The organism is Streptomyces sp. NPDC058052, assembly GCF_042885515.1.
Taxonomy (GTDB): Bacteria; Actinomycetota; Actinomycetes; order Streptomycetales; family Streptomycetaceae; genus Streptomyces.
The window spans coordinates 455,287-499,669 of sequence record NZ_JBHVRX010000002.1; the positions used below are offsets into that span (position 1 = coordinate 455,287).

The 44,383-nt window shown below is 74.1% G+C and carries 27 protein-coding genes and 2 pseudogenes (1 of these 29 cut by a window edge); 8 read left to right on the forward strand and 21 right to left on the reverse strand.

Annotated elements, in window-relative coordinates:
• On the forward strand, positions 1-768 hold the 3' portion of the coding sequence (locus ACFVU3_RS04620) for an MFS transporter (RefSeq protein ID WP_390063607.1). The gene continues 480 nt to the left of window position 1, outside the view; 768 of the gene's 1,248 nt are visible here — the last part of the coding sequence; its start codon lies beyond the left edge, outside the window; its stop codon occupies positions 766-768.
• Between the two features lie 36 nt (positions 769-804).
• Here ACFVU3_RS04620 and ACFVU3_RS04625 read toward each other — a convergent pair whose 3' ends face one another.
• The 9 genes and pseudogenes from ACFVU3_RS04625 to ACFVU3_RS04665 all read right to left on the reverse strand — a co-directional run bounded on the left by ACFVU3_RS04625 (position 805) and on the right by ACFVU3_RS04665 (position 12,650).
• A complete protein-coding gene (locus tag ACFVU3_RS04625) occupies positions 805-1,734 on the reverse strand; it encodes a LysR family transcriptional regulator (protein WP_390063609.1) in 930 nt (309 codons plus the stop codon).
• A gap of 97 nt (positions 1,735-1,831) precedes the next feature.
• A complete protein-coding gene (locus ACFVU3_RS04630; RefSeq protein ID WP_390063611.1) occupies positions 1,832-3,031 on the reverse strand; it encodes a glycine C-acetyltransferase in 1,200 nt (399 codons plus the stop codon).
• A 3-nt stretch (positions 3,032-3,034) separates the two neighbouring features.
• A complete protein-coding gene (tdh, locus tag ACFVU3_RS04635; RefSeq protein WP_390063671.1) occupies positions 3,035-4,069 on the reverse strand; it encodes an L-threonine 3-dehydrogenase in 1,035 nt (344 codons plus the stop codon).
• Positions 4,070-4,231: 162 nt separating this feature from the next.
• Positions 4,232-5,005: a 4'-phosphopantetheinyl transferase family protein gene (locus ACFVU3_RS04640; RefSeq protein ID WP_390063613.1), complete on the reverse strand. Its 774-nt coding sequence runs from the start codon at positions 5,003-5,005 to the stop codon at positions 4,232-4,234.
• 33 nt (positions 5,006-5,038) lie between these two features.
• Positions 5,039-7,318, reverse strand: a complete 2,280-nt coding sequence (locus tag ACFVU3_RS04645) for a tetratricopeptide repeat protein (RefSeq protein WP_390063615.1) — start codon at positions 7,316-7,318, stop codon at positions 5,039-5,041.
• The gene (locus ACFVU3_RS04650) at positions 7,300-8,196 is read right to left on the reverse strand and encodes an oxygenase MpaB family protein (RefSeq protein ID WP_390063617.1); all 897 of its coding nucleotides are present in this window, start codon (positions 8,194-8,196) and stop codon (positions 7,300-7,302) included. Before ACFVU3_RS04650 ends, ACFVU3_RS04645 begins: the two co-directional genes overlap by 19 nt.
• 110 nt (positions 8,197-8,306) lie before the next feature.
• Positions 8,307-9,545, reverse strand: coding sequence for a VWA-like domain-containing protein (locus ACFVU3_RS04655; protein WP_390063618.1), 1,239 nt, complete (start codon positions 9,543-9,545; stop codon positions 8,307-8,309).
• A 29-nt stretch (positions 9,546-9,574) separates the two neighbouring features.
• A pseudogene (locus ACFVU3_RS04660) lies at positions 9,575-10,912 on the reverse strand (AAA family ATPase); the annotation flags it as partial.
• A gap of 235 nt (positions 10,913-11,147) precedes the next feature.
• Entirely contained in the window at positions 11,148-12,650 is a 1,503-nt protein-coding gene (locus ACFVU3_RS04665) for a hypothetical protein (RefSeq protein WP_390063620.1), read from the reverse strand.
• Between the two features lie 213 nt (positions 12,651-12,863).
• Here ACFVU3_RS04665 and ACFVU3_RS04670 point away from each other — a divergent pair, with 213 nt between their 5' ends.
• The gene (locus ACFVU3_RS04670) at positions 12,864-13,340 is read left to right on the forward strand and encodes a GreA/GreB family elongation factor (RefSeq protein WP_390063621.1); all 477 of its coding nucleotides are present in this window, start codon (positions 12,864-12,866) and stop codon (positions 13,338-13,340) included.
• Positions 13,337-14,170: a hypothetical protein gene (locus ACFVU3_RS04675; RefSeq protein ID WP_390063673.1), complete on the forward strand. Its 834-nt coding sequence runs from the start codon at positions 13,337-13,339 to the stop codon at positions 14,168-14,170. The genes ACFVU3_RS04670 and ACFVU3_RS04675 overlap by 4 nt, the downstream gene beginning before the upstream one ends.
• A 26-nt stretch (positions 14,171-14,196) precedes the next feature.
• On the opposite strand, the gene ACFVU3_RS04680 is transcribed toward ACFVU3_RS04675, so the two are convergent.
• Positions 14,197-14,562: a YybH family protein gene (locus ACFVU3_RS04680; protein WP_390063623.1), complete on the reverse strand. Its 366-nt coding sequence runs from the start codon at positions 14,560-14,562 to the stop codon at positions 14,197-14,199.
• A gap of 107 nt (positions 14,563-14,669) precedes the next feature.
• On the opposite strand from ACFVU3_RS04680, the gene ACFVU3_RS04685 reads away from it, so the two are divergent.
• Positions 14,670-15,560: a LysR family transcriptional regulator gene (locus tag ACFVU3_RS04685; protein WP_390063625.1), complete on the forward strand. Its 891-nt coding sequence runs from the start codon at positions 14,670-14,672 to the stop codon at positions 15,558-15,560.
• Positions 15,561-15,792: 232 nt separating this feature from the next.
• Entirely contained in the window at positions 15,793-16,941 is a 1,149-nt protein-coding gene (locus ACFVU3_RS04690; protein WP_390063627.1) for a DNA gyrase subunit B, read from the forward strand.
• A gap of 62 nt (positions 16,942-17,003) precedes the next feature.
• On the opposite strand, the gene ACFVU3_RS04695 is transcribed toward ACFVU3_RS04690, so the two are convergent.
• The 4 genes from ACFVU3_RS04695 to ACFVU3_RS04710 all read right to left on the reverse strand — a co-directional run bounded on the left by ACFVU3_RS04695 (position 17,004) and on the right by ACFVU3_RS04710 (position 21,141).
• Positions 17,004-18,476 (reverse strand): phytoene desaturase family protein, encoded by a 1,473-nt coding sequence (locus ACFVU3_RS04695; protein ID WP_390063628.1) that lies wholly within the window; start codon positions 18,474-18,476, stop codon positions 17,004-17,006.
• A gap of 161 nt (positions 18,477-18,637) precedes the next feature.
• Positions 18,638-19,270, reverse strand: coding sequence for a DUF1345 domain-containing protein (locus ACFVU3_RS04700; protein ID WP_390063629.1), 633 nt, complete (start codon positions 19,268-19,270; stop codon positions 18,638-18,640).
• 3 nt (positions 19,271-19,273) lie between these two features.
• Positions 19,274-20,101 (reverse strand): family 1 encapsulin nanocompartment shell protein, encoded by an 828-nt coding sequence (locus ACFVU3_RS04705; protein ID WP_390063631.1) that lies wholly within the window; start codon positions 20,099-20,101, stop codon positions 19,274-19,276.
• Positions 20,098-21,141 (reverse strand): Dyp-type peroxidase, encoded by a 1,044-nt coding sequence (locus tag ACFVU3_RS04710; RefSeq protein WP_390063633.1) that lies wholly within the window; start codon positions 21,139-21,141, stop codon positions 20,098-20,100. The genes ACFVU3_RS04705 and ACFVU3_RS04710 overlap by 4 nt, the downstream gene beginning before the upstream one ends.
• Positions 21,142-21,389: 248 nt before the next feature.
• Here ACFVU3_RS04710 and ACFVU3_RS04715 point away from each other — a divergent pair, with 248 nt between their 5' ends.
• Positions 21,390-23,708 (forward strand): FdhF/YdeP family oxidoreductase, encoded by a 2,319-nt coding sequence (locus ACFVU3_RS04715; protein WP_390063635.1) that lies wholly within the window; start codon positions 21,390-21,392, stop codon positions 23,706-23,708.
• Here the strand turns inward: ACFVU3_RS04715 and ACFVU3_RS04720 are convergent.
• The 3 genes from ACFVU3_RS04720 to ACFVU3_RS04730 form a co-directional block, all read right to left on the reverse strand.
• A complete protein-coding gene (locus ACFVU3_RS04720; RefSeq protein ID WP_390063637.1) occupies positions 23,680-25,428 on the reverse strand; it encodes an FUSC family protein in 1,749 nt (582 codons plus the stop codon). The two genes, ACFVU3_RS04715 and ACFVU3_RS04720, sit on opposite strands and share 29 nt — an antisense overlap.
• 171 nt (positions 25,429-25,599) lie before the next feature.
• A complete protein-coding gene (locus tag ACFVU3_RS04725) occupies positions 25,600-28,128 on the reverse strand; it encodes an ATP-dependent Clp protease ATP-binding subunit (RefSeq protein ID WP_390063639.1) in 2,529 nt (842 codons plus the stop codon).
• Between the two features lie 109 nt (positions 28,129-28,237).
• Positions 28,238-28,825: a thioredoxin domain-containing protein gene (locus tag ACFVU3_RS04730; protein ID WP_390063640.1), complete on the reverse strand. Its 588-nt coding sequence runs from the start codon at positions 28,823-28,825 to the stop codon at positions 28,238-28,240.
• 86 nt (positions 28,826-28,911) lie between these two features.
• On the opposite strand from ACFVU3_RS04730, the gene ACFVU3_RS04735 reads away from it, so the two are divergent.
• Both ACFVU3_RS04735 and ACFVU3_RS04740 read left to right on the forward strand, forming a co-directional pair.
• Positions 28,912-29,511, forward strand: a complete 600-nt coding sequence (locus ACFVU3_RS04735) for a GNAT family N-acetyltransferase (protein WP_390063642.1) — start codon at positions 28,912-28,914, stop codon at positions 29,509-29,511.
• A gap of 105 nt (positions 29,512-29,616) precedes the next feature.
• On the forward strand, positions 29,617-29,898 hold the full coding sequence (locus tag ACFVU3_RS04740) for a pyrimidine/purine nucleoside phosphorylase (RefSeq protein WP_390063644.1): 282 nt from the start codon (positions 29,617-29,619) through the stop codon (positions 29,896-29,898).
• Positions 29,899-29,937: 39 nt separating this feature from the next.
• Here the strand turns inward: ACFVU3_RS04740 and ACFVU3_RS04745 are convergent, their stop codons facing one another.
• The 4 genes and pseudogenes from ACFVU3_RS04745 to ACFVU3_RS04760 form a co-directional block, all read right to left on the reverse strand.
• Positions 29,938-30,459 (reverse strand): SMI1/KNR4 family protein, encoded by a 522-nt coding sequence (locus ACFVU3_RS04745; RefSeq protein WP_390063645.1) that lies wholly within the window; start codon positions 30,457-30,459, stop codon positions 29,938-29,940.
• Positions 30,437-41,056, reverse strand: coding sequence for a LamG-like jellyroll fold domain-containing protein (locus tag ACFVU3_RS04750; RefSeq protein ID WP_390063646.1), 10,620 nt, complete (start codon positions 41,054-41,056; stop codon positions 30,437-30,439). Before ACFVU3_RS04750 ends, ACFVU3_RS04745 begins: the two co-directional genes overlap by 23 nt.
• A 182-nt stretch (positions 41,057-41,238) precedes the next feature.
• Positions 41,239-42,417, reverse strand: coding sequence for an acyl-CoA dehydrogenase family protein (locus ACFVU3_RS04755; RefSeq protein WP_390063648.1), 1,179 nt, complete (start codon positions 42,415-42,417; stop codon positions 41,239-41,241).
• A gap of 130 nt (positions 42,418-42,547) precedes the next feature.
• Positions 42,548-44,383, reverse strand: a pseudogene (locus tag ACFVU3_RS04760) (hypothetical protein); the annotation flags it as partial.

Genomic DNA, 44,383 nt, shown 5'->3' on the forward strand with positions numbered 1-44,383 from the left:
GCCGCGATCGGACTCCTCGGACCCGTGACGACGATCTTCGCCGACGCGCTGAGCCATCTGCTCTCCGCCCTCGGCATCCGCGCGATCGGCGGGACGGAACCGGAACCCGCGCGGCCGGAACGCGGGCGGATGCGCGCCGGGGACCTGTTCGAGGGCTGGCGCCACATCCTGCGCCACCCGGTGCTGCGCCCGCTCTTCCTCAACGCGATCGCGGTCAACGGGCTGATCATGGCCTCGGAGCCGCTGCTCGCCGTGCTCCTCCTGCGCGACCTGGGCTTCTCCGCCTGGCAGTACGGGCTCGTCTTCGCGGCCCCCTGCGTGGGCGGGCTCGTCGGCTCGCGGCTGGCGCCCCGGCTGGTGACCCGCTTCGGCGACGGCCGGGTGCTCCGCGCGGCCGGGGTGCTGCGGTCGTGCTGGTCGCTGGGGCTGGCGTTCGTGCCGTCCGGCACCGCCGGGATGGTGGTGGTGATGGGCGTGCAGCTCGGCCTGGTGGCGTCCTGCGGCGTCTTCAACCCGCTCCTCGCCACCCGCCGCCTCCGCCACACGGCCCCGGACCGGCTCGCCCGCACGCTGGCCGCCTGGTCGGTCAGCGCGAGCCTCTCCATCGCCGCCATGACCGCCCTGTGGGGCCTCCTGGCGGCCGTCACCACGCCCCGCACCGCCCTGGCCGCGGCGGGGGTCCTCCTCCTGGCCACCCCGCTGCTGCTGCGCGGCGCCGGGACCCGCGCGGACGCGGCCGAGGAGCCCGCACCGCTGTCCGGGCCGTAGGCCGGCCGTCCCTTCCGGAGCTCGCCGGGCTCGCCCTCAGGTCCCGTCCGGGGGCACTCCCGGTCCGGGGGCGGCGGCCGCGCGGAGGGCGGTGAGCACGGGGGCGATCAGCGGGTGGTCCTCGGCGCCCCGGCGCACGGCGGCGAAGACGCGGCGGGTGGGCGCGACGCCGTCGACGGGTCGGACCGCGACGTCGGTGAGGTCCATGCCGCGCAGCGCCGAACGGGGCACGAGCGCCGCGCCGGCACCGGCGCCGACGAGCGCGACGACGGCCCGGAAGTCGTCCGACACGTGCTCGAAGCGGGGGGCGAACCCGGCGTACTCGCAGGCCAGGACGGTCACGTCATGGCAGGGGTTGCCGGCGGACTGGCCGATCCAGGCGTCCTTGGCCAGGTCGGCGAGCGCGACGCGGTCGGTGCCGCCGAGGGGGTGGCCCGGCGGGAGGACCACGTCGAAGGGCTCCGCGTAGAGCGGCACCCGGGTGAGGCGGGCGTCGTCCTCGCCCGGGGCGCCCCGGTACTCGACGGCCACGGCCACGTCCACCTGCCGGTCCAGCACCATCAGCAGGCTCTCGTCGCCCTCGGCGTCCCGCACCCTGACCCGGATGCCCGGTGCCGTGGCGGCGAGATCCGCGATGGCGGGCGCGACGACGAGGCCGATGCCCGTGGCGAACGCGGCGACCGTGACCGTTCCCGCCTCGCCGGAGCCGTACGCGGCGAGCTCCGCCTCCGCCCGTTCCAGCTGGGCGAGGACGGCGTTGGCGTGGCTGAGGAGGATCTCGCCCGCGGGCGTCAGCCTGGCCCCCCGGGCGCTGCGGTCGACGAGCCGGTGGCCCGTCTCCTGCTCCAGGGCGGCGAGCTGCTGGGACACGGCGGAGGGGGTGAGGTACAGCGCGGCGGCCGCCGCCGTGACCGTGCGGTGGTCGGCCACCGCACGGAGGATGTGCAACCGCCGTGCTTCGATCATGCGCCCAGTCTCCCAGGCCGGGGGCAGGGCTCGCGCCCACGGCCGGATCCACCGTCCGGACTCCCGGACGGTGGATCCCGGATCCTGGATCCGGGGCTCAGCCGCGGAGGTCGGCGCGGGCCGCCACGAAGGCGTCCACCGCGCGGTCCACGTCCTCCGTGGAGTGGGCGGCCGAGAGCTGGACCCGGATGCGGGCCTGGCCCTGCGGGACGACCGGGTACGAGAAGCCGATCACGTAGACGCCGCGCTCCAGGAGCAGCTCGGCCATCCTCCCGGCTTCCGACGCGTCGCCGATCATGACGGGCGCGATGGCGTGGTCGCCGGGGAGGATGTCGAAGCCCTCCTCGGTCATGCGGCGGCGGAAGAGCGCCGTGTTGGCGTTCAGCTTGTCGCGCAGGTCGCCGGCGGACTCCAGCAGGTCGAGGACCTTGAGGGAGGCGGCGGCGATGACCGGGGCGAGGGTGTTGGAGAAGAGGTACGGGCGGGAGCGCTGGCGCAGCAGGGCGACGATCTCGGCGCGGGCGGCGACGTAGCCGCCGGAGGCGCCGCCGAGGGCCTTGCCGAGGGTGCCGGTGATGATGTCGACGCGGTCCATGACGCCGTGCAGCTCGGGGGTGCCGCGGCCGCCGGCGCCGACGAAGCCGACGGCGTGCGAGTCGTCGACCATGACCATGGCGTCGTAGCGCTCGGCCAGGTCGCAGATGTCGGCGAGCGGGGCGACGTACCCGTCCATGGAGAAGACGCCGTCGGTGACGATCAGCTTGCGCCGGGCGCCGCCCTCGGTGGCCTCCTTGAGCTGCTGCTCCAGGTCGGCCATGTCGCGGTTGGCGTAGCGGAAGCGGCGGGCCTTGGAGAGGCGGATGCCGTCGATGATGGAGGCGTGGTTGAGGGCGTCGGAGATGACCGCGTCCTCGGCGCCGAGGAGGGTCTCGAAGACGCCGCCGTTGGCGTCGAAGCAGGAGGAGTAGAGGATCGTGTCCTCCTGGCCGAGGAAGGAGGAGAGGCGGGCCTCCAGCTCCTTGTGGACCTCCTGCGTGCCGCAGATGAAGCGGACCGAGGCCATGCCGTAGCCCCAGCGGTCGAGGGCCTCGTGGGCGGCGGCGACGACGTCGGGGTGGTCGGCGAGGCCGAGGTAGTTGTTGGCGCAGAAGTTCAGGACCTCGCCGGGGCGGCCGCCGGCCGTGACCTCGACGGTCGCGGACTGGGGGGTGCCGATGACGCGCTCGGGCTTGTGGAGGCCGGCCGCCCGGATCTCGTCGAGGGTGGCGCGGACGTCGTCGCGTACGGAATCGAACATGGGTCAGGCTCCCGCAGTCCAGTCGAGGATGATCTTGCCGCTCTTGCCGGAGGCCGCGTCGTCGAAGGCGGCCTCGTAGTCGGTGAAGTCGTACCGCCCGGTGATGACCGGAGAGAGGTCGAGCCCGCCCTCCAGCAGGACGGACATGGCGTACCAGGTCTCGAACATCTCGCGGCCGTAGATGCCCTTGACGGTGATCATCGAGGTGACGATCTTCGCCCAGTCGACGGCGAAGTCCTCGCTCGGGAGCCCGAGCATGGCGATCTTTCCGCCGTGGGTCATGTTGGCGATCATGTCGCGCATGGCGTGCGGGTTGCCCGACATCTCCAGGCCGACGTCGAAGCCCTCCTTCAGGCCGAGGGTGCGCTGGCCGTCGGCGATGGTCTTCTCGGCCACGTTGAGGGCGAGGGAGACGCCGGTCTTGCGGGCCAGGTCGAGGCGCTCCTCGCTGACGTCGGTGATGACGACGTTGCGGGCGCCGGCGTGCTTGGCGACGGCGGCGGCCATGATGCCGATCGGGCCGGCGCCGGTGACGAGGACGTCCTCGCCGACGAGCGGGAAGGAGAGCGCGGTGTGGACCGCGTTGCCGAACGGGTCGAAGATCGCGGCGACGTCGAGGTCGACGGGGACGCGGTGCACCCACACGTTGGAGGCGGGCAGCGCCACGTACTCGGCGAAGGCGCCGTCACGGCCGACGCCGAGGCCGACGGTGGCGCGGCAGAGGTGGCGGCGGCCGGCGAGACAGTTGCGGCACTTGCCGCAGACGAGGTGGCCCTCGCCGCTGACCAGGTCGCCGACCGCGATGTCGGAGACGTCACGGCCGACGGAGACGACCTCGCCGACGAACTCGTGGCCGATGGTCATCGGCGTGGAGATGGTCTTCTGCGCCCAGCCGTCCCAGGAACGGATGTGCAGGTCGGTGCCGCAGATCCCGGTCCGCTTGACCTTGATCAGTACGTCCCCCGGACCGGTCTCCGGCTCGGGCACGTCCGTGAGCCAGAGTCCCGGCTCCGCCTTCAGCTTGACCAACGCCTTCAATGCCACGGCTCCCGACGTGCGTGTCCTGTGATGTACGGGTCAGGGCACGCGTGCGCGCCCAAGATCCTCGGGGTCGAATCTTCCGTACCGGAGGCTCGCGGTCCATCGAGGTTTTCTTAAGCGCGCTCGCAGTTCAGCTTCACGCCGGGGCGTCACCGCTGTTCAGGCGGGTCGACCGGCGTTTCCGGCGGTGACGAAGGAGGCCGGAAGCCAACTCGTACGGACGCGTCCCATGGAGCCTTCGACGGCGACGGCGGCCGCGTGGCCGTCGGCGGTGGGCACGCCCCGCACGTCCCAGCCGTCGGGGAGGGCGGAGGGGTCGCGCTCGCCGAGGTAGTCCTTGTCGAGGGAGCGGGCCATGCCGATGCCGATGCCCTTGAGGTACGCCTCCTTCCGGCACCAGATGCGGGCGAACGCCTCGGGCGCGTGCCCGGCGTCGGCGATCTCGGCCCGCTCCAGCGGGTGGAGGGCGGAGGTCACCTCGCGGACGGTGGTGGCCTTGGGGAAGCTCTCGACGTCCACGCCGACGGTCCTGGCGGCGATGCCGATGAGGACGACGTCGCCGCTGTGCGAGAGGGAGAAGTGCGGGACGCCGGGCGGCCCGTCGACGGCCGGGCGGCCGTGGAGGTCGCCGCAGCCGGGGCAGGGCTCCCTGCGGTACACGACCTCGGCGGGCGCGACACCCAGGCGGGGGGCGAGGAGGCGGCGCAGGGCGATGTGGCCGATGCCGTACCGGAGCCGGTCCGCCACCCGGAGGGGCCCGGTGAGCCGGACGCGTTCCTCGGCGTCGAGCTCGGAGGGGTTGAGCTCGTCCTCGGCGACGTGGTCCACCCGCAGCTGCCACAGGTCGACGTCGGTCCGGGCGGGGCCGGCGTCCTCCTCGCGGGCGGGCGTGCGGGGCTCGGGGGCGGGGTCGCCGAGGCGGTCGATGATCACACGGTTCATTAAATCAGCGCGGCCGGGGCCGACTCAGGGTGCTCCTGGGGCCGTTGGTCCGGCGGCTCCCCGGCCTTCGGACGCCGCGGCGGTGCCGCGGCGGACGGCGTCGGCCTCCGTGTGCCGGCCGAGCCGGTCGAGGCAGTGGGTGAGGTCGGCGAGGGCGGAGAGGGTGTCCGGATGCAGCGGCCCGAGGGTCCGGCCGCGGGCCTCGGCGAGGGACCGCAGCGGTGCGAGGGCCTCGTCCCAGCGTCCGAGCCGGCCGAGGAGGACGGCGGCCTCGCGGCGGCTGCGCAGGGTGTCGGGATGGTCCGCGCCGAGGACCCGCCGCCGGGCGGCGTGGACCGCCTGGGCGGTGTCGAGCGCCTCCTGCCAGCGGCCGAGCCGGGCGAGGTGGACGGAGAGCGCGTGCCGGACGCGCAGGGTCTCCGGGGCGTCGGCGCCCTGGGTGCGGGTGCGGACGGCGACCAGGTCCCGGCAGACGGCGAGGGCGTCGGCGGCCCGGCCGAGCCGGCCCAGGCAGGCGCTGGTCTCGTAGCGGGCGGAGAGCGTGTCCGGGTGGTCCGGGCCGAGCGAGGCGGCCCGCCCCTCGGCCACCGCGCGGTACTGGTCGAGGGCCTCCTCGGCGCGGCCCAGGCGGCCCAGGGTGTGGGCGAGTTCGTGACGGGTGACCAGGGTGTCGGGGTGGTCCGCGCCGAGCAGCCGGGTGCGGGTGTCGGCGACGGCGAGGGCCGTCCGGTACGACTCCTCCAGGCGGCCGAGCCGGGCGAGGGTGTACGCGAGGTTGTGACGGCAGCGCAGGGTGTCGGGGTGGTCGGCGCCGGCGGTGCGCTCACGGACCGCGAGGACGTCGGCGTAGAGCGTGTGCGCCTCCGCGTGCCGGCCGAGCCGGCCGAGGGTGTAGGCGCGCTCCTGGCGGGCGGCCAGGGTGTCGGGGTGCTCGGCACCGAGGACGCGGGCCCGGGCGTCGGCGACGCGCTCGAACGCCTCCAGGGCCTCGGCCGTGCGGCCGAGCCGCCCCAGCGCGAAGGCGAGTTCGTAGGCGCTGGTCAGGGTGTCGGGGTGGTCGGGGCCGAGCACCCGCGTCCGGTCCCCGGCGACGGAGCGGTGCAGCTGTTCGGCCTCGGACCAGCGGCCGAGCCTGCCGAGGCCGAGGCCGGCCCGGTGCCGGGCGGCGAGCACGGCGAGCAGTTCGGGCGTGGCGTCCGTGGTGGGGCGGGCGGGGCCCTCGGCGCCGTCCGCGCCCGGCCGGGCGGTGGTCCACTCGGTGGTGAGGACGGCCGCGGCCGGGTCGTGGCCGCCGGCGCGGGGCGCGCCGGGCGCGGCGGGGCGGGGCCCGGCGGTGACGGCCCGGGCCCACGCGGGCGTGCCGCCCAGCCCGGTCACCTGCACGCCGTCGGCCCCGGCGGGGGGACGCGGCGGGTCGTGCGGGAGCGGCGGCACGTGCTGCCCCGCGCCGCCGATCGTGCGGCCGTTCACGATCCGGCGGCGCAGGTCGGAGGCGTCGCGCGGGCGCTGGTCGGGGACCTTGGCGAGGAGGTCGACGACGAGCCGGTCGAAGTAGTCGGGCAGCTCGGAGCGGTGGGTGCGCGGCGGGCTCGGCACGGTGTCCCGGTGCCCGACGAGCACGGCCCAGGAGTCGTCGAGGTCGAACGGCGGTGCCCCGGTGGCGAGTTCATAGAGCACACAGCCGAGCGAGTACAGGTCGCTGCGGTGGTCGATGTCGCCGCCGCCGATCTGCTCCGGGGACATGTAGTGCGGGGTGCCCATGGCGATGCCGGTGCCGGTGAGGCGTGAGGTGAACCCCATGTCGGCGCCGAGGCGCGCTATCCCGAAGTCGCAGATCTTCACCGTGCCGTCGCGCAGCCGCATGATGTTGGCGGGCTTGAGGTCGCGGTGCACGATCCCCATGCGGTGGGTGTATTCGAGGGCGTCGGCGACCTGGTCGGCGATGTCGACGACCTCGTGGACCGGCAGCGGGTTGCGAGCGTTGGCGGCGAGGAGCTGGCTGAGGTTCTGTCCCTCCAGCAGTTCCATGACGAGGAAGAGCACGCCCTCGTACTCGCCGAAGTCGTGGACCACGGTGATGCCCCGGTGCTGGAGCGCCGCCGCGACCCGCGCCTCACGGCGGAACCGCTCGCGGACCACGGTCTGCACGCCCGCGTCCTGATGCGGACCCAGCGGCTTGAGGCACTTGACCGCGACCCCGCGGCCCAGCGCCTCGTCCGTGGAACGCCACACCTCGCCCATGCCGCCGCGGCCGATGACCTCGTGCAGGCGGTAACGCCCCTGGATCAGCTTGATGTCCCCCATCGTGTGCCGTCGCCCCCGTCGATCTCGTGCACGCTCTCCGGCCCGTCCAGTATGGCCGCAGCCTCGGACAGTGTGTACGGGTCGGGTCGGGTGTCCGGCCCGAGGCGGTCCATGGCGCGCAGGATGTGGCGGGGAGGCAGGCGCCACCGGAGCCCGGCCGGTACGCGGCGCAGCAGCCGGGCCGTGGAGGTGAGGCGCCGGGTGACGGTGGCGGCGGGCGGCACGGGGCGGCCGTAGAGCTCATGGGCCCACTCCGGCAGCGTGTCGTACGCCAGCGAGCTGATCCGCCGCCACACCAGGGCCCGTCCCACCGCGAGCGCGGGCGGTACGGGTGGCCGGCGCAGGAAGTCGAGCACGGCGAGCGCGTCCTCGCCCGCGGTGAGTCCGCCGCGGACCGAGTCGAAGTACGCGGCGAGCCCCGCGGCGGTGGCCGGTACGGCCGCCGGGTCGAGCCCCACGAGCCGCGCGGAGGTGCGCTGCTCGTCCACGTACCGGTCCGCCGTCCTCCCGGTCAGCGGCAGCCCGGACCGGCGGGCGACGGAGACGTACGAGTCGATCTCGGCGCAGTGCACCCAGAGGAGCAGCTCCGGGTCGTCCACCCCGAGCAGCCGGTGGATCCGCCGCACCCGCGCGCCCGCCGCCTCCGCGGCCTCGCTCGTCCCGTAGCTGAGCGTCCCGACGAAGCTCGCCGTCCGCATGAGCCGCCCCCAGGGGTCCTCCCGGAAGCTGCTGTTGATCATGACTCCGCGTACGGCGACGGGGTGCAGGGCCTGGAGGTACAGGGCCCGCACCCCGGCGATCCACATCACCGGGTCGCCGTGCAGCTGCCAGGTCACGGAGCGGGGCCCGAAGAGCCCGGGATCGGCGTCCAGCCTCATGGTGTTCAGGCTACGCGGGGCGGGGCGGACGGGACCCCGCTCGTCACGGACATCGGATCCGGGATCTTGGATCTTGGATCTTGGATCTTGGATCCGATCCCCTCACCCGGTCACCCGATCTCCACCGCGCGCGCCCACTCCGGCGGCCGGCGCAGAAGGTCCTCCTCCTCGTCACCCTCGCCTTCCCCCGTGACGGGTGGGCGCGGGAAGAGGCCCACGACGGTGCGGCAGGAGGGGGCGGAGGAGGGCCAGGGGGTCTGGCCGTCCGTGAAGACGACGAGGACGTCGGGGCGGGGGGTGAGGCGGAGGGCGCGGGCGAAGCCGGCGCGGAGGTCGGTGCCGCCGCCTCCGACGAGGGGGATCTCGGCGTCGCCGCAGAGGCGGTGGGCGGTGTGGGCGGCGGCGTCGCAGGCGACGACCGTGACGAGGTCGCGGCGGCCGCCGAGGGCGCGGGTGACGGCGGCGACCTCCAGGAGGGCGCTGCCGAGTTCGGTGTCGGAGACGGAGCCGGAGGTGTCGACGACCACGCCGACGCGGGGCGGGACGCGGCGGAGACTGGGGAGGACGACGCCGGGGAGGGCGGCGGCGCGGCGGGCGGGGCGGCGATAGGTGTAGTCGTCGCCCGCGCCGGCCGCGGAGACGGCGGCGCGGAGGGCCGCGCCGAGGAGCTCGCGCCAGGGCTGGGGCGGGTGGCAGACCTGTTCGGCCCAGCGCCGCCAGCCCTCGGGGGTGGTGCCGGGGCGGCCCTTGATGCCCTGGGCGACGCGGTACACGACGGCTTCGCGCTCCTGCGGGGTGAGGCCGTCGGCGCCGTCGGGGCCGAGTTCCCAGGCGCGGTCGCGGCCGTCGGCGCCGCTGCCGCAGTCGAGCCAGGCCATGCCGGCGGTGCGGGGCGTGAGCCGTACCGCGCGGAGGTAGTCCTCCATCAGCAGTCCGGGAGCCAGGGCGAGCATCTGGGGGTGGAGGGCGCCGGCGGGGCGCGGGAGGCCGTCGCCGTAGACGTCGTCGTTGATCTCGAAGTCGCCGGCGATGTTCATCCGGTGCCGTTCGGCCTCGCCGTCGAGGCCGAGGTCGCGGGCGAGGCGGTCGCCCCGTCCGTGGTGGTCGCGGAGCAGGTGGGCGACCTCGTGGACCCAGACGCCGGCGAGTTCGCGCATCGGGGTCCGGTCGACGAAGGCCGGGGAGACGTACATCCGCCAGTGGCGGTCGACCCCCATGGTGGGGACGTGCCGGGTGGGCACGACGCGGAGGGCGAAGAGGGCGGTGGCCAGGTAGGGGCGGACGCGGACGGCGTAGAGGCGGGCGGTGTACAGCTTCTCGTGGTCGAGGGCCCGGTCGGCCGGGACCACGGGGGTGGCGGGGGTACTCGTCGGCGTCCCTGGGCGGCGGGACGGACCGCGCGCCGGGAGAGGCCGACGGCTCCTGCGAGGCGTTCGATGGCGGCGGGCACGTCCCAGTCGTCGCGGCGCAGGGCGGCGAGGGTGGTGGCGGGCACGACGACGAGGTCCGGCGGGCCGGTCTCGGCGGCGCGGGCGAGAAGGGCCCAGGCGGCGTCCCAGCGGTCGCGGGCGGGGCGTTCGCGGACGGCGGCCACGACGCCTTCGAGGGCGGCCTGGCGCCGGTCGCCGCGTTCGGGGAGCTCGGCGCCGGCCGGGTCGGCGAGCAGGTCCTCGGGGTCGGGGAGGTCCATCCGGTCGAGCCAGGCGAGGAGTTCGAAGCCCGGGCCGTCCCCGACCGTGCCGCGGAGGAGGAGGGAGAGGACCTCGCGGGAGGAGCCGGCGACGGTCGCGAAGGCGAGCAGGCGCAGCGTCATGTCCCAGCTGCGCGGCGAGGGCCAGGGTCCGCCCCTGCGGGTCTCCTCCCCCGGCAGCCGGTGGACGAGGCCGGGCCGCGCGCCGAGCAGCCCGCAGACCGCCCGGCGGGCCCGGTCGACCGCCTCGGGGAGCCGCAGCGGGTCGAGGCGGGGCAGGGTGGCGCGGGGCCAGGTGCCGCCGAGGCCCCGGACGACGACATCGTGCTCGTGGGTCCAGCTCAGGTGGACGAACCGGTTGGCGAGCGGGGCGCTCAGCTCCCAGCCGTCGGCGGCGGAGGCGCGGGGGTTGGCGGCGGCCACGATCCGTACGCCGGGCGGGAGGGTGAGGGCACCGACCCGGCGCTCCAGGACGAGCCGGAGCAGGGCGGCCTGGACGGCGGGCGGCGCGGTGGACAGTTCGTCGAGGAAGAGCAGGCCGCGGCCCTCCCGGACGAGGCGGACGGCCCAGTCGGGCGGGGCCATCGCCACCCCCTGGACGGCGGGGTCGTCGCCGAGGACGGGCAGTCCGGAGAAGTCGGTGGGTTCGTGGACGCTCGCGATGACGGTGGTGAGGGGCAGGTCGAGCTCCTCGGCGAGCCGGGTCAGGGCGGCGGTCTTGCCGATGCCGGGCTCGCCCCAGAGGAGGACGGGCAGGTCGGCGGCGACCGCGAGGGTCAGGGCCTCCAGCCGGCCGTCGGCGCGGGGTTCGGTGCGGGTGTCGCCGAGGAGGGCGAGAAGGTCGGCGGCGACGTCGAGCGGGGAGGCGTCCGCGATGGCGGGGCACGGTCCTGAGGCCGCGCCGGGGCCGGGCGGGGACGGGTGCGCGGTGGCGGGGCGCGGTCCCGGGGCCGCGGCGGGGCAGGGCGGGGAGGCGTCCGCGGTGGTGTCGGGGTGGGCGGGGTGGGCGGGGGCGTGGGTGCGCATGGGTGGGATCACCTGAGGGGGTGTGGGCGTGCCGGGGGCACGACGGCGAGCAGGAAGGGATCGGGGCGCGCGGCGCCCGTGGGCGGGCGTGTCGGGTCGGGTCGGCGCCCGTGGGCGGGCCCGGCAGCTCGGGTCGGCGCCCGTGGGCGGGCGCACCGGCTCGGGTCGGCACCGCGCGCGCCGCGCCGCGCCGGGCCGGCATGGCGCACGGGCGCACGGGCGCGCGTGCGGCGGGTCAGCGGGCGGCTTGGGCGTGGCGCGGGTGGTCGCGGTGGGCGGGGCGGCTCGCCGCGCGGGCTGCGGGGCGGGGGCCTCGGGGCCGCCGGGGGCGGCCGCGGTCCGGGTCGGGCGCGGGTGCGGGCGGGGGTTCGGGGACGGCCTCGGGGCCGGTGGCCCGCAGGCCCGCCCGGTAGAGCCCGTGCAGGACCTTCCGTTCCGCGGCGCGTTCGAGCGCCTGGCGCAGGGGGCCGTCCCGCAGGGCGGCCCCGGGGCCGAGCAGGGCCTCGACGACGGCGAGCGCGCCGGCGGTGTCGCCGTGGGCGAGGCGTTCGCGGACGCCGGTGAGGCACTCGGGGCTGCGGTGGGCCTCGTCGATCGCCCGCAGGCAGGGCAGGGGCGTTCCGGAGAGGGCGACGAGCAGTTCCTCGCGGAGGAGTTCGGCCGGGTCGTGGTCGAGCGGTACGAGGACGCCGTCGACGAGCCCGACGCGGTGCCGTCCCCCTCGGCACTCCACGAACCGCGGTCCGTCCTCCGGCGCGGTCCGGCGGGCGCCGGGGGCGGGCCGGTGGCCGGGCACCAGCGCCTCGGCGACGAGCGGGTGCAGGTCGTCGGGGGTGACCAGACCGGCGCGGAGCAGTGCGAGGTCGGGCGGGGCCCAGGTCGCGGCGTCGGGGAGCACGGACGGGCGGCGGTCCTGCTCTCCGGCGGCGGACCGGGGGCGTCCCCGGCCCGCCGGTACGGGTGCGGTGCGGGCTCCCCCGTCCGGTTCGGGGGTGAGGAGCAGCCGGTGCCGTGCTCCGAGGCGTACGAGGACGGAGCCCGCGGCCGGTCCGTCGGCGGCGAGCAGCAGGCGCGCCTCGGCCGCCCAGCGGTCCACGGCCCAGCCGGGCCCGGGCGGTTCGGCGGGCGCGGCGGGCAGGGCGGGGCGCCGGTCGGCGCCGGACCGGGTGCGGAGGTCTCCGGCGCGGGTGGCGTCCCACAGGTGACGGTGGAGGTCGAACCGGAAGCGGGTGCTGGGGTGCGGGTGGGGGTGGGCCGCGGCGGCGGGGTCGTCCGTGCTCCACCGGCGCGGGTCCGTCCCGGCGGGCGGGCCGTCCCAGAGGGCGAGCGAGATCCGCTGTCCGGCGTCGGCCCAGGCGGGTGCGGTACGGGCCACCAGGTGGACCGGGCGGGCGTGCCGGGCACCGCGCGGCTCGTGTCCGTCGTAGACGGCCAGGGTGAGGGTGAGTCCGGGGCGGAGCAGGCCGTCCGGGGCGGTTCTCGGCAGGTGCCAGCGGAGCAGGTCGGGGGCGAGCCGGCGGAGGTCGGCGCGCACGCGTGCGGCGAGTTCGGTGCCGTGGGTCCGGGACAGGGCCCGGGGCGTCAGGCCGAGGTCCACGCCCGCGGCGGCGCAGGCACCGGCCCAGTCGCCGGCGAGGCGGCGGGTGGTGGCGGTCTCGATCGTGGTGGGCGGGACGGCATAGGCACGCACGCGCCGCCAGAGGGAAAGGCGGGTGTCCTCCCGCACGGACGTCCCCATCAGGACGCACCGTGTGCGGCGAGGACCCCCCATCGGCGTGAGGAGTCGGTGATCATCGCGGCCACGCTAACGCCCGCGCTCCCGGGGGCGCCAAGGGTTTTCCGGTACGCCCGGCGACCCCCCGGCGGTTTCGTGCGATTTGACGGACTTTCACAGGGATGTCGGAATGGAGGCGTCGTCCTTCTTCCCCGCCACCGCACGACGGGAGCAGTCATGACCGCTGGACCGGAGCCCATCAGCGAGGCCGCCCGCGCGGCGCTGAACCGCGAACTGTCCGAGCTGCGCTCCGAGCGGGCGAGCGTCACCTCCACGCTCGGCGACGCCGACGAACCGGGCGACCGGGCCGATCAGGCCGACGAGCTCCAGCGGGCCACGGAGGCGGACCGGCTGGACGCCCGGATCGAGGAGATCGAGGGCCGGCTGCGGGAGGCGTCGGCCGCCGGGGCGCCGTCCACGGACAAGGTCGGCGTGGGCAGCACGGTGACCGTGCGGTTCGACGACGGCACGGAGTCGACCGTGCACATCGGCGAGCTGGCGGACGCGGACGATCCGGCCCTGGTGACCGCGGCGAGTCCGCTCGGCCGGGCTCTGCTCGGCCACACGGCCGGCGACAGCGTGTCGTACGCGACGCCCCTGGGCCGCACCACCGCCGTCGTCGTCTCGGTGGGCGCGCCGGGCGGCGGCTCCTGACGGCGCCCGCCGCCACCGGCGCCGACCGGGACCTGGAGGAGGCGCGCCGGGCCGACCGCAAGGGCGGCCCGGGTCACGGCGTGCTCCTCGCGCTGGCCCTCGCCGTGCCCGTCACCAAGGTCGCGTACACGGTGGGCGGCGGGGACGCGGTGCGGGACGTGTTCGTGGGCATGGAGCTCGCGAACTGGCCCGACGTGCTGCTCGGCATGGTGATCACCGATCCGCTGCTCGGTTCGGTGCTCGCCGTGGTGATCTCCCGGGTCGTCTTCGCCGTCCTCGCGGCGCGCGGCGCCGTGTCCGCGGGCCGGGGCCGGGCGGCCAGGCTGCGCCGGCTCGGGATCACCGTCCTCAACCCGCTCGCCGTCGGCGTCATCGACGCCTGCCTGTTCGGCCCGTGGTGGGGCCTCGGCACCGCGCTCGCCGCGTACGCGCTGCGCCGGGGCGTGGTCGTGGAGTACCGGACGGGCCGGCGGCGTCCGCACCGGGCGCACGGCGACCGCGCGCACGGCGCCTCGCACGACCCCGGTTACCGGCCGCCGCCGTGGCTGCGGCGGGCGGCGGCCGGGGAGCAGGTCGTGGCCCTGCTCCTCACCGTCGTCGTCCTGCCGGTCCTGACCTTCGTGTCGGCGCTGGACGGCCAGGCGTGGACCTCGATCGTGGCGTGCCGGGTCACCGACGGGACCCGCACCTCCGACGCGCGGCTGATCGAGCTGAGCCGCGAGGGCGACGGCGTGGTGGGCTGGAACCTGGACGCGGAGGAGATCTCCAACGGCCTGGGTTGTACCGGTACGGAGAGCCGGTACGTACGGGAGCCCTGGTGGCGGTCGTAGCCACGCGCGTGGCCCGCGGGTGCGCCTCAGCGGGCCGGCGGGACGAACTCGGGCTGGTCGAGCACCCGCAGCCAGCTTCCGTCGGCCTGGCGCCTGACGACCTGCGCCCGGGCGCCGGCGCCGTCCTTCGGCGGGGTCGAGGTGAGGGCGATGTCGCCGTTCACCAGCGTGGGCAGCGGCTCCTCCTGCTCGAAGCGGGGCCGGTGGGCCAGCACCTTCTCCCACAGGGCGCGGATCGCCTCCCGTCCCACCGTCAGTTCGCCGGGCGGATAGGCGAGCACGGCGTCCTCGGCGTAGAGCGCGGCGACGCCGGCCGCGTCGCCCGCGTTGGACCGCTCGACGAAGAGACGGGTGATGTCCTCGGGGCGCTGGGCCTTCTCGTACTCCGGCATCGGGTTCCTCCTGGGGCTGCCGCTTCCTGGTTTCCGTGCCTCCAGCCTCGCGGCGCGCCGGCCAGAAGTCCAACAGATGGTTGTGCTGCTCACTAGAATTCTGAGTCATGGACTTGAGGCAGCTGGAGTACTTCGTCGCGGTCGCCGAGGAGCGGAACTTCACCCGGGCCGCCGAGCGGGTGCACATCAGTCAGTCCGGCGTCAGCGCGCAGATCCGGCGGCTCGAACACGAACTGGGCGCCGAGCTGTTCGACCGGTCGGCCCGGACGGTCACCCTGACGGCCGCCGGGGAGGCGGCGCTCGCGCACGCCCGCGCGGCGCTCGCGTCGGCCGGGGCGGTCGGCCGAGCGGTGGACGAGGTGACGGGCCTGGTGCGCGGCCGGCTGACCGTCGGCATGGTCGTCGGCTGCACCGTCACACCGCTCTTCGAGGCGCTGGCCGCCTTCCACGCGGCCCATCCCGGGGTGGAGGTCCTGCTCCAGGAGGACAACTCCGACCGGCTCGTCGACGGCGTGCGGAGCGGCACCGTCGACCTGGCGCTCATCGGCGCCGCCGCCGCGACCCCCGACGGCCTGGACGCGCTGACGGTCATCAGCGAGCGGCTCGTCGCGGCCGTCCCGCCCGGGCACCCCCTGGCCGGCCGGGAGTCCCTCGCGCTCGGCGACCTGACGGCCCACCCGATCGTCTGCATGCCGCCCGGCACGGGCCTGCGCGCGGTGCTCGACCGGGCGTGCGCCGCACAGGACCTCCGCCCGGCGATCGCCCTGGAGGCGGGCGCCGCCGACACGATCGCGGACCTCGCCGCGCGGGGCCTCGGCGTCGCCGTCCTCAGCGCGTCGATGGCCGCGGCCCACGCCGACCGCCTCACCGTCCTCCGCCTCGACGACGTGGACGTCCCGGCCCTCCTCGCCCTGGTCTGGAAACCCGCCCACCACCCGGCCGTCCGCGCCTTCCTGGGCCACGCGCGCCAGGCGTTCGGCGCCGCCGGCGAGCCGTGACGGAAATCCGCGGGACCGGGGGCCCGGGGGTCCCGCCGGAAGGGGTCGTGAGCGGCTCTCGCGGGGGGTCCGGCGTACGCCGGACCGCCGTGCGGCACACGGGTCCGGCAGGCCGCCGAGAGGCCGGCACAGGGGCGCCCAGCCCTTCACCATACCGGCCTTGACCTGGCATTTTCCTCCAACTTCCCTAGGCTGACGCCGTGTTGTCCGACAGCGACAGGGAGGGACTTCCATGGAGAACGACGTCCGGTACGACGCCTCGCAGATCAAGGTGATCGAGGGGCTGGAGGCCGTGCGGCGGCGGCCCGGGATGTACGTCGGTTCGACGGGGGTGCGAGGGCTTCACCACATGGTGCTCGGGGTCGTCGAGCACGCGGTGAACGAGACCGTGGCCGGGCGGGTCCGGGCCGTCGAGGTCACACTCCTCGCGGACGGCGGCGTACGGGTCGCCGACGACGGAACGGGCGTCCCGTTCGGGTCCCCCGGCGACGACGGGGGACCCGGCCTGGAGGAACGGCTCTCCCGGTTCTGCTTCTGGCGGGGGCCGCTCGACCGGAACAGGATCTGGGCGTGGTCCGGCGGCATCGACCTCGCCGTGGTCAACGCGCTGTCCACCCGCACGAGGGCCGAAGTGCGCCGGGCCGGCACCCGCTGGGTCCAGGAGTACCTGCGGGGCACGGCCGTCGCGTCTCCGTCCGCCGCCGGGACGACCGCCCGCACCGGCACCACCCTCACGTTCCGTCCCGATCCCACGATCTTCGAGACGGTGGACTGCTCGTTCGGCCACCTCGCCGAGCGGTTCAGGGAACTCGCCTTCCTCTACCCGGGCCTGGACGTCACCCTCACCGACGAACGGACCGCCGGCGCCCCCGCGGTGCAGCGGATCCACTGCCCGGGCGGCCTCCGGGACTTCGTCGCGTCCCTCACCGCCACCCGCTCCCTGTCCGGACCCGAGGACGTCGTCGCCTTCGGCGCCGACGCCCCTGCGATGGCGGGCCTCGTGGAGGTGGCGCTCAGCCGGCCGGCGGTGGGGCGGCGACAGGTCCTCGGGTACGCCAACGGGCGGGCCACCCTCGACGGCGGCACCCACGAGGAGGGCTTCCTCGCGGGGCTCTCGGGCGCGGTGACCGCGCACGCGCGCGCGTGCGGGGCGCTGTCGGCGACGGACCCGGCGATCGGGCCCGAGGAGGTCGGGGCCGGGCTCACGGCGGTGGTGTCGGTGAAGCTGGACGACCCCTCGTTCGAGGGCGGCACGCGCACCCGGCTGGGCGGCGCGCACGTGCGTGACGCCGTCGAGGAGGCCGTCCGGGCCGGCGTCCTCGCCTGGCTGGAGGCCCACCCGGAGCGCGCGGCCCGGCTGCTGGAGCGCTGGACCGGCTGACCGTCCCCCTGGGCCCTGTCCGCAAGGTCCCGCCCGGCGCGCCGCCGCCTTCCGGACAGGACCTAACGCCAGTGCGGTCGGATGCCGAGGTGGCGGAGGGCCGCCGCGGCGGCGCCGGCACCGGACATGCCGTGGGCGCCGGGTCCGGGCGGCGTGGCGGCCGAGCAGAGGTACACGCCGGGCAGACCGGTGGCGTACGGGTCGAGGGCGGTGCGGGCGCCGAGGACGAGCTGGGGGACGGTCTTGGCGCCGGTGAGGATGTCGCCGCCGGCGAAGTTGGGGTTGGCGGCGGCGAAGTCGGCGGGGCGGGTGACCCGCATGCCGACGATCCGGTCCCGGACGCCGGGCGCGAACTGTTCGAGCCGGGCCAGGATCGCGGCGGTCGCGTCGCCGTCGTAACCGTGGGGCACGTGCGCGTACGTCCAGACCGGGTGGACGTCGCCGGCGGAGCGGGAGGGGTCCGCGAGGTACTGCTGACCGACCAGGACGAAGGGCCGCTCCGGCATCCGGCCGTCCGTCACGTCCCGCTCGGCGCGGACGACCTCGGCGAGCGGACCGCCCAGGTGGACGGTGCCGGCGCGACGGGCCCGCTCCGCCTTCCAGGGCACGCCGCCCTCGACGGCGAGGTCGACCTTGAAGGCTCCGGGGCCGCGCCGGAAGCGGCGGTACGCGGCGGCCGTCCGGGCCGGCAGCAGGTCGCCGTACACGCCGGCGACCTGCGCGGGGTCCAGGTCGAGGAGGGTCAGGTCGGCGGGCGGCAGCTGGGTGCGGTCGGTGACCCGGACGCCCGTCTCGATCCGGCCGCCGTGGGCGCGGAGCGCGGCCGCGAGGGCGTCGGTGATGGCCCGGGAGCCGCCCTCCGCGACGGCCCAGCCGGCCGCGTGCCCGGCCGTCAGGATGCCGAGCCCGATGGCCGAGCTGAACGGGTCGGTCAGCGGACGGTACGCGTGGGCGGCGACGCCCGCCCACAGCGCGCGGGCGCCGGGGGTGCGGAAGAGGCGGGCGAGCGCGGCGGCGGGCAGGACGGTGGGCAGGCCGAAGCGGGCGAGCAGGAGCGGGTGGTCGGGCACGCGCAGCAGCGGGCCCATCACGTCCCCGGAGAGCGCCTCCCAGCGGCGCACGGAAGGAGCGAGGAGCGCACGATAGCGGACTGCGTCGGCGCCGAGGCCCGCGGCGGTCTCGGAGACCGAGCGGTGGAGGGCGGGGGCGGTGCCGTCGTCGAGAGGGTGGACGCAGTCGATCTCGGGGAGCCGCCAGGTCAGCCCGTACCGGTCGAGGCGGAGGTGGCGGAGGGCGGGCGAGGCGACCGCGAGGGGGTGGACGGCCGAGCAGTGGTCGTGGAGCAGTCCGGGGAGGATCGCCTCGTCGGTGCGGGTGCCGCCGCCGATCCGGTCGGCGGCCTCCAGGACGGTGACCTCGACGCCCGCCTCGGCGAGCAGGGCGCCGGCCGCGAGCCCGTTGGGGCCCGCGCCGACGACGACGGCGGTCGGGGTGGTCCCGGCGGGGCGGGCGGGGCGCGGGCGCGTGCTGCTCATGGGGGCGAGTCTGCCGGGACGGGGTCCGCGGACGCGCAGCGGGGCCCCGCGCGCCGCGGTCCGCCGGTCCCGCGGGGCGGGCCGGGCTCCGCGTACGGCCGTCGTCCGGTGTCCGGGCGCCGGTCCCGCCGGACCCGCCGGACCGGGTCCGGCGCGCCACCTCAGCCGGTGACGATGCCGGCCACCAGGTTGATCGCGGTGGCGAGGATGCTGGCGCCGAAGACGTACGACAGCAGGCAGTGGCGCAGGACGACCGCCCGGATCCCCGAGCCGGAGACGTTGGTGTCGGAGACCTGGTAGGTCATGCCGAGGTTGTAGGAGAAGTAGAGGAAGTCGATGTACCGGGGGCGGGCGTCGGAGTTGAAGTCGATGCCGCCCTCGGGCGGACGGTAGTACAGGTAGGCGTACCGGGTCGCGTACATGAGGTGGAGCGCCGCCCAGGCCATGAAGACGCCCCACAGGGCGGTCGCGGCGGCGGCGCGGCTGTAGCCGGAGTCGACGAGGAGCAGGGCGACGATGGCGACGAGTCCGCACAGGGCCGCCGCGACCACCGCGAGTTCCTCGACGACCGGCCGGAACTCCTCGCGCCGCAGGTTGCGGTGGGTGGTGGCCGCGTCCATCGGCCACAGGACGAGCCAGCCGGTGACGACGAAGACGGTCTCGGCGACGGCGATGCCGCAGAGGATGCCGAGGGCCGTGTCGGCGAGGGCGCCGGTGACGGCCCCGGCACCGGCGCCGAGCACGCCGGCGCCGGTGAGCCGGGGGGCCGCGTACCGCCAGGACCAGGTGGCCATGGGTCATGCCTCCAGGACGACCACGGCCTCGTCCGTGTACGCGAAGAAGGTCAGGGTCTCGTGGAGGTACAGCTCGACGGTGGAGGCGTCGTGCCGGGTGTAGCCGATGCAGACGTCCTGGCCGAGGCGGAGCTCGAAGTCGCCGCCGCGCGTGGAGAGGACGAGGCCGCCGCGGAGCGCGGGCGCCCAGATCGGCGGGCCGTCGAGCATCCGGCCGAGGTGGGCGGCGATCGGGTGGCCGTGGTCGGAGGTCTCGCTGACCGCGCGGTACTCCTCGGCGCCGAGGAGCAGGGCGTACGGTCCGTCGACGCCCGCGAGGCGCAGGGCCGTGAGGGCGCGGCTGACGGCGTCGGGGTAGTCGCTGGGCCCGGCGGGCAGGGCGACGGGCGTGTTGGAGGAGGCGGCGCGCAGCCCGCGGACGCCGGCCGCTCCGTAGCCGTCGAAGACGGTGCGGTCCTCGGCGAGCGCCAGGGTGCGGGCCGCGTCCTTGACCGGCTGCCAGTCGGAGTCCCTGGCGCCGCGCTCGACGTCGTCGACGGCCGCGCGGCCGACGGTGAAGGGGACGCGGAGCTCGACCAGGGCGCGCGCCTCGCGGAGCCGGGCCTGGACGCCTTCGGCGGGCGGGGCGAGGTCGGTGAGGTGACCGGTGCCGACGGCGGCGAGCCCGGCGCCCTCGGGGTCGGGCATGTCCACGACCCGGCGTCCGGCGACGGTGCGGCGGAAGGTGCGGCGGGCCTCCTCCTCGATCTCGGCCCAGGCGGCGGGGGTGATGGGGGCGAGTTCGCGGTGCAGGTTGGTGGTGGGGGCGGGCGCGCCGGGGAGGGAGGTCATGACGCCGGTGCTCCTTTCAGGCTGCCGATGCCCAGGGAGAACCCGGACGGTGCGGCGTCGGCGGGGAGGGCGGACTCGGCGGACCCGGGCAGCGGCCGGGGCTCCTGCGCCGCTCCGGGGGCGGGCAGGTCGTCGAGGAGGCCGGCGCTCGGGACGAAGAAGAGGCCCCCGGTGACGGCGGTGGAGAAGTCGAGGATGCGGTCGGTGTTGCCCGGCGGGTCGCCGAGGAACATGTTGCGGAGCATCTGTTCGGTGACGTCGGGGGTGCGGGAGTAGCCGATGAAGTAGGTGCCGAACTCGCCGGCGCCGAGGCGTCCGAACGGCATGTTCTGGCGGACGATCCGCCGCTCCTCGCCGTCCTCGTCCTCGACGGTGTTGAGGGCGACGTGCGAGTCCGCCGGTTTGACGTCGTCGGGCATCTCGACGTTGTCGGCCTTGGAGCGGCCGATGACCCGCTCCTGCTCCTCGGTCGGGAGCGCGTTCCACGCGGTCAGGTCGTGCAGGTACTTCTGCACGATCACGTAGCTGCCGCCGCGGAAGGCGGGGTCCTCGTCGGCGACGAGGACGACACCGGTGGCGGCCGCTCCCGTGGGGTTCTCGCTGCCGTCGACGAAGCCCAGGAGGTCGCGGTCGTCGAAGTAGGTGAAGCCGTGCACCTCGTCGACGACGGTGACGGCCTCCCCGAAGCGGTCCAGGACGATCCGGGCCAGCTCGAAGCAGAGGTCGGCGCGGCGGGCCCGCAGGTGGAGCAGCACGTCGCCGGGGGTGGCGGGGGCCCGGTGCCGGGGGCCCTGGAGGGGGGTGAAGGGGTGCAGCCCGCGGGGGCGGGGGCCGCCGACGAGCCGGTCCCAGGCGTCGGAGGAGAGCCCGGCGACGCAGGCGAGGGCGTCGTCGCGGGCCCGGAAGGCGACGGAGCGGCTGAGGCCGGAGAGGTCCTGGAGCCCTTCGCGTGCGTCGGTCTCACGGCCGGGCACGACGGTCAGGGTGAGGAAGACGGCGGCCTGGGTGGGCGGGCCGAGGACGGGCTGGGGGAAGGCCATGCGACTCCCGTCGTGAGAGAGCGGTGCCGCTACGGACAGCGGCGCTTCCCGTAGCTCGGCAGGTGGTCCCGAAAACGTTCGCTTTATGGACAAATCGGCGTCAGCGTATCCACGGGAAGCCCGGTCCGCAGCCCGTCGCCGGGTTCCCGCGCGGCCGAATGGCGACAGCCGGGGGTCCGGCTTAGCCTGCCGGGAGGGGGCGGTTCTCGTTCCCTCGCGCCTCCGTGCGCCGGAAGGGTGGCAGGTCCATGAGCCTCGACCGAGCCGAGCAGCAGGACGATGTGGAGCCGCGCGTCGGCCCCGTGCCCGACGGGGAGCCGGAGGTGCGTCCGTACCACCACCCGGCCGCCGGGTGGGGCGCCGCCAAGAGCGTGACCCGGTTCATGGTGCGGGAGGGCGCGCTGCCCGTGGACGGCCCCCGCGCGATCATGAAGATGAACCACGAGCGCACCGGCTTCGACTGTCCGGGCTGCGCGTGGCCCGACGACACCAAGGGCCTCCACCTCGACATCTGCGAGAACGGCATCAAGCACGTCACCTGGGAGATGACCCGGAAGCGGGTCGGGCGCGACTTCTTCGCCGCCCACTCGGTGACCGAGCTGGCGGGGTGGACGGACTACGCGCTGGAGAACGAGGGCCGGCTGACCGAGCCGATGGTCTACGACCCCGACACCGACCACTACGTGCCGATCAGCTGGAAGGACGCCTTCGAGCTGGTCGGCCGGACGCTGCGCGAGCTGGACGACCCGAACCAGGCGTCGTTCTACACCTCGGGCCGGCTCGGCAACGAGGCCACGTTCCTCTACCAGCTGCTCGCCCGCGAACTCGGCACCAACAACCTCCCCGACTGCTCCAACATGTGCCACGAGGCGAGCGGCCGGGCCCTGCAAGCCTCGCTCGGCACCGGCAAGGGCACCGTCGACCTCGCCGACTGGGAGACCGCGGACGCGCTCTTCATCCTCGGCGTCAACGCGGCCTCCAACGCGCCGCGCATGCTCACCGCGCTCGCCGAGGCGTACCACCGGGGCGCCCACATCGTGCACGTCAACCCGCTGGTGGAGGCCGCCGCGACCCGCACGATCATCCCGCACGACTTCAAGGACATGGCGACCTTCCACGCCACGAGGACGTCCACGCTCAACCTCCAGCCGCGGATCGGCGGCGACATGGCGTTCCTGCGCGGCATGGCCAAGGCCGTCCTCGAACAGGCGGCGTCCGATCCGAAGGCGCTCGACCAGGAGTTCATCGACCGGCACACGGCCGGGTTCGACGCGTACCGGGCCGTGTGCGAGGACACGCCGTGGGAGGAGATCGAGCGGCAGTCCGGGCTCGGCCGCGACGACATCCTGGGGGCCGCCCGCGTCTACCGGGAGGCCGACCGCTCGATCGTCAGCTGGTGCCTCGGCGTCACCCAGCACGAGCACGGCGTCGACACCGTCCGCGAGATCGTCAACCTCCTGCTGCTCCGCGGCAACCTGGGCCGCGAGGGCGCCGGCCCCTCCCCCGTGCGCGGCCACAGCAACGTCCAGGGCAACCGCACCTGCGGCATCGACCACCGGCCGGCCGACGCCTTCCTCGACCGGCTCGCCGAGGTCTGCGAGATCGACCCGCCGCGCGCCCACGGCCTCGACACCGTGCGCACCATCGAGGCGATGGGCCGCGGCGACGTGAAGGTGTTCGTCGGCATGGGCGGCAACTTCGCGCTGGCCGCGCCCGACACCCCGGTCACGTACGAGGCGCTGCGCGCCTGCGAGCTGACCGTCCAGGTGAGCACCAAGCTCAACCGCAGCCATGTGGTGCACGGCCGGCGGGCGCTGATCCTGCCGTGTCTGGGCCGTACCGAGAAGGACCACCAGCGCAAGGGCGACCAGGCCACGTCCGTCGAGGACTCCATGAGCATGGTCCACCTCTCGCGCGGCATGAAGAAGCCGGCGTCGCCCCATCTGCTGTCCGAGCCGGCGATCGTGGCGGGCATGGCGCGGGCCGCCCTCCCCGGGAGCCCGACGCCGTGGTCCTGGTACGTCGAGGACTACGACCGGATCCGGGACACGATGGCCCGGGTGCTCGACGGCTTCGAGGACTTCAACCGGCGGGTGCGGCTGCCGCTCGGCTTCCGGATCAAGCAGCCGGCCCGCGAGCTGGTCTTCCTCACCCCCACGGGGAAGGCCGAGTTCTCCGCCGCGCCGCTGCCGGACGTCGTCCCGGAGCCGGGCACGCTCGCCCTGGGCACGATGCGCTCGCACGACCAGTGGAACACCACGATCTACTCCGACGACGACCGCTACCGGGGCGTCAAGAAGCTCCGCACCCTGGTCTTCATGAACCGCGCGGACATGCGCGAGCGGGGCATCACCGAGCTCGCCCCCGTGGACATCACGGCGACCGCGCGGGACGGCAGCCGGCGCTCCGTGCACGGCTATCTGGCGGTGCCGTACGACATCCCGCGCGGCTGCGCGGCGGGGTACATGCCGGAGATGAACGTGCTGTGCGCGCTGGGCGACTACAGCACCCAGAGCGACCAGCCGATCATGAAGCACCTCAAGGTCGTGATCGAGCCGTCGGGCTGACGGCAACGCCGGCGGAGCCCGTACGCCCTTCCGGCTCCCCCTCCGCGGGAACGGCGGCGCGGGACGGCCGCGCCTCCGGTCCGACCGCCGCGAGGAGCCCCAGGAGCCGGTAGGCGCGGCGTTCGGCGCGGGCGAGTTCGGCCGGGTCGGTGCCGGCGGGCCACAGTTCGCCCGCGGCGGCTTCCTCGGCCTCGCGCAGCTCCACGACGGCCGCCGCGAGGCGCGTCTGTACGGCGGGCAGGGCGGCGGCGCGCCCCGACCCGAGCGCCTCCCGGGCCTGCCCGGAGACGAGGACGCAGGCGGCGAGGGCACGGCGGGCCCGGACTGCCGCCCGGTCGTGCACCACGGCCAGGGCGCACAGGAGGGCGAGGAGGATGCCGAGGCCACTGCCCAGGGCCCGGTCGGCGACGAGCGTCCCCGCCTCCTCGGCGGGCGCGGCGAGTTCGGTGAGGAGCAGCGCGAGCGGGGTGAGGAAGGCGACGCCGAGGCCGTAGTTGCGGGCGACGGCGTACTCCAGCAGGAACTCCAGGGCGACGACCGTGCCGACGAGGACGAGGGGGTCCGGGCGGAGCCCCAGGACGGCGAGGGCGAGGACGAGCCCGGCGGCCGTGCCCAGGGTGCGCTGCACGGCCCGGCGCGTGGCGGCGCGCACGTCGACGGAGTGGAGGACGGCGGCCGCGGAGACCGCCGCCCAGTAGCCGTGGCCGAGGCCGAGCACGAGGGCGACGCCGCCCGCGAGGCCGGTGCCGAGGACCATGCGCAGCGCCGGGACGAACAGCGTGGCGCCCGGGACGTGCGGGGCGGGCGGGCGGCGGACGGTGGTGTCGGCGGCGGGCAGGCCGGGCACGTCCGCCGGGCCGCGGCGGGTGAGGGCGCGGGCGTGGGCCCGCAGGGTGCGGGCGAGGCCGGCCGGGTCCTCGCGCGGCGGTCGGCGGGCGGTGGTCACGAGGAGGGACCAGCAGAGGTCCGTGAGGTGCGCGGCGGGATCCTGGTGGCCGGTCGGCGCGGGCGGGCCGAGCGTCCGGTACGCCTCCAGGACGGCGGCCGTCGCCCGGTGACGTACGACTCCGCGTCCGCCGCCCGCCGCGCTCGCGTCCAGCAGGTCGGCGACCTCCCGCAGGGCGGTGGCGACGGCGTACCGCTCGGGCCGGTCGGGGTGGACGAGGTGGCCGGCGAGGGCCGCGAGCCAGGCGACGGCCGCGCCGCCGGCGGCGAGCAGGGTGCGCGGCAGCACCTCGGCGGGGGCGGGCGCGCCGTGGGCGGCGACGGCGAAGGCGAAGAGGAGCAGCACCGCGCCGAGCCCGCCGAGGCGGGCCTTGTCGCAGGCGAGTTTGGCGGCGCCGGCGACCAGGGCGGTGGCCGCGACGAGGAGGAGCGCGCCCGCTCCCCCGTCCTGGGGGCGCAGGGTGGCGCCGAGCACGGAACCGGCGGCCACGCAGAGGGTCGTCGCGAGGGCGACGACGGCGAGGACACGGGTGCGGCGGGCGTAGGGCATGCGGCGGCCGAAGGTGGTGGTGAAGGAGCCGAGCATGGCGAAGACGGCGTCCGCGGGCCGGCCGGTGAGGACGGGCGGCAGGGCGGCCAGGGCGGTGACGAGGGCGGCGCGCAGCGCGAACGGCAGGGCGTCGTCCGCCCGCTGGAGGTCGAGCGCGCCGCGCGCGGCCAGGACGCCGCGCAGGGAGTCCGCGCGTGCCGCACGGGGGAGGGGCACGCGCCGCACCGCACTCGACCTCCGTCTCCGTCTCCCGGTGGGCCGCGCCGGCCGCCGGCCCCTCCCCGAAGACTGTCCGGGAATTCGGCGAAACGGTCAAACAGGTCTTTTCGATGGACCGATCGGTCCCGCCTATCGGGGCGGCGGGACCGGTCGGGCCGATCGGATCCGGTGGGCCTGTCAGGCCGCGGCCATCTCCGTCCCCGTGTCCGCGGCTCCGGGCTCGCCCTTGCGGACGGTGCAGTGGAGGGAGTCGTCGACGACGTCGGCGACGATGGTGTCGCCGGGCTCCGCCTCGCCGCCGAGCAGGAGGGAGGCGACCCGGTTGTCGAGTTCGGTCTGGATGGTGCGGCGCAGCGGGCGGGCGCCGAACTCGGGCTGGTAGCCGTGGGCGACGAGGAGCTTCGTCGCGGCCTCGGTGACCTCCAGGGTCATGCCCTGGGCGTGGACGCGGTGCTTGCTGCGGTCGAGGAGGTGCTCGACGATCTCGGTGAGGTCCTTCTCGGTGAGGCTGTGGAAGACGATGATGTCGTCGATGCGGTTGAGGAACTCGGGCAGGAACCGGCCCCGCAGGTCCTCCATCAGCTCGTCCTTCAGCTCGGCCGCGTCGCCCTCGTGGGCGAGGATGCGGTGGGCGCCGATGTTGGACGTCATGATGACGACGCAGTGGCGGAAGTCGACCGTGCGCCCCTGGCCGTCGGTGAGGCGTCCGTCGTCGAGGACCTGGAGCAGGGTGCTGAAGACGTCCTGGTGGGCCTTCTCGACCTCGTCGAAGAGGACGACGCTGTACGGCTGGCGGCGGACCTTCTCGGTGAGCTGGCCGGCCTCCTCGTAGCCGACGTACCCGGGAGGGGCGCCGACGAGCCGGGCGACCGTGTGCTTCTCCTGGAACTCGCTCATGTCGAAGCGGATCATCCGGTCCTCGTCGCCGAAGAGCAGCTCGGCGAGGGTCTTGGCCAGTTCCGTCTTGCCGACGCCGGTGGGGCCGAGGAAGAGGAAGGATCCGACGGGCCGGTCGGGGTCGCCCATGCCCGCGCGGTTGCGGCGGACGGCCTCGGAGACGGCGGTGACCGCCTCGTCCTGGCCGACGATCCGGGCGTGCATCTCCTCCTCCAGCTTGAGCAGACGCTCCTTCTCACTGGTGGTGAGCTGGGAGACGGGGATGCCGGTGCGGCGGGAGACGATGTCGGCGATGTCGGAGGCGGTGACGGAGACGACGCCCTCGCGGCGCTCCTCGATGCCGGCGAGTTCGCCCTCGACCTCCGCGATCTGCTCCTTGAGCTCCTTGGCCTTCTCGAAGTCCTCGGCGGCGACGGCCTGGTCCTTCTCGCGGCGCAGCTTGGCGAGTCCGTCCTCGCGGCTGATCACCTCCGTGGAGCGGCCCGCGCTGCGGAGCCGCACGCGGGCGCCGGCCTGGTCCATGAGGTCGATGGCCTTGTCGGGGAGAAAACGGTCGCTGATGTACCGGTCGGAGAGCTCGGCGGCCGCGGCGAGGGCGCCGTCGGCGAACCGGACCTGGTGGTGGGCCTCGTAGGCGTCGCGGAGCCCTTCGAGGATCTGGACGGTCTCCTCGACGGTCGGCTCGGGGATCAGGACGGGCTGGAAGCGGCGTTCGAGCGCGGCGTCCTTCTCGATGTACTTGCGGTACTCGTCGATCGTCGTCGCTCCGACGACATGCAGCTCGCCGCGCGCGAGGGCGGGCTTGAGCATGTTTCCGGCGTCCATCGAGCTCTCGCCGCTCGCGCCGGCGCCGACGACCGTGTGCAGTTCGTCGATGAAGAGGATGATCTCGCCCTCGGACTTCTGGACGTCCTCGATGACCTTCTTCAGCCGCTCCTCGAACTGGCCCCGGTACTGCGCTCCGGCGACCATGCCGGAGAGGTCGAGGGAGACGACCCGCTTGTCCTTGAGGGTGTCCGGGACCTCGCCGGCGACGATCCGCTGGGCCAGTCCCTCGACGATGGCGGTCTTGCCGACGCCGGGCTCGCCGATGAGGACGGGGTTGTTCTTGGAGCGGCGGGAGAGGATCTCGACGGTCTGCTCGATCTCCTCGGCGCGGCCGACGACCGGGTCGAGCCTGCCCGCCCTGGCCTCCTCGGTGAGGTCGCGGCCGAACTCGTCGAGGGTGGTGGCGGGCTGCTTGGGGGCGGCCGGGGCCGCGGCGTCGCCGCCGCGCGACGCCTGGTCGGTCACGCCGCGCAGCTTGGAGACGTCGAGGTCCTCGGCGCGCAGGAAGCGCGAGGCGCCGGAGTCGGCGTCGCCGAGGAGGGCGCCGAGGATGTGCTCGGGGCCGATGTACGAGACGCCGGCGGCCTGCGAGGTGGCGTGGGCGAGCGCGAGGGTCCGCTTGGCGGCGGGGGTGAGGCCGGGCTCGGAGGAGGGCTCCTCGGACTCGTGGGGCAGCACCGTGGCGATCTTCCCGGCGAGCCCGTCCGGGTCGACTCCGGCGCGGGCGAGCAGCCGGCGGGTGGGCTCGACCTGGGTGGCGGCCCACAGCAGGTGCTCGGTGTCGAGGTCGGTGGTGCCGTCCTCGACCGCCTTGCGGGTGGCCGTGTTGAGGAGCTCGTGGGAGGACTCGGTGAGGAGACGGCCGATGGGGACCCGCTGGACGGCCGGCGGCGACGACGCCGGCGACATTCCGAAGAAGCGGTTCAGCAGGTCGCCGAACGGGTCGGAGGGACCGAAGGGGGAACCAAACGCCATCGACATGTCTGCGCTCCTGAAGGGCGTGGGGGGTCACCCACACTCAAACCCGGCCGCCGCGCCTCCGCAAACGGAGCCGGGGGCGGTCACGGCGGGTGAGGAGCGGCATCGCGGATCAGCCCGCGATGCGGCGCAGGAAGTCGGCCGGGGAGATGACCGGGGTGTCGTCGGGTCCGCCGACGGCGAGGTCCTCCTCGTCGTAGCGGACGACGGGCGTGCCGAGGATGCCGAACTCGGTGAAGTTCGCGACGACCTGGCCGGCCCACGACAGGTAGGTGCCCTCGGTGACCTTGCGGTCGAAGTCCGGGGAGCGCAGTCCGGGCACTCCGCTCGCGATGTCGAGCAGCGCGGCCGGTTCGGCGAACCGGTCGTCCGCGCCCGGCGGGAACGGCTGGGCGGCGAAGAGCGCGGCGAGGTACTCCGCGAACGGACCCTGCCCGGCGTCGCTGGCGGCGCCCAGCGCGGCCACCGCGCGCCGGGACCCGCTGCCGCCGACGGTGTCGTCGAGGGAGGCCGCGAAGTGGAACCGGACGACGAACCGTCCCTCGTCGGCGCCCGCGCGGAAGGTCCCGAGCAGGCTTTCGGCCATGCGGCGGCTGCCCGGGTCGCGCAGCTCCAGGAAGACCCGGAGGACGTGCGGGGCGTCGGTGTCCCCGTAGTACACAGCGGCGCCGTGGGCACCGGTCGTATGCGCGGGATTCATGGGACGAGCTTCGCACGGGAGGACGAACGGCACGACCGCTGACGGCCCCCGCCGGGCCCCGGCGGGGGCCGCCTACCATCGGCGGAATGACCGCCCCGGACCTTCCCTCCCCGCTGATCCGCCCCGCGACCGAGGGCGACCTCGCCGCGGTGGCCGCGATCTACTCCCACTACGTGGACCACACGGTGGTCACCTTCGACGAGACGCCGCCGCCGCTCGCCTTCTGGCGGTCCCGGCTGGACGACCTGGCCGCCCGCGGCCTGCCCTTCCTGGTGGCGGAGGAAGCGGGCCGGATCGCCGGGTACGCGTACGCCGCCCCCTGGCGTCCGAAGCCGGCCTACCGCCACTCCGTCGAGAACTCCGTCTATCTCGCCCCGGAGCGCACGGGCCGTGGTCTGGGCGCGTCCCTGATGGAGGCGCTCCTGGACGGCTGCTCCCGGGCGGGCGTCCGCCAGGTGGTCGCCGTCATCGCGGACTCGGGCACGGCCGCGTCGGTCGCCCTCCACCGGCGCCTGGGCTTCACCGACGCCGGCCGCCTGACGGCCGTGGGCCACAAGCACGGCCGCTGGCTGGACACGATCCTGCTCCAGCGGACGCTGACGGCGGACGAGGGCCAGGAGGACGAGGAGCCGGCGGCCGGAGGACCGGGGGACGAGGCGTCGGCGGGCGAGGCGTCCGCCCACTGAGAGGGCCGTCCGCCGGCCGTCCGCCGCGGCTAGGGTTGCCCCGCCCGCCGCCGGAACCGAGCGGCCGGCCACCCCTTTCCCTGACGATCTCCCGCGAGGACGCCCATGTTCACTGTCAACGAGTACTTCGACGGCACCGTCAAGTCGATCGCGTTCGCCCAGGAGGAGGGCCGGGCGACGATCGGCGTCATGGCTCCGGGCGCGTACGAGTTCGGCACCGCCGCCCCCGAGACCATGCACGTGGTCAGCGGCGCCCTGACGGTCCTGCTGCCCGGCTCCGGCGACTGGCGCACCTACGCGTCCGGGGAGCGCTTCGAGGTGCCCGGCGACAGCTCCTTCCAGCTGAAGGTCGCGGTGGAGACGGCGTACCTCTGCGAGTACCGCTGACCCGGCGGGCGCCGGCACCTGCGCCGGCGCCCCGCACCCTCAGGCGTCGAGGGCGCCGAGCGGTTCGAACGACGGTTCCCCCTCGACGACGGGGAGATACGTCTCCTCGTTCAGCGCCTTCCACAGGAACTCCGTGAAGGACATGTCGAAGACCGCCCACTCCCCCATCTCGACCACGACGGACCACCGGTCGCGGTCCGGCCCCGGCGGAGACAGGAACAGATGGTTCCCCCCGTACGACCGACCGATGGCGACGCATCCGCCTCGCTCGGGATGGAGCGGGAACGGCTTGTGCTCCGGCCCGCTCTCCGCCAGCACCGCGTAGTTCGACCCGGCGGACCGGATCAGGGCGTCGAGATTCAGGCCCTCCTCCTTGTCGCCCCTGGGGTGGAAGAGGAGTACCTGATCGTTCACGCACCCCGAACCGTAGGCGGAGACGAACGCCTTGTAGTCCCCCGGCAGTTCCACCGCGATCCGGCTCTCGAAATCGGCCCAGTCGCGCTCGACGTCGCCGTTTCTCCGCGGCGGGCCGATCAGACTATGGAATCGAGAGACGTCCACCGGAACTCCTTTGCCTGCAGCTCACTCCACCGGTCGGCCTATTGTAGACCGTGCAGTCGAGGACATATCCCCCGTCACCCACCGCGTACATCTCAATTTGCGTAGGTATTGCTGGATTCGATCCTCCATAAACGGGAAGCACTCCGTAGCGCACGCTCTCCCCGTCGCGGACCGCACCCACGATGTCGTTCTCGAGATCCCTCATCTGCGGGCTGTTCGCGGGGTCCTGATATCCGGCGACGAAATTCCGCATGGTGTCGTTGGCTCCACCCATCTGGTTTCCGATGAGGTGCAGCCGAGCTCGGTTCAGGAGAGGAAGGCTGCGGAATCCAGCCGGATCCCATTTCGGGTCGAGCCTAAACGGTCGGAGGTCGAATTCGTCGATGGTCGCCACCGCTCCCGTCGCCCTGCAGTCCCCCGGGTCGGGGCCGAATCTCGTCATCGGGGCGTAGTAGAAGCCGGGATCGGTGGACGGGAAGTCGAGCGTGCACGACTGCCGCACTCTCTTCCGGGAGCCCGCGTATCCGGATCCGCCATGACCCTGGTCGGTGTCGATCGTCTCGTCCGGGAACATCAGCTCCAGCTCTTCCAGACCGTCGACGTCGACGGGGACCAGCGGATCCGACGCCTCGACGACCATCCGGTCGAGGACGGCGCCCAGGTGCCGGGTGTTCTGCAGTGACTGCTGCCGCAGGCCCGCGGTGTCGATCTGTGGCTTCGGCTGGGGGCGGGAGGGCGCCGGGCGGGGGAACTTCCCCTGGTTGGTGTTCTGGGGGACCTTGGGCGCCGGCGGCCGCGTCGACGTCGGGCGCCGGGTCGTCTTCGTCCCGCCGCTGCCGGTCTTACGCCCGCTGCCACTGCCACGCGTGGTCGTCTGCTTGCCGCGGCTCCCACTGCCGGTCCTGACCGTGCCTCCGCTGTTGTTACCCCGGTTGCGGGACGGAGCCTTGGTGCTGCGGCAAGTGCCGTAGTACGCACAGCCCTTCGGCTTGCGGTTGGTCTGCGTGGTCTTCACCCGACAGCGGCTGGTGTACTTCGAACACTCCTGGTTGCTCGCTTTGGTGCCGGGTTTGGTGCCCCGAACATTGACCCGGCAGCGGCTGGAGTACTTGGAGCATTCCTGATTGCTGGCGCGGGACCCGGTACGCGTGCCCGACACCCGGGTCGGCTTGGGCGCGCGTCCGGTGCTGCCTCCTCCGCCGCCGGATCCGGCGCCTCCGCCGCGACCACCGCCGCCGGGCGCTCCACCTCCACCGCCGCGCGGGTCGACGGCGTGGCCGGTCGGGTCGGTGCCGTTGAGCGGCTCGCCCTCGCCGTACGCGTACCGGTTGGCCCGAGCCGAGGGGTCGGGATGGAGCTGCCAGGTGTCACGAGAGGTGAAGCCGCCCGTCTCCGGCTGGTACCAGCGGGCGGCCATGTGGACCTCACCCGTGCCGGGGTCCGTCCATCCGGACTGGAAACCGACGGCCGGGTTGTCCCCCTCGGTGGCGGTGACCTTGCCGAAGGGGTCGTAGGCGCGGGAGGCGGCGACCGAAGTGCCGTCGGGCGTAAGGCCCGCGACGACGTCGCCGTGCTGATCGCTGACGACGAGCTGCGCGGCTCCGGGACCTGCCTGGGCGGCGGCGAGCAAGGAGCCGTGCGGCGTGCGGCTGTAGAGGTTCGTCGCGTCCGACACGAGGTCGTGGGAGGTTCCGTCGTAGGTGAACGCGGTGCCGCCGTAGGTCAGAACCCTGTCGAGCGAGTCGTACGTGAGCGTGGCCGTTCCGTTGGAGACCGTGCGCTCGAACGCGTCGGACTCCACGCGCCGGACGTCGTTCTCGCTCGTGACCACGGACTCGGTCGTGCCGCGCGCGGTGTAGGTGTGGGTCTCCTCTCCCCAGGTCTCCAGCCGGTTGCGCGCGTCGTACGCACCGGTGATGTCGCCGCGCCGCGTGAGGTTGCCCGCCTTGTCCCATGTGTACGGAACGGTGGCCCCACCACTGGTCCAGGAGGTCATCCGGCCCGTCAGGTCGTAGCCGTAGGAGTGCTCCGCTGCGCCCGCCGTGCCCTCTCCGGTCTTCCCCACCAGCCGGTCGTCGAGGTCGTAGCCGTAGGTGGTTCCGGTGACGGTGGCGCCGCTCCCGGCGGAGGTGACCACATCCGATGTCAGCCTTCCCAAGCTGTCGTAACCGTACGAGCGGAGAGCGCCGGTGATGGATTGCCCGTCGGTCTCACGCGCGTACTGCTCCTGGACGGGCCTGCCGGCCGCGTCGAAGTCGAACCGCACCTGCGTCCCGGTCAGAGGGTCCGTCGCCCGGTCCAGTCGGCCGGCGCCGTCATAGACGTACTGCGACGACCCCGCCGCGTCGGTGCGCGAGGTCATCCGGGCATCCGCGTCGTAGGTGTACCGGGATTCACCGGAAGGACCGGAGGCGCTCAGAAGCATCCCGCGGTCGTTGTAGGTGTAGGTGTTCCCGAAGCCGAACCCGTCGGTTCCGGCGCCCACGAGCCGACCGTCGGCGTCGTAGGAGAGGACGCGCGGGCGTGTCTCCGCAGCCGCGCCCGAGCCGGTCTCCCGTACGAGCCGGCCGAGCTGGTCGTAAGTGCGGTGCCGGCTGACGTCACCGGGAAGGTTGTCGGTGACGACCTGCCCTGCGATGTCGTAGACCCGCGTCCAGGTGCGGTCGCCCTCGGCGGGGTGCCGGGGCGTCGCCGGTTCGACGGTGGACTCGGGGAGTCCCCAGGTGTTGAAGGTGTGATGGACGGAGACGCCGCGGCCGTCGGTGAAGCGGGTGAGATTGCCTCGGTCGTCGTAACCGAAGCCCACGGCGATCTCGTCGGTGTCCGACAGCTTCTCCGCCTGCCGGGTGACGCGTCCCAGCGCGTCGTGGGAGAAGGTGGTCCGCCCGCCGGTCGGTGTGGTGGCGGCCGTGAGGTTGCCCTCCTCGTCGAAGGTGCTGGTGAAGGTGCGCAGCGGGGAGGTTCCCGTGCCGTGGTCGGTCGCCTCGGTGACCTGGTCGAGCAGGTTGTGGGTGAACGTGCTTCTGCGCAGGGTCGGGTCGACCACCTCTGTCTGGCGGCCGAGGGCGTCGTAGCCGTAGCGGGTCACGCCGCCGCCGGGGTCCGTGGACGTGACGGTCTCACCCATCGCGTTGTACGTGGCCGTGGACGTCAGGCCCGAAGGCGACGTCTCGGCCTTCTGGTTGCCCGCGTCGTCCCAGGCGAAGCGTGTGGTGAGGTGCTGGAGCGAGGGGAAACGCTCCACCGCGGTCGCGGTCAGCTGGCGGCCGAGGCCGTCGTAGGTCGCCTCGGTGCGGGCGCCGGTGGGTGTGGTGGTGGAGAGGAGGAGCCCGGTCGGGGTCCAGGTGTACCGGGTGGTGCCCTCACCGCCGAGCGTCTCCGTCCGGCCGGTCAGCCCGGTGAAGCCGGGGGCGGCCAGGAGGTTCGGTGCGGCGGCCGGCTGCGGATCCGTCCTCAGGACAACCCGGCCCAACTGGTCGTAGGCGTAGTGCGTGGTGCGCTCCAGCGGATCGGAGACCGAGGTCCTGCGTCCCAGCGCGTCGTAGGTGGCGCGGTGGACCGGAACGACCGGGGCTCCGCTGGGCGGCGTGTAGGAGGGCAGGGTGACCGCGGTGCCCTGTCCGAGCCTGTCGACCTCGGTGCGGGTGACGGCGCCTGTCTCGTCCCGGGCGTCGGTGGGGTCGCCGAAGGCGTTGTAGCCCCATCCGATCGTCGGCCGGGACTGCTGCGGGGCGGACCCGTACGTCTCGGTCGTCACCGGAGGCGCGGTCTGTTCCACGAGCCGGCCCAGGGCGTCGTAGCGGAACCCGGTAGTGTGGGCGCTCGCCTCGGCCCCCGCTTTGGTACCTCGCGGGCTCACGCTGCTGAGGAGTAGTCCGCGACGGTCGTAGGCATTTCTCGTGGTGAGCGTGACGGTGCCGGAGACGAGGGACGAGCTTGTGACGTTGCCCGCGCTGTCGTAGACGAGCCGTCGCGAGACCCGTTCGGGGGTGGCGGCCCCTTCCGTGATCTCGGTGACGCGGTCGTCGCGGTCGAAGACGTAGTCGGTGGTGCGTGCGAGCCCGGCGGGGTCCGTGACGGTGCGGACGACGCGTCCGGTGGCGTCCACCGTGTGGGTCTCGGTGTAGGTTCCGCCGTCGGTCACCTGCTTGACCAGGTAGCCGGCCCCGTCGTACGTGTTCGCCTCCAGAACGACGTCCCGGCGCGTCCCGTCGGACTGCTCCACTCCCAGGGCCGTCGAGGTGGCCGGCAGCCCGTCGTCGTAGTACGTGAACCTGGTGGTCGCCCCCAGGGCGTCGGTGCTCGAGGCGAGGCGTCCGGCCGGGTCGTAGGCATGGGATTCCAGGACGAGGTCACGCGGTTCGCCCGAAGGGTCTCCCGTCCAGCCCTCGAGGACGGTCTCCGCGAGGTCGCCCCGCGAGGTCAGCCTGTGCACGACCCGGTTGCCGAGCGCGTCCTGCTCGCTCGTCACCTGGCCCAGAGCGTCATAGCCGTACGTGGTGACGTGGCCTTCGGCGTCGGTGACGGTGTCGTTGAAGCCACGCTCGTCGTAGTGGTAAGTGGTGGTCCTCGCCGGATCGCCGCCGGTCAGGTCGACCTCGCTCTCGTCGAGAAGGTTCCCGTCGGCGTCGTAGCGGGTGCGGACCTCGGTGGTGTGGGTCGTCCCCGTGATCTCGTTCTTCGTCGCGGTGCCGGTCTCCCGGACGACCCTGGACTGGGCGTCGTACCCGAAGGTGGTGACGACGCCGTCCGGATAGGTGTCGGATCGCTGGGTCTCGGAGGTCGTCCGGCCGATGCCGTCGTAGGCGTACGCGGTGACCAGTCCGGACGGTGCCGTCGTGCGTGCCAGGTCGCCGTTGGCGAAGTAGGCGTAGGTGGTCGTCGCGCCCTCGGGGGTCGTCGTCGCGGCGACGAGTCCGGCGGGGGTACTGCCTCCGGCCGCGGCCGGCTCGCTGCCGGTGGTGTAGGCCGTCGCCGACGTCCGGCCGTCGGGCAGGGTCAGCCGATCCGGCCTGCCCTGGGCCGTGTAGCCGATGGTCGTCCGGTAGCGGAAGTCCTTGGGCCCGCTGGAGCGAGCGTCGAGGGTCGCGGTCCGCTTGCCGTTCCGCGGGTCGAGCGGGTCCGCCGGGTTGTCGTAGAACTCCTCGTAGGAGGTCCAACAGGAGTCGGCGTCACGGCACGTGGTCTGGGCGACGGGGTTGCCGCGGGCGTCGTGGCCGGTCACCGTGGAGTGGCCGTTCGGGTCGGTGACCGTGCGCAGGTACCCGCCGGCGTCGTATCCGTACCGGGTGATCCCGCCGGCGGCGTCGGTCGTCGCCACGCGCCGCTGCCCGCGGACCATGTCGTAGGTGGCGCTGGTGCGAATGCCCGTGGGGTCGGTGACGGTGACGGTCGACGCCAGCGTCGATCCGCCGGCGAGGGAGCGCGCCGCGTAGTGGTCGGAGATCTGCTGCTCGGTGAGACCGTGCTGGTACACCGCCGCCTCGTCGATCTGTCCCGTGAAGTAGCTGACGTCGGCGGGGGGCGACGGCCAGGTCCTGGCGAAGCCCGCCCCGATGAACGTGCGGCTGTTCGACTGTTGGTTGACCGGGGCGTTGGTCTTCACGGCCACCCGGGTGCCGTCGAGGTAGAGGCTCTGCGTGCCGGCGCTCGCGGTGATGGCGGCATGATGCCAGGCGTTGTCCGTGACGGTGACGGACGACGCGTTCGACGGGGTAACCCCCGGCGAGGGGTACTCGCCATGGAGTCTGCCGTCGGCGCCGACGTACAGCACGGGTGTCCAGGTGCCCGAGGTGGCGGTGGCGCCGGCGAGCGTGCGGCTCTGGTCGCCGACCAGCACGCCCGGCTTCGCCGTTCTGAACCAGACCTCCACGGTGACGTCAGTGGTCCTGGTGCCGAGTCCGGGGATCTCGACGTAGCCGTCACCGTTGAATTCGGCGGCGGAGCCGTCGCCGATTCCGAAGGCACCGGTGGTGCCCAGGGTCGTCCTGGTGTACGTGCCTGTGCCGTCGTTCGCCGCCACGGTGCTCGACGCCTGGGTGCCGGTGACCTCGTCGAGCTGCCAGAATCCGGCGGGCGCGTCTCCGAGGACGGCGCTCCGGTACTGGTCGCCGTTACCGGTGACCAGGCGGGTCCGTGCCCGGTAGTGGTCCATCACGGTGGCCGCGCTCAGTTCCTTGGCGTAGAAGGCGGCCTCATCGAGAGCCCCTTCGAAGTACTTGACCCCGGAGGTGGTGGATCCGTCCCAGCCCGGGGTGGCGTGTCCCGCCCCGAGGTAGACATGGGCCAGGGTCTCCGGCTTCACCGCGCCCGGCATGGAGCCGACCTTGGTGCCGTCGAGGTAGAGGGTCTGGCCGGTGGTGCCGCCGGTGAGGACCACGTGGTGCCAGGTGTTGTCCGTGACGGCGGCGCTGCTGATGACGGGTGCTCCCGGGGCACCGCGCCACAGGGAGCCGCGGAGCTTTCCGTTGGCGTCCACGAGCAGGCTCGGGTTGTAGTTCTGGGGTGCGGTGCCGAGCGCCGTGTTCTGGAGGCCGAGCAGGACGCCTTCGGCCTGGTCCGTGCGGAACCACAGCTCGACGGAGAGCGCTGCCGACGTCTCCAGCGCATCGCCCTGGACCTCGACCGCGCCTTCCGCTCCGTCGAGGCCGATCGCCCCGTCGTCCCCCACCGAGAACGCGCCGATCTCCCCCAGGGTGACCCCGTTCCGGTAGGAGCCGTCGGTGCCCGTGGCGATCTCGTCGCGCGCCACGGCGCCGCTGTTGTCGCCGAGGCGCCAGTGGTCGACCGCTCCGGCGTCACGGACCGCGCTGGTGTAGCCCTGCGAGCCGGACGCGTACGTGGGTGCGGACAGCTTCCAGGTGCCCGCGGCATCGGCGACCTCGGTGACCCGCTCGGTGGTGCCGTCGTAGGTGATCCGCGCGTCCGTCCGCCCCGAGGGGAGGGTCACCTCGGTGAGCCGGGACGAACCGCCGCGGGCGGCGAAGTGCTCCTTGACGGTGCCCGCGTCGAGCGCCCGGTGGTAGACCGCGGCCTCGTCCAGTGCGCCGGCGAAGTGGCGGTCGCCCTCCCCGGTGGCCCACATGCGGTTGGAGTATCCCGCGCCCAGGTAGGTGTAGGTCTTGCCGCCGTGGTCGACGGGGCCGGCGAGCGTCCCGGTCGACACTCCGTCGACGTACAGGGTCTGGCTCGTGCCGTTGCTCGTCAGGGCGACGTGGTGCCATTGGTTGTCGTCCACCGCCTTGCCGGACGACATGGCGTTCTCGGAGGTGCCGACCGTGTCGAAAGCGCCGACCAGGTAGCCGTTGGGGTCGATCTCGAGGACCGGCCGGGTGTCGGCGCCCGGGGCGTCGCCCAGTGGGGCGTCCTGGAAGCCGAGGAGCACGCCCTCGTACCGGCCGGTTCTGAACCACATCTCGACGGAGAGGGCGGTGGACCGGGAGAGGATGGAGTCGGGCAGCTCGACGTGGGCCTGGGAGAAGGTGCCGGCCTTGTTGGTGGTGCCCGCGAGGGCGCCCGCCGCACCCTGCGTGACGTCGCGGTACAGGCCCTCCTTCATGCCGGTGCTGGACACGGCCTCGCTCGCCGCCGTCTCGCCGGTCGTCTCGCCGAGCCGCCAGTAGCCCACCGGGCCGGCGTCGAGGACGAGGTTCCGGTACTGGCTCCCGCTCTCGTAGGTGTACCGGGTGCACCCGGTCGTGGTGCCCGGCGGGCAGACCCGAACCAGATTGTCGCCCTCGTACGTGTAGGTCCAGGCGAGGCTCGTGCCGGCCCCGTCCACGGGGCTGGTCAGCGCCGAGACCACGTGGCCGCCGGACCAGGTGAAGGTGATGCGGCGCCCCGACAGGACATCGGTCGCCGCGGTCAGCCTGCCGTCCGTGTAGGTCAGTTGCTGACTCCGGCCATGACCGTCGCTGACCTTCGTCAGACGGCCCGCGGTGTCGAAGGTGTAGAGGTTGGCGGAGGCGTCCTTGAGGGTCCAGCCGCCCGAAGCGCCGGCCTTGAGGAGGCCCATGGATCCGGAGGGAGCGGCGTAGCCGCCGTCGGAGTTGCGGCCGAAGCGGACCTGGGCGCCGTTGGAAAGGGTGATGAGGACGCTTCCGCTGCTCTCCGGCACAGCACGCATGTCCCAGCGGGTCGCCCACCCGGTGCCGAAGGCGCTGCCCGTCCTGGTGTCCTGGGAGTTGTAGGTCCGCGTCACGGAGAGCTCGGGGCCGACCGTGGGAATGGACGCGTCGGTGGCGGCGGTCGCGTAGTTGCCGTTGCGTTCGCCGAATTCGCGTCCCGTGTCCGACGTCCCGAGGTGTGCCGTGATCGGCGGCTGGGGAACCTGGGTCGTCAGGAGTGACGGGCCGGGCCGGACGGAGAGGGCCGCCCCGTCGAAGACGTAGCCGTACCACGCGTACGTCTTCGACCAGGTCATCCATCCCGCGGGGATGTTCCACTGGGCGGACGCGCCGCGCGGGCCCATGCGGCAGTTCTTGCGGGTGTCGGCGCCGTCGACCTCGCAGACCTCGAACTGGTGCTCAAGAGCCTTGGGATAACGGTCGCGGTCCGTACCCGACGCCCACAGGGTCGGCGTGAGGGTGTCGACGACGGTGCCGCTCGCGGGTGCCAGGCCCGTCACCGCGGGCGGGATGTTGACGGTCGAGATCTTCACGCTCGCGGTCGGAATCCCCGCGGCGCTGAAGGTCGAGGTCCCGTAGTCGTCCATGGTCCACGCGATCGTGTACGTGCCAGGGACCAGCGGCGCGACCTTGGCGTCGATCGTCACGGCGGCGCCCGGAGCGACGCTCGACGGCATGGCCGTCCAGCGGATCTTGGCGGCGTCGGTGATCTCTTTGCCCGCGGAGTCGTACAGTCGGTAGCGGAGCCTGTAGTTTCCGTTGGCGGGCCAGATCTCCTGGCCGCGGTTGGTCACGGTCAACTTGAAGGCGCCCTCGGTGGTGGCGGTCATGGGTGTGACGAAGGTACCGAGCTGGTATCCGGCGCCGTACTTGGTCCAGGTGACGTCGAGCGACGGCTTTCCGTTGGGGTAGTCGTCGGAGCCGAAGTTCTTCCATCCGTAGGAGTCGGTGACCGACGCCTTCACGGCCAGGCCGTAGTTCTTCTTGCGACCGTGAGTCCAGTCGTCGACCAGCTGGCGGCCGGCCGCACCGAGGTTGATGCCCTCCCAGGCGGCGCCGCCGCAGGGGTATGCGGTCTGCCCCGAGGGCCGCCACCCATGGGCGAAGCTCTTCGACGCCAGGGACGCCCCGGTCGCCGGTCCGGGGTAGGCGGAGGTCGTGGACTCGGACCAGCCGGCGGTCACGGGGTGGACGGTGACGGGGCGAGCGGTACAGGAGTACGACCATGTGTTGTAGAGCGCGAGGCTGGCACCGAGCACCCAGGCGTTCTTGAGGGTGGTCTCGACGCCGGCGAAGTGGAGGAACGCCGCCGCCTTGTGACCTCCCGCGTCGTACGTCCCGGTCTTGAGGACCGTGTCACCGGAGAAGTTGACGTTGTACGGGGCCTCCACGTAGGTCCCCGACGAGGCGGCCACCGCCGACACGTTGACCACGGTCGGGTCCACCTTGACGGGGAACGCCCTTCGGGGGTCATGGAGCCACGCGGTGTCGAGCTTCACCCTCAGGGCCTGCCCGCCGTCGACCTCGGTGAGTTCGAACCGGACTCCGTCGGAGATCTCTCCCTGGTTGGAGTGGGGGGCGACGTTCGCGTCCTCCATCCAGCCGGCCGGGATCCGGGCGCGCAACTTGCCCGTGACATCCGTGAACGCGACCGCGCCCGTGGGTTCCAGAGCGGCAGTCAATCCCGGCGCGTGCAGGGGGAAGACCCACTCCTGCGGAGCGTCGGCGTCCTTGAGCACCAGGACTTCCTTGACGGAGTCGCCGCCTGCCACGAACTGCACGTCCGCCGACGGGAGGACGTCCCGGTACGTGATCACGCTTCCGTCGACGACGCCGGGAACATGCGCGGCGTCGCGCAGCGCGAACCCGATGGACTCGGTGCCGCCCACGTTCATCGAGACGAGGGGGGAGCCGTCCGCGTGGCCGGCGAAGGCGGTGGCGGCATCGCCCTCGGTGATGCTCCATCCGCCGGTCGCGGAGGTCGCGGCACGACCGAGGTGACCGCCCTGGCCGACGGGCTTCAGGGACGTGTCGATGCTCCGCCACTCGCCGTCGGCACGCCGGTAGTTGACGGGGTCCTCGAAGAACTTGGTCGTCTGCGTCCCGTCGGCGTTCCGGAACGTGCGCGACATGGGGGCGCGGTCGGTCACGATCTCGCGGCTGCTCTTCGGGTCGAAGCCTCGTGGCCGTTCCACCACCGGTGCGGCGGGTGCCGTCTCCACCTGGGGTGTCCCGGGCCGTACGAGCAGCGCGGGCGAGGCGTCGGGCTCGGGAGGCAGCTCCCCCGCGCCCGGCTTGTGCCCGTCCCGGCCGCCGCCGGAGCCTGCCGACGTCGCTCCGGAGGCGGCACCGTGCGAGCGGCCCGCGGCCGACCCCCACGACTGCTCAGGAGTCTCGCCGGACACCGTCCGGGAGGACGCGCCGATCCTCTCCGTCGCGGCCACCCCCTCGGCGCCGACCAGGCCGGTCATCAAGAAGGCGACTGCGACTGAAACCAACCGCACGGAACGCACGGAGCCCCCCAGGGAACATGTTGCCAAGGGGGCCAGTAGAGCGACGCCGGGTTCACTTGATCAAGACTTGTGATCATGTCGTGATCATGATCAACACGACATGATCACGGGTTCTCCTCCTCGACGGGCCGCGCCGCCCCTCAGCGGCGGACGCGGGGCATGCCGAGGCCGATCCAGGAGATGATCTCGCGCTGGATCTCGTTGCTGCCGCCGCCGAAGGTGAAGATGACGGCGGAGCGGTAGCCGCGTTCGAGTTCGCCGTGGAGGACGGCGCCGGCGGAGCCGTCCTTGAGGGCGCCGGCGGCGCCGACGACCTCCATCAGGGCCGCGTAGGCGTCGCGGCGGGCCTCGGAGCCGTAGACCTTGACGGCGGAGGCGTCCTGGGGGGTGAGGGTGCCGCGGTGGACGGCGTTCACCATCTGCCAGTTGAGGAGCCTCATCGCGTCGAGGCGGGTGTGGGTCCGGGCCAGGGTGCGGCGGACCCAGGGGAGGTCGAGGACGCGGCGGCCGTCGGAGAGGAGCGTGCCGGCGGCCCAGCGGCGGACGTCGTGGAGCGCGCGGATCGCCATGGTGCCGTGGGCGGCGAGGGTGACGCGCTCGTGGTTGAGCTGGTTGGTGATGAGCCGCCAGCCCTTGTTCTCCTCGCCGACGCGGCGGGTGACGGGGACGCGGACGTCGTCGTAGTAGCTGGCGGTGGTGTCGTGCGAGGCGAGGGTGTTGATCACCGTGCACGAGTAGCCGGGGTCGGTGGTCGGGACCAGGAGCATGGTGATGCCCTTGTGGGGGGCCGCGTCCGGGTCGGTGCGGACGGCGAGCCAGACCCAGTCGGCGGTGTCGCCGTTGGTCGTCCAGATCTTCTGCCCGTTGACGACGTACGTGTCCCCTTCCCGTACCGCGCGGGTCTTGAGTGCGGCGAGGTCGGTGCCGGCGTCCGGTTCGCTGTAGCCGATGGCGAAGTCGATCTCTCCGGAGAGGATGCGGGGCAGGAAGTACGCCTTCTGCTCGTCCGTGCCGAACTGCATGATCGTCGGGCCGACCGTGTTCAGCGCCATGAGCGGCAGCGGCACGCCCGCCTGGGCCGCCTCGTCGAAGAAGATGAACTGCTCCATCGGCGTCAGGCCGCTCCCGCCGTACTCGGCGGGCCAGCCGGCGCCGAGCCGGCCGTCCGTCCCGAGGCGGCGGATCGTCTCGCGGTAGAACCGCTTCTGGGCGGCCGGGTCCCCGTACCGGCTGTGCACGTCCTCGGGGACGAGCTCCGCGAAGTAGGCCCGCAGCTCGGCGCGCAGGCGGTTCTGTTCCGGCGTGTACTGCAGGTGCATCCCGGCCTCCCGTGGCGGCGTCGTCGTCGTCCCTCGGCACGACGGCCGACACGGTAGAACGTGTTCCATAAATGTGGAAGGCCCGGGACGGCGCCACCTGCCGCGCCGGCCCGGGCCCCCTCGTACGGTGCTAGGGAAGGAGTTCGTCCAGGGAGGCGCGGCCCTTCTCCGCCATCCGGCGCTCGGCCCAGGCCAGGGTCTCCGGTGTCACGTCCCGGCCGGAGGCGAGCACCACGTCCTCCGCCGAGAACTCGCCCTCCGAACCGGAATGCAGCAGCCGGTCGGGCGTCGGTACGTCCCCCCGGGACTTCTCGTCGGGCTCAGCGTTCATGCCGTCTCCTCCATGCTTCTGCGGGTGGGTCCCGGCACTCGCCATTCTCGTGTCCGCACCCCCGCCCCGCATCCGGGCGCCCGCCCCGGCCCCGGGTCCCGCAGCCCGCCGCAGCAGCGCGGCCGCCTCCCCCACCGGGAGGGCCGCGCCCGCCGCGTACCCCGCGGCGTACTCCTCCGGGGCCAGGGCGGCCCGCAGGACGGCCTCCGCGCGGCGCCGGATCAGCTCCTCCGTCTGCGGCGTGCACGGGCGGAAGCCGCCGCCCGCGCCCCCGGCCTCGTGGGCGTCGTACGCGCCGAGCAGCCGGGCACCGGCCGGGGCGTCGCCGGGGCGACCGCGCCCGCCGAGCGCCCAGGCCCCCGTCGCGAACTGGGCGACGACCAGGTACGGCGCCACCAGACGGGCCAGCGCCTCCAGGTCGTCGACCGCGCGGGCCAGCCGGTCCAGGGCCCGCCCGTACGCGCCGTCCAGGCAGTCCACCCAGGCCCGCATCCCGCCGACGAGCCCCCAGAACAGGGCCGGGGTGTGGTCGCCGAACTCGGTCTCGGCCCGTCCCAGCTGCTCGTGCGCGAGGCCCGTGCGGCCGGTGTGGGCGTAGTGCTGGGCGAGCAGCAGCCGGCCGCTGCCCGCCGCCTCGGCGCCCCACCGGGCGGCCTCCTCCGCGGCGTGGGCGAGCAGCCGCTCCGCCTCCTCGTCGCCGGGCCGGAGCCGGAGCCGTACGGCCGCGAGGCGGGCGGTGAAGACGTGCACCTGGGAGCGGGCCCCGGCCTCCCCGGCCGCGGCGGCGGCCCGGGCGAAGTCCGCGGCCGCCTCGGCGAGCCGTCCCGCCCGCTCGTACGCCTCCCCGCGCGCCGCGAGGGACTCGGCGATCCCCCAGGCGTCCCGGGCGGCCTCGAAGAGGGCGAGGGCCTCGGCGGCCTCCTCCGGGCCGTCGCCGGCGAGCCGCGCGCGCATGAGCAGCGCGAAGGCCAGGTCCCACGGGTCGCCGTCGGCCCGGCAGGCGTCCACGAGGAGGCCGAGGGCGTCGTCGAGGCCGGTGAGCCCTCCGGTCATCAGCCGGGCGAAGAACCAGACGGTGCCGGGCTGCCGGCAGGTCTGGGGCAGGCCGGGCCGGTAGGCGTCGACGATGGCGCCGAGCCGCGCGTGGGCGTCGGACTCCTGCTCCAGGGCGGTGGCGCCGGAGCCGCCCTGGGCGGCGAGCGCGTACAGCCGGACCCCGCGCCGGGCCTCCCGCAGCCGCTCGCCCGACCACGGCGGCGGGACGTCGTGGCAGCGGCCCGGGACGGGCTCGGCGGGCGGTGCCGCCGGGCCGAACGGGTCGGCGCCGAAGCCGCTCGCGGCGGCGGACCAGGTACGGGAGTCGTGCTGGTGGTTGTGGAGCTGCCAGAACCAGGACAGGGAGTGGACGAGGCAGAGGACCTCCTGTTCCTCCCCGGCCGCGAGCGCCGTGCGCAGGGCCGTGCGCACGTTGTCGTGCTCGCGCTCGAAGAGGGCGAGCGTGGCGGTCTGGCGGGGGCCGCGCAGGTCGGGGTCCCGGGTCCGGACGAGTTCGCGGTAGTGCGTGAGGTGGGCCCGCTCGACCGCCGCCCGCTCCCCCGCCTCGTCCAGCCGCTCCCCCGCGTACTCCGCCACCGT

Coding starts and splice junctions, on each gene's coding strand:
- ACFVU3_RS04725 (WP_390063639.1), bottom strand. CDS start 28,128: ATGTCGATGGCGTTTGGTTCCCCCTTCGGTCCCTCCGACCCGTTCGGC.
- ACFVU3_RS04740 (WP_390063644.1), top strand. CDS start 29,617: ATGTTCACTGTCAACGAGTACTTCGACGGCACCGTCAAGTCGATCGCG.
- ACFVU3_RS04645 (WP_390063615.1), bottom strand. CDS start 7,318: ATGGGGGACATCAAGCTGATCCAGGGGCGTTACCGCCTGCACGAGGTC.
- ACFVU3_RS04755 (WP_390063648.1), bottom strand. CDS start 42,417: ATGCACCTGCAGTACACGCCGGAACAGAACCGCCTGCGCGCCGAGCTG.
- ACFVU3_RS04665 (WP_390063620.1), bottom strand. CDS start 12,650: ATGGGGACGTCCGTGCGGGAGGACACCCGCCTTTCCCTCTGGCGGCGC.
- ACFVU3_RS04710 (WP_390063633.1), bottom strand. CDS start 21,141: ATGGCCTTCCCCCAGCCCGTCCTCGGCCCGCCCACCCAGGCCGCCGTC.
- ACFVU3_RS04715 (WP_390063635.1), top strand. CDS start 21,390: ATGAGCCTCGACCGAGCCGAGCAGCAGGACGATGTGGAGCCGCGCGTC.
- ACFVU3_RS04685 (WP_390063625.1), top strand. CDS start 14,670: ATGGACTTGAGGCAGCTGGAGTACTTCGTCGCGGTCGCCGAGGAGCGG.
- ACFVU3_RS04690 (WP_390063627.1), top strand. CDS start 15,793: ATGGAGAACGACGTCCGGTACGACGCCTCGCAGATCAAGGTGATCGAG.
- ACFVU3_RS04730 (WP_390063640.1), bottom strand. CDS start 28,825: ATGAATCCCGCGCATACGACCGGTGCCCACGGCGCCGCTGTGTACTAC.
- ACFVU3_RS04700 (WP_390063629.1), bottom strand. CDS start 19,270: ATGGCCACCTGGTCCTGGCGGTACGCGGCCCCCCGGCTCACCGGCGCC.
- ACFVU3_RS04630 (WP_390063611.1), bottom strand. CDS start 3,031: ATGTTCGATTCCGTACGCGACGACGTCCGCGCCACCCTCGACGAGATC.
- ACFVU3_RS04750 (WP_390063646.1), bottom strand. CDS start 41,056: ATGACCGGCCTGGTCGGCGCCGAGGGGGTGGCCGCGACGGAGAGGATC.
- ACFVU3_RS04705 (WP_390063631.1), bottom strand. CDS start 20,101: ATGACCTCCCTCCCCGGCGCGCCCGCCCCCACCACCAACCTGCACCGC.
- ACFVU3_RS04625 (WP_390063609.1), bottom strand. CDS start 1,734: ATGATCGAAGCACGGCGGTTGCACATCCTCCGTGCGGTGGCCGACCAC.
- ACFVU3_RS04735 (WP_390063642.1), top strand. CDS start 28,912: ATGACCGCCCCGGACCTTCCCTCCCCGCTGATCCGCCCCGCGACCGAG.
- ACFVU3_RS04650 (WP_390063617.1), bottom strand. CDS start 8,196: ATGAGGCTGGACGCCGATCCCGGGCTCTTCGGGCCCCGCTCCGTGACC.
- ACFVU3_RS04670 (WP_390063621.1), top strand. CDS start 12,864: ATGACCGCTGGACCGGAGCCCATCAGCGAGGCCGCCCGCGCGGCGCTG.
- ACFVU3_RS04680 (WP_390063623.1), bottom strand. CDS start 14,562: ATGCCGGAGTACGAGAAGGCCCAGCGCCCCGAGGACATCACCCGTCTC.
- ACFVU3_RS04695 (WP_390063628.1), bottom strand. CDS start 18,476: ATGAGCAGCACGCGCCCGCGCCCCGCCCGCCCCGCCGGGACCACCCCG.